Origin of the sequence: Nonomuraea sp. NPDC049419 (genome assembly GCF_040676995.1) — a bacterium.
Lineage (GTDB): Bacteria > Actinomycetota > Actinomycetes > Streptosporangiales > Streptosporangiaceae > Nonomuraea > Nonomuraea salmonea.
The window spans coordinates 1-55,047 of the sequence record NZ_JBFAQB010000015.1; the positions used below are offsets into that span (position 1 = coordinate 1).

Sequence of the window (55,047 nt, forward strand, 5' to 3'; positions counted from 1 at the left end):
CTCCACCTCAACATGGAACTGGAGCACCTGCGCCTGGCCGTGGAGATGTTCAAGCGGTTCGACGGCCGCGACCCGGAGGAGGTGCTGGCACCGGAGCTGCCGGCCCCGGTGACGTTCGAACCGAACAAGGCGTACCTGCGCGAGCTGATCGCGACCCAGATCGACTACACCACCCTGGGCACCGGCTACGTCCAGGAGGCCCACGAGCGCTTCGAGAAGATGCAGGAAACCCTCATGGGCGGCGAGAAAGCCCCCTCCGAACGGGTCATCGACGACAACCGCGCCAAGAACGGCCGCGAATACCGGCTGCAGACCGAGGGCGAGCACCCGGTCCACAGCCTCGCCACCGACCGCTGACCGGCGGCCGGCCCCCGCAGGCCGGCCGGTCACGCGGGGGCCGGGTCAGGTCAGCTCCTCGCCCTTCGTCTCGGGCATGGTGGCGTAGACGATCACGCCGATCAGCGCCGCGCCGGCCACGTAGATCCACACCAGGTCGCGGTGGCCGTTGGAGCTGAGCCAGGTGGTGACGTACGGGGCGGTGCCGCCGAAGACGCCCACGGACAGCGCGTACGGCAGCCCGATGCCCGTCGTGCGCACCTCGGCGGGGAACTGCTCGGCCATGACCGCCGCGCAGTTCGCCGAGTAGCCGACCAGCAGCACCACGCCGGCGAGCTCGATGGCCAGCAGCGCGCCGAAGCCGCCGTCAAGGAAGTGGAAGGCCGGCCAGGCCAGCGCCAGGAACCCGAGCGCGAACGCGAGCATCGTCGGCTTGCGCCCCACCAGGTCCGACAGCAGCCCGCCGAACGGCAGCAGGACGAGCAGCACCAGCACCGCGATCGTGTTGGCGAGCAGCGCCCTGCTCAGCGGGATGCCGGTGTCGATGTGGGCGTAGGTCGGCATGTAGCTGACCCACACGTAGTAGAGCAGCGTGCCGGCGATCGCCACGCCGGCCACCCGCAGCGCGGCCCGGGGATGCTCGCGGAGCATCGCCTTGAGCGGGCTCGTCCGCGTCCGGCCCGACGCCACGGCCCGCTCGAACGCCTCCGTCTCGGGCACCGACACCCGCAGCCACAACCCGGCCAGGCCGAGCAGGCCGCCGATCGCGAACGCCACCCGCCAGCCCCAGCCGTACAGCGCGGCCTCGTCGAGGACGGAGGTGAGCACCGTGCCGAGCCCCGACGCGATCAGCACGCCGCCGCCGACCGACACCTGCTGCCACGACCCGGCGAACGCGCGCCGCCCGCGGGCCGCCGACTCCACCAGGAAGGCCGACGACGTGCCCCATTCGCCGCCCGCCGAGAAGCCCTGCACCAGCCGGGCCAGCACCAGCACGACGGGGGCGAGGACGCCGATCGTGTCGTAGCCGGGGCAGATCGCGATCACGAACGAGGCCGCCGCCATCAGCGAGATCGTCAGCGTCATGCCCTTCTTGCGGCCGTGCCGGTCGCCGTACGGGCCGAGGACCGCCCCGCCGATGGGCCGCATGACGAAGCCCGCGGCGAAGACCGCCAGCGCCGGCAGCAGGCTCGCCGCCTCGTCGCCCGACGGGAAGAAGTGGCGGGAGAACACCGAGGCGAACGTGGTGTAGATCGCCCAGTCCACCCATTCGACCGTGTGGCCGACGGCGCCGGCCACGATGGCCTTGCGCTGAGCAGGGGACAGCCGGGTCGCGGAGGCCGCGACCGTCACGCGTGCTCCCAGACGTACGCGGCGATTCCGGCGCGGGCGCCGCCCGGCCACGACGCGGGACCCAGGCCGCGGCCGGCGCGCACCCGGCCGACGTGCCCGCGCCAGGTCCGCTCGTCCCACTGCCAGGGCTGCTGGTCGGTCATGGTGAGGGGGTCTCCATCCATGGACTTCACGATCTTTCCGAATATACCGGTTATCGGTATATAGAGGTCCTGTGCTGAAGGTGCGCTCCTTACCGGCTCACCGGCGAGGGCGGCGCCCGCCTGGCCGCCGAAGCGGAACGGCTGCGCCACAACGCCAGGACGGCCACCACCCGCCTGCGCGCCCGCCCCGCCGGAGGCGCCGCGTGAGCGACCTCGAAGCGGCGGGAAACCGCCGGGAGAGGCGGCTTTTCCTCGACATACACTCTCGGATGTGACAGGGAACCTGTTCCGCCGGTGGACGTGCCTCATCCTGGGCGGGGCCCTGCTGATGCCCTACATGATGGCCGGCGTGCTGGTCGCGGGCCTGGTGAGCCGCGAGCCCGGCAATCTGCTGCTGCCTGCGCAGATCGGCGTCTTCGCCGCGATGCTGCCCGTCGTGGCCGTCACCGGGCTGTTCCTGCCGGTGCGCGGGCTGGAGGTGAGCGCGGCGCAGGGCCTGCTGGGGGCGCGCGTGCGCACCCCGCCACGGCAGACCGGACGGACCTGGCAGGAGCGGCGGCGCACCGCCGCCTGGTTCACCCTCCATCTGGGCGTCGGCGGCGTGCTCAGCGGCTGCACGCTGGCGATCCTGCCGTTCACGGCCTTCACGCTCGTGGTGCTCTTCACCGGGCCGCCCCCGGACCTGGGCGGGATGGAGATCACGCCGGGCTGGAACGCGGTGCTGTGGGCGCTCGGCGGGGTCGCGCTGCTGGTCGTCCTGATCGCCCTGGTGGCCGGAGCCGGCGCGCTGCTGGCCAGGCTGGCTCCCGTCCTGCTCGGCCCCACCCCCGCGGAGCGGCTGGCCGCCGCCGAGGAGCACGCCCGCGCCCTGGCCGAACGCAACCGCCTGGCCCGCGAGCTGCACGACTCCGTCGGCCACGCGCTCAGCGTCGTCACCTTGCAGGCCGCGGCCGCCGGACGCGTCCTCGACCGCGACTCCGACGACGCCCGGGCCACGGCACGCAACGCCCTGGCCGCCATCGAGCAGTCGGCCCGCGCCGCCCTCGACGACCTCGACCACGTCCTCGGCCTCCTGAGAGACGGCGACGACGCCACCCGCGATGCAGCCGCCGCCGGCAGGGACGCCGACGGTGCCGAACACCGGATCGCGCCGCAGGCCACGCTGGCCGACCTCGGCGAGCTCATCGCCACCTCAGGCGCCTCCGTGCAGCGGCAGGTGGGCGACCTGTCCGAGGTGCCTGCCGTGGTGTCGCGGGAGGCGTACCGGATCGTGCAGGAGGCGCTCACGAACGCCATCAAGCACGGCCACGGCCCCGTCCGCCTGACCGCCGCCGTCCACGGCGACGACCTGCACCTGGAGGTCGTCAACGCCCAGCGCGCCGGCGGGGACTGGAGTGGCGGTGGCTGGAGCGGCGGGCGCGGGCTGGCGGGGATGCGGGAGCGGGTCAGGTTGCTGCGGGGTGAGCTGGAGGCCGGGCCTGCCGCGGGTGGGTGGCGGGTGACGGCTCGGCTGCCGCTACGGTCGGGTTCATGACGCTACGAGTTGTGATCGCCGACGACGAGGATCTCATCCGTGCCGGCCTGCGCATCATCCTCGACGCCGAGCCGGATCTCACCGTCGTGGGTGAGGCCGCCGACGGCGCCGAGGTGCTGCCCGTCGTGCGCCGGGAGCGGCCCGACGTGGTGCTGATGGACGTCCGCATGCCCGCCGTGGACGGCATCAGGGCCACCGAGCGGCTGCTGGCCCTGGATGATCCGCCCAAGGTGCTGGTGGTGACGACGTTCGAGAACGACGACCACGTCTACGACGCGCTCCGGGCGGGGGCCAGCGGCTTCCTGCTCAAGCGCACCAGACCGGACGACCTCGTCCAGGCCGTGCGCATGGTCGCGGCCGGCGACTCGCTGTTGTTCCCGGCCGCGATCCGCGCCCTGGCCGGCCGCCGGACACCGGCGGGGTCACCGGACCGGGTGCCCGGCATCGACCGGCTGACCGAGCGCGAGGGCGACGTGCTGCGGCTGATGACCAGGGGCCTGTCCAACCAGGAGATCGCCGGCGAGCTGGTCGTCAGCCAGGAGACGGTCAAGACGCACGTGGGCAACGTCCTGGCCAAGCTGGGCGCGCGTGACCGCACCCAAGCGGTGATCGCCGCGTACGAGTCCGGGTTCGTCTCCCCCGGCTGACGTCACGGGCGGACGCCGGGGGAGACGCCGCCGCGGCGCAGCAGCTCGGCCGCGGGGACGACGGTGGCCTCGGCCGCGGTGAGCCCCGTGGCGGCCAGGGCGCGGTCGACCAGGTGGAGGCCCACCGCGTACCCGGCCATGTCAGGAATGCCGCGCGGCTCCTGGCCGAACCTGCGCGCCGTGCCGTCGCCCAGCACGTACGCCGGCGTGTTCTGCATCCCCTGCAGGTCGAAGTCGGCCATGATCAGCTCCAGGGCGCGCTCGAAGGCCTCCCCTGCCACCATGGACGACCACGGCCCCATCGCCTCGGGCCCCGACTGCTCGCGGACGAACGCCTCGGCCAGCCCTTCGCCGACCACGTGTTCGCCCACGGTCACGGTGGCCGGGTTCCACTCCACGTTGGTGTAGCGCACGTGGTGGTGGAACTCGTGCACGGCGAGGTGCGAGATCCGCCCGATCACGTCGTCCGCCGGCCACGCCAGCAGGTAGATGTAACCGGTGCCGGCTCCCATGCCGTAATAGCCGCCTGCCGTCGTCATCAGGTGCTCGTTGCCGGGGTCGCCCATGACGAGGAAGACCTCCAGCGAGTCGGCCTGCTTGGCGCCGCCGAGCGCCTGCGAGGCCCGCTCCAGCTCGTGCCGCACCTGGCCGAGCACGTCCTCCTCGATCATGCGGCGGACGGCGGGCAGGTAGCGTGGGTCATCCTTGTCGACCCGGAAGCCGCCACCCTGGTGGTGGATGTCGACGATGTCGCCCGGCATCGGGATGGACGAGCGCATCGGCTCCAGCAGCTCCCGCAGCGCGTCAGGCCGGTGCGAGAGCGGCTGCTCCAGCAGGGACGCCATCGGGGTCAGGGTGTCGTGAACGATGAATTCCATGACCCTGGACGCTAAACCCTCACGTAACGTGAGGCTCAAATCAATTAACCGCCGAACCGGTCACAGCGGCGACTCGTCGCCGGGGTCCTCGCCCGGCGAGCGTCCCGGCGTGCTCTGCCCGCTCTCCGTGGGCGACGGCGACTGCGAGGGCGACGGCCGCGGCTCGGGCGTCTCGGGCGTCGGCGGCGGCGTCGGCACGAACACGGTCGGCGGAAGCTGCCGGGGCTGCGGCTCGCTGTCCTGCCGCCCGAGCAGCAGCAACAGCAGGATCGTCACCACCAGCAGCAACAGCAGCACCACGGCGAGCGCGGCCATCAGCACCCGCTTGCGCGTCTCGGTCAGCGGCCGGCGCGGGCGCGGCGGTCCCGGCAGGGCGGGGGCGCGGTCGGTCAGCCAGTACGGCACGAAGTCCGGCCCGTGGGCCTGCCCGATGAGCGTCCCGCCCACCATGACCGGCTCCAGGAACCGCTCGGCGCCCGGCCGCCCCGGCGCGTACGGCACCGCCACCCACGGCGCCCGCCCCCCGTCGTACGCCAGCACCTCGGGCGCGCCCTCCAGCACCGCGCCACCTCCGCGCGGCCGGGCGGGACGGTTGAGCCAGCCGCGCACCCCTGTGCGCTCCCGGCCGCCCGCGTCCCTGATGGCGGTGACGAACCGGCCGCGGGCCGCGGCGTCGTAGGCGGCGCCGCGGGTAAGCACCGCGAGCGACACGGCCCGCCCGTCGGGGCCCTGGCCGAGGTACACGAATCCGGCGGGCGCGCTGTGCAGGCGCGCCTGCACCACGTAGGGCCCCAGCCGGGGAGGATCGCCGTACTGCAGGGGACTTGCCACGTTTGCCATGTAAGCACAGACGTGGCGTCGTGCGAGTTTGCGGCGCGTTTGGTGGAATGGGCGTCATGAGCGTCGCCGAAGAGTTGCCAGGCGGAAACGACGCGGCACTGCTGCGTCAGAGTCTCGACGAGGTCCGGCGTGTCATCGTCGGCCAGGACCACATGGTCGAACGCCTCGTCGTGGCGCTGCTGGCGCGCGGGCACTGCCTGCTCGAAGGAGTGCCTGGGGTCGCCAAGACCCTCGCCGCCTCCACCCTGGCCACCGTCGTGGGCGGCACGTTCGCCCGTATCCAGTTCACCCCCGACCTCGTGCCGAGTGACATCGTCGGCACCCGCGTCTACCACCCGTCCAATGAGAAGTTCGATGTCGAGCTCGGCCCCGTCTTCGTGAACTTCCTGCTGGCCGACGAGATCAACCGCGCCCCCGCCAAGGTCCAGTCCGCGCTGCTGGAGGTCATGGCCGAGCGTCAGGTGACGCTGGCCGGCGTGACCCATCCGCTGCCCAGGCCGTTCATCGTGCTGGCCACCCAGAACCCGATCGAGTCCGAGGGCGTCTACCCGCTGCCGGAGGTGCAGCGCGACCGGTTCCTGTTCCGGGTGCGCGTCCCCCATCCCAGCGCCCACGAGGAGCTGGAGATCCTGCACCGCATGAGCGTCACCCCGCCCGTCCCCGACCGCGTGCTCGACCCGCCCAAGCTGCTGGCCCTGCAGGACGCCGCCGAGCAGGTCTCGGTGCACCAGCTCGTCGCCGACTACGTCGTGCGCCTCGTCATGTCCACCCGCAACCCGGCCGAGTACGGCCTGGCCGACCTCACCGACACGATCGAGGTCGGGGTCAGCCCCCGGGCGACGCTCGGCCTGGTGTCGGCGGGGCGGGCGCTGGCGCTGCTGCGCGGGCGCGACTACCTGCTGCCCGACGACGTACGCGACGTCGCGGTGGACGTCATGGCCCACCGGCTGATGCTCACCTTCGACGCCCTGGCCGACGGGGTCGATCCCGAGCAGGTGGTCAAGCAGATCCTGCACGCCGTACCCCCGCCCCTCGTCGTCTGGAACCAGAACCGTTGAGCACCACAGCAGAACAGGCGCTGCGGCGACTCGAGCTGACCGTCACCCGCCGGCTCGACGGCCTGCTGCACGGCGCCCACCAGGGCCTGCTGCCGGGCACCGGCAGCGAGGCCGGCGACAGCCGCGTCTACGTGGCCGGCGAGGACGACGTGCGCCGCATGGACTGGGCGGTCACCGCCCGCACGACCATCCCCCACGTCCGCGACCTGATCGCGGACCGCGAGCTGGAGACGTGGGCGCTGGCCGACCTGTCGCCCAGCATGGACTTCGGCACCGCCGACAGCGACAAGCGCGACCTGGTGGTGGCGGCGATCGGCGCGATCGGGTTCCTGTCCAGCCGCATGGGCGACCGGTTCGGGGCGCTGGTGATCCACGACGAGTACGTGCACCGCATGCCCGCCCGTACCGGCCGCCCCGCCCTCTACGGCCTGCTGCACTCCCTCATGGACGCGCCACGCGGCAGCGTGGTGCCCGACCCGCCCGACCTCGCGGAGGGCATCGACATCCTCAACGCCACCCGGCGGCGCCGCGGCCTGCGGCTGATCGTCTCCGACTTCCTCGACGCGCACCCCGACCTCGACCCCGACGCCGAGCGCCCCTGGGAGCGGCCGATCCGCCGCCTGGCGGCCCGCCACCAGGTGCTGGCCGTCGAGGTCATCGACCCCCGTGAGCTGGAGCTGCCCGATGTGGGCCGGGTCGCGTTCGCCGACCCGGAGACCGGGAACGTACGCGAAGTGCACCTTTCGCCGAAAATCCGGCAGGCGTACGCGGAGGCCGCGGCCCTGCAGCGCGAGAGCACCCGCCTGGCCCTGCGCCGCGCCGGCGTCGCCCACCTCGTGCTGCGCACCGACCGCGACTGGGTGTTCGACGTCGCGCAGTTCGTGCTGCGCCAGCGCCGCATGAGCCACCTCGCCCACAGGAGGCCGTCCGCATGACCTTTCTCGCCCCCGGCTGGCTGTGGTTGTTCGTGCTCGTGCTGCTGCTCGTGGCGGGCTACGTGGCGGCCATGTTCGCCCGCCGCCGCTACACGGTGCGCTTCACCAACCTGGCCCTGCTCAACCTGGTCGCCCCCGCCGGTCCCGGCTGGCGCCGGCACGTCGCGCCCGCGCTGTTCCTCGTCATGATGTCGCTGCTGGTCGTCGGCACCGCCAAGCCCGCCGACCAGGTACGCGTCCCCCGCGACCGCGCGACCATCATGATCGCCCTCGACATCTCGCTGTCCATGGACGCCGACGACGTCCAGCCCGACCGCATCAGCGCCGCCAAGGCCGCCGCGCAGGCGTTCGCCCAGGAGCTGCCCGACCGCTTCAACGTGGGCGTCGTCTCCTTCGCCCGCTCGGCCAACGTGATCGTCTCCCCCACCACCGACCATCAGGCCGTGGTCACCGCGCTCGGCAACCTCACCACCCGCCCGGGCACCGCCATCGGCGAGGCGGTCTTCAACGCGCTGGAGTCGGTGCGCTCCTTCGACCAGCAGGCCGCGACCGACCCGCCGCCGGCCGCGATCGTGCTGCTGTCGGACGGCGACAACACCTCGGGCCGGTCGGTCAACGAGGCCATCGAGGCGGCGCAGCAGGCCCGCGTACCGGTCTCGACGATCGCGTACGGCACCCAGGAGGGCACGGTCAGCATCGACGGCCGCCCGGTGAACGTGCCGGTCAACAAGCAGACGCTGCAGGCCCTCGCCGACGGCACCAGCGGCCGGGCCTACACCGCCGAGTCCGGCAGCGAGCTGCGCGAGGTCTACGAGCAGATCGGCACCTCGCTCGGCTACAAGCTGGTCAACCAGGAGGTCACCCAGTGGTTCATCGTGGCCGCGATCGTGGCCGGGCTGCTGGTGGCGGGCGCCGCGGTGCTGTTCGGTTCGCGGATCCCGTAACGTTTTCCGACGTGGCCCACTACTTCTCCGAGCAGCCGAAGACCGCGAGCAGGCCGGGGTCGGTCGATCTCGTCCTGCCCGACCTGCATCTGCGGCTGGAGACCGACCGCGGCGTGTTCTCCCCCGAGCGGGTCGACGTCGGCACGCGGGTGCTGCTGGAGAGCGTCCCCCCGCCGCCTCAGGAGGGCGACCTGCTCGACCTGGGCTGCGGCTACGGGCCCGTCGCGCTGACCATGGCGGCGCGGGCGCCGGGCGCCACCGTGTGGGCGATCGACGTCAATCGCCGCAGCCTCGAGCTGACCGGGCGCAACGCCGAGGCCGCGAAGCTCGGCAACGTCCGCACCGCGCACATCGACGACGTGCCCGGCGGCGTGACGTTCCGGGCCATCTGGTCCAACCCTGCGATCCGCATCGGCAAGCAGGCGCTGCACGACATGCTCACCAGGTGGCTGACCCGGCTGACGCCCGACGGCGAGGCCTACCTGGTCGTCCAGAAACACCTCGGCTCCGACTCCCTGCAGCGCTGGCTCGGCGAGCAGGGCTGGCAGGCCTCACGCGAGGCCAGCAGGGCCGCCTACCGCATCCTGAAGGTGACCCGTTGAGAAGACAGCTGCGCCCCACCGACGTCAAGCGGCTCAACCGCACCTGGCGCAGAAACACCGGCAACCGGCTCGGCCTCATCATCGAGTCGGTCACCGGGCCGTTCAACGTCGGCTCGATCTTCCGCAGCGCCGCCGCGTTCGGCGTGGAGGAGGTCTGGCTGGCCGGCAACGCCACCCCGCCCACCAACCCCAAGGCGGGCAAGACCGCGCTCGGCACCGAGCGCCTGGTCACCTGGCATGAGGCGATCCCGGCCACCGAGGCGGTCAAGGCGGCCAGGGACGAGGGCTACACCGTGCTGGCCATCGAGCTGACCGCCGAGTCGGTGCCGCTGCACCGCGCCGACCTGGCCCGCGACGTGTGCCTGGTGGTCGGCAGCGAGGACCACGGCTGCTCCCCCGCCCTGCTCGACGCGGTCGACGGGGCCTGCTACATCCCGCAGGTCGGCCGGGTCGGCTCGTTCAACGTGGCGGTGGCGGCGGCCATCGCGCTCGCCGAGGCCCGCCGGCAGGAGTGGCAGAATCTCCCCGATTCGTAACCGAACCGTTCACCACGGAAGGGCATACTTCTGCACGTGCTGAGCCGCCGATTCGCCTTCCTCGACCACCCGGGCCCGCTGGCCTTCGCCCACCGCGGAGGCGCGGCGGAGGGCGCCGAGAACTCCGTCGCCGCCTTCGAGCGCGCGATCGGGCTCGGCTACACCTACCTCGAGACGGACGCGCACGCCACGTCCGACGGCGTGCTGCTGGCCTTCCACGACCACACCCTCGACCGGGTGACCGACCAGCGCGGCCGCATCTCCGAGCTGCCCTACCGGGCGGTCAGGCGGGCCCGCATCAACGGCGTGCACGAGATCCCGCTCCTGGAGGACCTGCTCGGCACCTGGCCCGAGCACCGCTTCAACATCGACGTCAAGGAGTGGGCGGCCATCGGGCCGCTGGCCGAGGCGGTCAGGCGCACGAACGCCTACGACCGCGTCTGCCTGACCTCGTTCAACGACGAGCGGCTGCTGGCGGCCAGGCGGGCGCTGCGCGGGGAGGTGTGCTCGGCGCTCGGCCCGCGCGGCGTCGCCGCGCTGCGCGCCGCCGCCGCCACCTCGGGCTACGGCCGCATGCTGGCCCGCCTGTCGCGCGCCGGGATCCCCTGCGCGCAGGTGCCCGTGGGCTTCCGCGGGCTGCGGGTCACCACCCGCCGCCTGGTCCGTACGGCCCACGCCATCGGCATGCAGGTGCACGTGTGGACGATCAACGACACCGCCCGCATGGAGCAGCTGCTCGACCTCGGCGTCGACGGCATCATGACCGACAACGTCACGGGCCTGCGCGACGTGCTCGACCGCCGCGGGCTCTGGCACTCCGGCCTGGCCGCCTGAGGCACGCTCACCGGCACGACATCCCGACACGCCCCCGCCCCGGCCCCCGCCCGCCCCCGCAGAGGAGCTACCCGACACCATGCCCGCATCCGCACCCCCCGCGGCCCTCGACGACTCCCCCGCAGCACGCCGGCGCGAGCAACGCGGCTGGTACTTCTACGACTGGGCCAACTCCGCCTTCTACACCACGGTCATCTCGGTCTTCCTCGGCCCCTACCTGATCCCGGTCGCCAAGACCGCGGCCTGCGCCAAGGACTTCCCGTCGATCGCCTCCGACACGTGCGTGTCGACGTTCGACGAGCTGGCCGCCGCCAACCCGGGGCTCGGCTACGTGGACGTGCTCGGCGCCGACATCCGCCCCGCCGCGTTCTTCGGCCTGATCACCACGGTCGCGGTGCTGCTGCAGATCGTGTTCCTGCCCATCGTGGGGGCGCTGGCCGACCACACCGGGCGCAAGCGCGAGATGCTCGGCCTGTTCGCCTACGCGGGCGCGCTGGCCGCGATGGGGCTGTTCTTCGTCGAGGGCGACCGCTACATGCTGGGCGGCGTGCTGTTCATCGCGGCCAACCTGGCCTACGGCTCCTCGATCGTGGTCTACGACTCGTTCCTGCCGCAGATCTCCACCGCCGAGGAACGGGACGCGGTCTCCTCGCGCGGCTGGGCCATCGGCTATCTCGGCGGCGGCCTGCTGCTGGCGCTCAACCTGGTCCTCTACCTCCAGCACGAGAGCCTCGGCCTGACCGAGGGCATGGCGGTGCGGATCTGCATGATGTCGGCGGGCCTGTGGTGGGCCACGTTCACGATCATCCCGCTGCTGCGGCTGCGCAACCGGCCGGTGCCCGCGCACGAGACGACCGCGCTGCGCTCGGTCGGCGGCAGCTTCCGCCAGCTCGGCCGCACCCTTTCCGGCCTTCGGCAGTATCCGCTGACCCTGCTGTTCCTGGTGGCGTACCTGGTCTACAACGACGGCGTGCAGACGGTCATCGGCAACAGCGCGGCATTCGCCTCAGAGGCGCTGAAGCTGCCGCAGACCGTGCAGATCACCGCGATCCTGATGGTGCAGTTCGTGGCGTTCTTCGGGGCGCTGCTGCTGGGCCGGCTGGCGCGCAGCTACGGCACCAAGCGGACGGTGCTGGCGAGCCTGGTGCTGTGGACGGCGATCGTGTCGATGGCCATGTTCGTGGCCGAGGGGCAGGCGCTGCAGTTCTACCTGATGGCGTTCGCGATCGCGATCGTGCTGGGCGGCACGCAGGCACTGTCGCGCTCGCTGTTCTCGCTGGTGATCCCGAAGGGGCGGGAGGCGGAGTACTTCAGCCTGCTGCAGATCAGCGACAAGGGGTCGGCGTTCATCGGCGCGCTGACGGTCACCATCGCGCTGCAGCTCACCAACAGCTACCGGATCGCGATCATGTCGATGATCGTCTTCTTCGTGATCGGCTTCGTGCTGCTCGCCCTGACGAACCTGCCCAAGGCCATCCGCGCCGCGGGCAACGAGGTGCCCGACGGCGTCTGACCGGTGTCTGACCGCTGTCTAGGACGTGATCACGACGCCGCCGACGCCGCTGCGTCCGGTGGGCATGCTCACCAGGTCCACGGCCACCCTCGGGCGGACGCGCTCGCCGACGACGCCGGCGATCGCGTCCGTCACGCCGGAGATCAGACGGGCCACGATCCGGTCGCTGTCGGGACGGCTGAAGGCGATGTCCTTGACGCCGAACGTCACGCTCGGCGCCGGATCCTCGGCCTGCTTGCCGCCGATGCCCCAGCGACCCGCCGGGACGCCGACGAGCCTGACCTCCGCGATCTCCCGCGCCCACTCCCCGTAGACGGCGACGACGGCGTCGGTGAGTGCCGCGATCAGCTCGCTCTCGCGGCCGGCGAGATCGCTTTCGAGGGCATGAACGGTCAGGTGCGGCATGACGCTCCCCGTTACAATCGTTTTGAGAACAAAGTACCTTTGATTGCAAAGCTAATTGGCAGGCCTGACGCATGTCAACACCCGAACCCGCGGACGATGCCGTCCGCGCGCTGATGCTCGTGATGCCCCGGCTGATCGGCCGGGCCAAGCGCACGCCGCCGCCCGAGGAGCTGCGCTCGCTCGACCTCGCGCCACGGCACCTGTCGCTGCTGTCGATGCTGCTGCTCGACGGTCCGCTGACCGTCTCCCAGCTCGCCGGCAAGCTGGGCGTCGCGCCGACCACGGTGAGCCTCGTCGTGAGCGAGCTGAGCCGTAAGGGGGTGCTGGAGCGGCGCGAGGACGACGCCGACCGGCGCCGCCGCATCATCGACATCAGCCAGGCGAGCCGCCCGGCCATCTCGCAGTGGCTGTCCCCGGGCGCGCGGGCCTGGCGCCGCGCTCTGGCGCCGCTGACGGACGAGCAGCGCCGGTTGTTCGTCGACACCCTGCTGGCGTACGAGTCCGCCATCACCGACATCCAGCGCGAGGCGTAGTCTCAGGCGGTGCGGTTCACCAGGGTGCGGGACAGTGCGATCGTGATCACGCCGGCCAGCACCACCGACAGCAGCCCCACGCGCAGGCCGGCCAGGTCGGCGACTGCTCCGACGAGGAGCGGCGAGACGAGGAAGCCGCCGCGCAGCAGCCAGCTCACGACGGTCAGTCCGGTGCCGTGCGGCAGCCCGGGCAGCTCGTCGGCGGTGTGCATGGCGGCCGGCACGAGGGTGGCGACGCCCAGCCCGGCCAGCGCGAACCCGGCCAGCGCCGCCGGCACGGTCGGCAACGCCAGCGCGGCGCCCATCCCGGCCGCGGCCAGCAGGCCCCCGGCCCGTGCGACCGTCCGCTGCCCGAAGCGGTCCACGGCACGGTCACCGGTGAGCCGCCCTGCGGTCATGGCGGCCTGGAAGACGACGACGGCCAGGCCCGCGGTGGCCGCGTCCGCGCCCAGATCGCCGCTGAGGAACAACGCGCCCCAGGACGCGCCGGCGTCCTCGACGAGCGCGCCACAGGCGGCCACCACGCCGAGCAGGATGACCGTCCGCATGGCCGGCCCGGCCAGCGCGCGCCACCGCTCACGAGTCGTCCTGTCAGGCGGCCGCTCGCTTGAGGGCGCTGCCGCCGCCACCCGTTCGGTGTCGTCGGGGCCTGGGAGCAGGAAGCGGTAGACGGTCAGGGCGACGGCGCTGAACAGGGCGCCGGAGATCGTCAGGTGCACCGCGAGCGGCAGGTGCAGGCCGGCTGCGGCCGAGCCCATCAGGCCGCCCAGCACGGCGCCGACGCTCCACAGGCCGTGCAGCGAGTTCACGATGGAACGCCGGTAGATGCGCTGCACGCGCAGCCCGTGGGCGTTCTGGGCGACGTCCACGACCGCGTCGAGTGCCCCCAGGACGAACAGCACCCCCCAGAAGGCCACCCAGTTGGGGACGAACGGGACGGCCACCGTCACGACCGTCATGAGCACGATCCCGAACGCCGCCACCCGCGACGAGCGGAACCGCCGCACGGCCGCCCCAGCGAGCAGCCCGGCCAGCAACGCCCCGATCGGCATGCCGGCCACCGCGCCGCCGAAGACCGCGTTGCCGACGTCCAGCTCGGCCTTGATCTGCGGATAGCGCGGGACGACGTTGAAGAACACGGCGCCGTTCGTGAGGAACAGCGCCGCGACAGCGGAGCGGGCCCGTCGGGCCTGGAGGTCGGGCGCGGGCATCGGCCTTCCGTTCACATGACTCGCGGCGCGGTGCGGCTCCATGGAGCCCGGGCGGGGACGCGCTCCGCGCCTGGCGTCCCCGCCCGGAGTTCGTTCAGCCGATCAGCCGCAGTGCTCCCACCCGCTGAGGTAGGACTGGCTGCCGTACGAGCCGCCCCACATGATGCAGCTGCCCGCGGCGCCCGTCGCCTTGGCCGGTCCCGCGTAGTACTTGAAGTTGCCTTCGTCCACGTCGAAGTACATGTGGTCGTGGCGAACGCGCGCCTCGACCCAGGTGCTGTTGCCCCTGGCGCCCGTCTTCCAGGTCACCACGCAGTTGGTGGAGCCGTTGTAGAGGAGGTAGACGACGGCACTGGACCCGAGGGCATGGCTGTCGATCACGTGGTAGCTGCCGCCGCCGCAGGCCGCGATCGGCGTGTCCGCCGCCATGGCGGGGCCGCTGGTGGCGATCGTCCCGGCGAGTGCGGCCGACAGGCCGAATGCCACGGCCGCGGTCTTCTTGAGCTTGCCCAACGAGTGTCCTTTCACATAAGAGATCAACACGACGTCAGGTAGGACGCAAGTAAGATCCGTGAAGTTGCGTGATACACGTCACCTTTTGGGGAAATAGGTATCAAATCCACTCATGGGAACGCTACCGCCCCGCCCGGCTCAGCTCGGCGGCGGCGTCACGGCGACCGGGCAGCGCACTTCGGCCAGCGCCGCCTGGAGTACGGGCCCGACCAGCACGCCCGCCTGCCTGTGGCTGCGGCCCACGACGAGCAGCGTCGCGCCCTTGGCCGACTCCACGACCATCCTGGGCGGTCGCTCGGCCTCGAAGGTGGCCGTCACGGGCACATCGGGCCCGCAGCCGGCCAGGCGGCGTACGACGTCCCTGAAGCCCGACTCCGCCTCGGCCCGCACCCGTGCGTTGTCCACGAACGGCTCCTCGTGCCCCTGCCACGCGCACGGGTCCCACCAGCCGCACACCGCCTCCACGACCCCGTCCCGCAGGGCCGCCTCGCGCACCGCGAACCCGAACGCCGCCAGGCTGGCCGGCGACCCGTCCACCCCCACCACGATCCGCCCACCACCGGCCCCCTCATCGGGGCGGGTGCCGGGCGGGTCATCGGAATGGCCGTCGGGGCGGACGACGATGACAGGCGTGGGGCTGTGCGCGGGCACCTGGACGGCCGCCGAACCCACCCTGAGATCCTCGAACCCGCCCACCCCGCGCGACCCCAGCACCACCAGCTCCGCCTGCGCCGCGGCCTCCAGCAGCACCGCGGACGCGGGCCGCTTGACCAGCAGCGGCCGGACGTCCTGCACGCCGCCCAGCGCACGCACCCGCCGTACGCCGTCCTCCACGACCCCGGCGGCGACCCGCTCGACCTCGGCGAGCAACGCCCGGCTGACCGCACGCAGCGGATACGGCCAATTCCAGGCGTGACACACCACCACGGCCAGCCCGCGCAGCCGCGCCTCCTCCACCGCCCACCGCAGCGCCTGCTCGCTCCCCGGCGACTCGTCGTAGCCGACCAGGACGACCCCCATGCCAGGTTCCCGCACGGCGCCCCTCCCCACGAGGTGTCCGGCCCTCAAGGGTGCGCTTCCCCGGCGGCCGGCCACGACTCTCACACCATGAGACTTTGACCCGCTATTGGCCCGCTTCCTCCGACCGTCCTGTGCACCGCCCGCATCTCCGTCACCACGAACGCGTCCACGACATGCCTGTTGGCCAGCAGGAACCCGACGAGCCCCGCGACGGCCTGCGCGGCGGTGGCCGCCCGTACCTGCCCGCTGAGCAGGTAAACCAGCGGCGTGGACGGCTGATCGAGCGCGAACCGTCCACCGTGCCGCCGCACGTCCTTCAGCGCCGCGATCGGCATGGGCCGCTCGGAGGTGAACCACACCGCCAGCTCCCAGACCGGCGCCGCAGACCCGGCCTCGGAACTGTCGTCGTAGCACGTGACACACCCCTGGGCGGCGGACTTTCCATGCGGGCACACCCATTGGGCAGCGGCCGCGGCCGGCAACCGCCCCCCGGTCAGCTTCGCCTCACTCACATGCCGGCACGCCGGACGTACGGGCTGGTCGGGCGGACAGGGGGCGGACGGGGAGACGGAACAACAGGCGATGACAGGCACCCCTTCGGTTATGGCAGGGACGGACGATCAGCGGGCGCGCCCGCGGGGGTGGCCGGGCGGGTGAAGGAGACCAGGTGGTCGATCTCGGTGAAGCCGGCGGCGGCGAACAGCGCCCATGACGGCTCGGGGTCGCCGGCCGCGTACAGGACCGTCTCGCGGGCCCCGTGCTCGGTCAGGAGGGCGTCGGCGCGCAGCAGGAGCGCCCGTTCGAGATCGGGGTCGGCATGCCCGGCGTCGGCGCCGAGCCACCACACGACGCCGCGCCCGCCGGTCGGCTCCTGAGCGACCAGCGCGGCCGCCGCATCGTCACCGGGAGCCTTGAGCCACCAGCCCCGCGGCGTCCCGCTGACGACCACATCGACCATCGGGTGCGGCCCCGCGCCCGGCTCGGACGGCGACGTCCGCCGCAGATGCCGCCACGAGTCCCTGGCGACGAACCCCTCCCGTTCGAGCACCGCAAGCGTGACGGCCCGCCGCCCCGCGGGCAGAGCCGCTGGAGCAGTCCCTGGCCGCCCGCACGGCTCGTCGGTGAAGGCATGCACCGGCACGCCACCCATCCCGCCCAAAGCGTGGCGAAGGAGCACCCCTACGACGTCCGGCACCTCGCCCCCGTGCAACCACAGAATCCGCCCGGCCGCACGATCCCGCCGCAACGCATAGGCCACCGTCCCCAGCACCCGCCCGCCCGGCCCCTCCAGCACACGAATCTCGGGCTCCTCATACGCCGTCCCGGCCACATGCCGGCCGAGCGGCCCCTCCAGCCCTGACGGCTCGCAGGCGTCCGCGAGGGCAAGGGCGCCGACGGCCGCCCTGTCGGAGTCGCGGTAGCGGCGCATTCGCCACCTCGCGCCTGATGGGAGCGTCCCGGGGATGGCGAGGATGTCGTGGGCCGACATCGTGTTGCCGGTGCGGGCGGCGGTCTTCATCGCGGTCGCGGCGGCGGGGCCGGCGGTGTCGGGTGGGATGACAAGGAGCAGGAAGCCGTCCTGGCTGCCGCGGATCACCCGGATGGTGTGCGGAGTGGCCGGGTAACCGCTGATCCGTACGAACCGTCCGTCGACGACCAGGTGGGCCGGCACCTCGTCCCACGCCTGGGTGTCGAGCCCGACCCGCAGCACGGGCCCGATCCGATCTTCAAGGGCGCGGAGGAAAGCGGGCAGCTCGCGCCGGAGGTCGGTGCTGTGCGGCCACCAGGCGCCGTCGAGCGTCCCGTCGCGGGTCAGGGTGGGCTCCAGGGACAGCCGTGCCGGTCGGAGGGAGATGAGGGAGGCGGTCGGTGAGCGGCGGTTCGGCATCGGTGTGCCGCCTGTCTCCGGCGGTCGAAGGCCGGCTGTGGCCGGGGCGACGCCGACGCGGCTGCCGGCATGCGAGGTATCCCAGAATCCCCACCCTACGCCGCCCGCCCCGACCGCTCACGGCCCCACACCGTGGAAAGCCCAGCCACGCGCGCACTCGAAGAGGCGGGCCGAAGACGCACGCTCGAAGGAACGGGCCGGACCAGCACCTGGTGAAGAACCCGCATTCCCCGAACAGACCGCCCCCGACATGAACAGGCCGGGCCCGCACCCTCGAGAGGGTGCGGGCCCGGCCCGTGGATGTCTGCCGGGTCAGGCGGCGACGATGTTCTCCGCCTGCGGGCCCTTCTGGCCCTGCACGACGTCGAAGGACACCTTCTGGCCCTCGTGCAGCTCACGGTAGCCACCGTTGGAGACGATGTTGGAGTAGTGGGCGAAGACGTCGGCGCCGCCGCCGTCCTGCTCGATGAAGCCGAAGCCCTTTTCGGAGTTGAACCACTTGACGGTTCCGGAAGCCATGTCGATCTCCTTCTGAGATGTGCAGGGACGCGATCCGCACCGCGCGGACCGCCGTGTCGCCGCGATGAAAGCCCATCCGGAGATGACCGGCAAACAAAACGCGCCTGGCGAAACTCTGCCAGACGCGCACAAAGTCTTTTTATGGGTACAACAACTGCAACATCAGCCAGCCTACCACGCCCCCGCCCGCGCTCCAAACCCGCGCTATTCCTCCTTGTGCACGGTGACGGCCTGCACGGCGGTCAGCAGGATCGTGTGCACCGGTGACTCGTGCCGCGTGGACGCCGACCCCTGAGCGTATTCGTCGAGCACGACGGTGTTACGCGAGCGATCCAGCTCGACGACCGCCCCCTTGAGCGACTGCCCTCCGGAGAGGTGCACGGTCACCCGCTGGCCTTTCCCCGCGCCGGACAGCGCATAGACCCACACGTCCACATCGGCCATCTCTTCCTCCATGAATAGTCCAGACGGTCGTGGGTGAACGTTTCTCAGGCGATTTCGCTTACCCGATCGAAAACCAGTCTATCGCCGCCGGCACCGACGAAGATTCCGCCACCCGGTGGCGGTCGTGGTTCGGCACGGGCGAGCGAATCTAAGGTGGAGGTGACCTGCCGCCCGAAGGGAGGGGGTGGCCGCATGGAGCTACGCCAGCTGCGCTACTTCGTCACGCTGGCCGAGGAGCTGCACTTCGGCAGGGCCGCGGCTCGTGAGCACATCGTGCAGTCCGCGCTGAGCCAGCAGATCCAGCGGCTCGAACGCGAGCTGGGCGTGCAGCTGCTGGAGCGCAGCACCCATCACGTCGCGCTCACCCCGGCGGGAGCCGCCTTCCTGACCGAGGCCCGCCGCGTGCTCGATCAGGTCGGCCGGGCGATACGCGCCGCGCGCGACGCCGCGATGCCCTCTCCCCCGCTGCGGGCCGGCATCGTGGACGCCGGCTACGACACGATGCCGCAGATCCTGCGCGAGGTGCAGCGCCGCCATCCCGGGCTGAGGATCCATCAGGTCGAGGCGGGCACGCCGGAGCAGTTCAGCCAGCTGGCCGACGGCCGGCTGGACGTCGGCATCGGCTGGGCCGTGCAGCCGGTCCCCGGGGTGGCGTCCGAGCTGGTCAGGCTCGACCCGATCGGCGTCCTGCTGCCCGAGCGGCACGCGCTCGCGGCGCTGGCGACCGTTCCAGTGGCGGCGCTGGCCGATGAGCGGCTGCTGTTCGGCGAGGAGAGGCAGACGCCCGAGCTGAACGCGTTCGTGGCGGAGCTGTGCCGTTCGGCGGGCTTCGCCCCCATCCCGTACGAGGGGACCGTCGAGAGCACGCGGGCCGCCGCGGACCTGGTGCTGGGGCATCGCTGCGTCTTCTGCCTGCCCTCGTCGTTCCTTTCCTCCAACCCGCCGGGCACCGTCTGGCGGCCCCTGTCAGAGCCGGCCGCCCACTGTCCGTGGTCGCTGCTGTGGCCGGCGGTCGGCCCTTCGCCGCACGTCGCGGCCGTCATCGACAGCGCCAGGCGGCTGGCGGGGAAGCTCGGCTGGCTGGAGTCGGCGCATGCGAGCCCGGCAGGGGACGACCAGCCGTCATAGCACACCCCGTTATCGCGAAACCTGATGAGCCTTGCGCACATCGCCGGTTTCCCCTGGTCGCCGTAGCGCATTGACTGGGAGTCCGGCGACGAGCACACCGTGAGGCGGTCGAGGATGCCCTTGGGCACGCAGGTGCGATCAAGCGCCCGCAGGAACGGCCGCGCCCCGCGCTGTGACCACATCGACGGGCTCCCCGCCCCAGAGCCGGAGAACCGGCAATGCGCGGCGTGCTTGGCGGCAGGACGGTCATGGCCGCGGCTGCTGGTCTGCCTGAGCTGCGGCTGGGTGGCCTGCCCTGCCGACTCCAGGGCGCACTACCGCGAGACCGACCATCCGGTGGCCGCATCGCTGGCGCCCGGAGAGACCTGGCGCTGGTGCCACGTGCACCGCCGCGTCGTATGAGCGAGACGAGACGAAAGAGACTTCATGCCTGTTACAGAACCACCGGTGAGACGCCGCCAGGACTACGACGGCAGCTCACCGTTCCCCGACGCCGGTGAGCACACGCCGGCCCGCCCGCTCCAGGTGACGCTGACCGGCGCCATCGTGATCGCGCCGTTCATCGCCCTCGGTGTGGTGATCGTCCTGACGTGGGGGCGCGGAGTCTCGCTCACCGACCTGCTGCTGGCCGCCGTCCTGTACGTGCTGACCGGCCTCGGCGTGACGGTGGGGTTCCACCGGCTGCTGACGCACGGCTCCTTCACGGCCCGGCCGTGGCTGCGGGCGGCGCTGGCGGTCGCCGGGTCGATGGGCTTCCAGGGAAACGTCATCGACTGGGTGGCCGTGCACCGCCGCCACCACGCCTTCACCGACGAGCCGGGCGACCCGCACTCCCCGTACCGGTACGGCACCGGCCTGTCCGGCCAGCTGCGCGGGCTCGTGCACGCGCACCTGGGCTGGCTGTTCGAGGACGACGGCACGCCGGCCTCCCGGTACGCGCCCGACCTGCTGGCCGACCCGGCGATGCGGCGGGTGGCGCGCTGGTTCCCGGCCTTGTGCGCGGTGTCGCTGGCGCTGCCGTTCCTGGCCGGCTGGGCGATCACCGGCACCCTGTACGGCGGCCTGACCGCCTTCCTGTGGGCGGGCCTGATCCGGGTCGCGCTGCTCCAGCACGTCACGTGGAGCGTCAACTCCCTGTGTCACGTCATCGGCAGTCGCCCGTTCCGCACCCGCCGCCACGACCGCGCGACGAACCTGTGGCCGCTGGCGCTGCTGTCGTTCGGCGAGAGCTGGCACAACGGGCACCACAGCGACCCGTCCTGCGCCCGGCACGGCATCGACCGCGGCCAGGTGGACCCGTCGGGCGGGCTGATCCGGCTGTTCGAGCGGCTGGGCTGGGCGAGCGACGTGCGCTGGCCCGACGCCGAGCGGGTACGCCGCCACCGCGCCGTCCCCAGCGGCGCCGACGGGTGAACCATTCGGGACCGGTGCGGGACGCCCAGCAGGATGCCGGGCATGAACCGCACCGGCACTCCCCCGGCGTGGGACGAGCGCACCACGCTCACCACGCTCACCACGTTCCCCGACGACGCCAGGGCCACCGTGCACGCCGAGTGCGAGGGCCTGGCGGAGGAGGGCGCGCGCCGCTGCCGACGTCGCCGCTGATGACGATGCCCGGCCTGGTGAACCACGTCCGCTGGGTCGAGTAATCGTGGTTCCAGGTGGTGTTCCTCGGCGAGGACGACCAGGGCCCGTGGACCGAGGAGGACCCCCGCCGCGAGATGCGCATCGCCGTGGAGACGCCGATCGCGCGGCTGTTCGCGGAGCACGAGGCGCTGACCGGCGTCTGACCTTCACGGAGTGTCCCGGACCCCGGTGCGCGACTTCCTACAGACACAAAATCCGGAAATATGCCCCCCGCGCCGCGCATGCCCCGGCATTCCCGCAGGCTACGGGCCTGATCGGCGATCACGCGAAGAACCGAGGCCCCAAGCGCGATTGGATCACCCCGCGGGTGGGAATCCCATCACGGTACCAAGCGTTAGACACCGTGGGAGACAGACCCCCCACGCAAGGGGGCCCTGTAGGAGGCATTTAAACATGGGCGAGCGCGCGCTTCGTGGCACCCGGCTCGGGGCAACCAGCTACGAGAACGACCGTAACACGGATCTGGCCCCGCGCCAGGAGGTGTCGTACACCTGTCCGAAGGGCCATCGCTTCGAGGTTCCGCTTGCCGCCGAGGCCGAGATTCCCGCGAGCTGGGAGTGCCGCATGTGCGGCGCGACCGCGCTGCGGGTGGACGGCGAGCAGCCGGAGTCGAAGAAGACCAAGCCCCCGCGGACACATTGGGACATGCTCTTGGAGCGACGGTCCATAGAAGATCTCGAGGAGGTGCTCAACGAGCGGCTCGCCGTCCTGCGGGCTCAGCGTCGTAAGAGCGCCTGACTTCCTCTCACGGTGAAAACCCCCGGGCTCAGGCCCGGGGGTTTCTCTGTGCGTGCTTCAGGAGTCGCGGTCCTCGCGGATGACCTCGCCGTGCACCACCCGGCCGCCCTGCGGCGCGCCTGGGTCACGGCCCTCGTTGCGAGCGTCGCTGCGGGCGTCGTAGCGGGGGTCGTAGTGGGCCGCGTCGGGGCCGGGGAAGCCGCCGGGCGGGAAGAGGTTCGCGTACGGGGACGACTGCGCCAAGCGCTTGATCCGGCGCTCGAAGAACCACGCCCCGAGGCGGCGCATCATCGGCCGGGTCACCGGGATCAGGCACAGCAGCCCGAACACGTCGAGGAAGAACCCGGGCGCCAGCAGCAGCGTGCCGCCGACCAGGATGATGCCGCCGTCGGCCAGCTCGCGGTCGGGCATGCGCCCGCTCTGCATGGCCTCCTGCAGCGCCCGCCACGCCCGCCGGCCCTCGCGGCGCACCAGCCACGCGCCCAGCAGGCTGTCGGCGATGAGCAGGGCGATCGTGGCCGGCCCGCCGATCACCTGACCGACCTGGATCAGCAGCCAGATCTCCAGGATGGGGATGACCAGGAAGGCCAGGAATAGCAGCAGCCGCATCGTTTCAACCCTCGATTCCGCACACGCGTCACTGCACTGGACAACGCCCGGCGCCCTCGAAGCGTTCCGCCGGCCGCCCGCCACCGTCTCTCAAACGCCGGGCCGCACGCCGGCCTGTGCACCCGGGCGGGACGCCGCCGGCCGCGCGCCACCGTCCTCAAACGCCGGGCCGCACGCCGCCGCCCCCGACCCCGACCCCGACCCCGACCCCGGGCTAGTCGCGGGTGCCACCGCCCTTGAGGCGCTTGGGGAGCCCGGTGACGCCCCACATGCCGATCCGCCACAGCGCCTCGGACATGACCTTGCCGCTCATCTTGCTCTTGCCGACCGTCCGCTCCACGAACGTGATCGGCACCTCCACCACCCGCAGCCCATGGCGGGACGTGCGCAGCGTGAGGTCCACCTGGAAGCAGTAGCCCTGCGACTCGACGCCGGCGAGGCCCACCTTCTCCAGCGTGGCCGCGCGGTAGGCGCGAAAGCCCGCGGTCGCGTCGCGGACCGGCAGGCCGAGCATCACCCGCGTGTAGATGTTGGCGCCCTTGGACAGCAGCTCACGCCGCTGCGGCCAGTTGACGACCTTGCCGCCGGGCACGTAGCGGGAGCCGATGGCGAGGTCGGCGCCCTCGGCCAGCGCCTCAAGCAGCTTCGGCAGCTCCTCCGGCTGGTGCGAGCCGTCGGCGTCCATCTCGACCAGGACGTCGAAGCCCTCGTCGAGCCCCCAGCGGAACCCGGCGATGTAGGCGGCGCCCAGCCCCTGCTTGCCCGGCCGGTGCAGCACGTGCACCTGCTCGTCGTCGGCGGCGAGGGTGTCGGCCACCTCGCCGGTGCCGTCGGGGCTGTTGTCGTCGGCGACCAGCACATGGGCCTCGGGCACGGCCGCGCGTACGCGCCGGACGATCGCCGGCAGGTTGTCGCGCTCGTTGTACGTCGGCACGACGACGAGCACCCGGCCGAGACTCTCCATCATCCGTCGTTCCTCATCCGATCGCCTCGCCGCCTGCCACGCCACGCGGCGAACCCAGCCGCCGCCGCTCCCATCACCATCAATGCCCATTCAGGAAGAGCGCCCACCTTTGTGGCGATTGTCTCCTGTGTGCGTACGGGCACCTTGACCACGTTCATGTCAGCGACAAGCTCGCGAGTCTGCCAGGAGACCTTACCCTCAGGCGTCACGTACGCGGAGATCCCGGTCGTGGCGGCGGTGACCACGGCCCTGTTGTGCTCGACCGCGCGCAGCTTCGACATGGCGAGCTGCTGGGACGGCAGGTTGGACAGGGCGTAGCTGGCGTTGTTGGTCTGCACGACGAGCGGGGTGCCGCCGGCGCGCACGGTGCCGCGCACGGTGTCGTCGTAGGCGACCTCGTAGCAGTTGACGGCGCCGATGGTGACCGGCCCCATCTTCAGGTCGCCCGGCTCGGTGCCGGCGATCGACTGGCGGCCGACGAGGCCGGCCCGCTCCCACAGCGCCAGCACGATCTCCTTGAACGGGGTGTACTCACCGAACGGCACCAGGTGCTGCTTGTCGTAGTAGGCGCCGGGGCCGGTGACCGGGTCCCAGACGAGGCTGCGGGTGGCGCGGTTCTCCTCGCCGATGGCCACGACCGCGCCGACCAGGGTGGGCACGCCGACGTCCTGCACGGAGTCGTGGATGATCTGGCGGGCGTACGGGTCGCGGTAGGGGTCGATGTCGGTGGAGTTCTCCGGCAGGACCACGATGTCGGGCTTGGGCAGCTTGCCGTCGCGTACGGCCTGGGCCAGGCGCTTGGTCTCGCCGGCGTGGTTGCGCAGCACGACGGCGGGCTCGTCGCCGAGCGCGTACATGCCGCGGCCGGGGACGTTGCCCTGCACGACGCCGACGTTGATCGAGCGGCCCTCGTCGCCGAACCTCGGCACCGCGAGCCCCAGCACGGGCACGGCCACCGCCAGCCCGACCGGCACGGCCCTGGCCACCGCCCTCGCGGGGCGGTTGAGCACCGCGTAGGCCAGCAGCGCGCCGCACAGCGTGACCGCGAACGACACCAGCGGCGCGCCGCCGAGCGCGGCGTACGGCGTGAACAGCGACTCGCCCTGGCTGAAGGCCGCCCGCGCCCACGGGAACCCGCCGATGGGCACCAGGCCGCGCGCCCACTCCATGAGCACCCACAGGCCGCCGAACCACAGCGGCCAGGCGCGCAGCCGGAACACCAGCGCCGCCGGCGCGGCCATGGCGGCATAGAAGAAGCTCTCGGTGGCGACCAGCATGATCCACACGTCGTCGCCGATCGTGCGCACCCAGGCGACGGTGGGCAGCAGGAACACCGCCGCCGCGAGGTAGCCGATCCAGGCGGCGCGGCGGGGGCGGGTGCCGTGGATGGAGGCGGCGATCAGGCCGATGCCGAGCGGCGCGCACAGCCACCAGTCGAGCGGCGGGAACGCGAGGAACAGCGCGAAACCGCCGGCCGCGGCCGCCACGATCCGCGCGCCCAGCACCCGCCGGCTCTCCTTACGCGCCGGCACGCCCGGCCCGGACGGAGCCTCGCCGGACGCCGCGGGCTGCGGCTCGGCGGGCACCTCGGACTCCGCGGCGGGCCGCTCGGAAGCGGCGGTCTCTGGCTGCGCGCCGGACAGCCCTGAGGCGGGCGTCTCGGGCTCCGCGGCCGGCTGCCCTGAAGCGGGGGCGGGAGCGCGGGTCGCGGAGGAGGCGGGTTCCTCGGCCGACGCGGAGGCGGGGGTCGTGCCGTCGGTGGGCGTGCTGGTAGAGACCCGCCCGGACGCGGGCGTGAGATTCGTTCGGTCCTGAACCACTCCGGGGTCTCCTCGCCACCTCGCAAACGCCTGCTTGCGAAAACGCTACCGCCCTCGGGCCGCACTCAGGTCGGCACACCCCGCAGAAGATCGAAGAAGGGGAAAGACGGCAGGGCGGTCCCGCGGCGATAAGGCGGGACCACCCGGCGCGTCGGCGGTCCTGGAGCACGGGAACGGGAAGAGGGCCCGGAAACCCTTCGGACCGGACCCGTCTCGTCGGCGGCGAGCGCGGAATTCCGTTGTCTACTGGGCTCCCGGACCCGTCCCGGGTCCAACCCCCCGCCCGGTTGGGGTGCCCCGACTCGACGGACCGACGGCCCTGCACCTGGCTGTGTGGACGGAGTCGGGCTCCGTCACGGACGCAGGATCCGGCGATGTCAGAGACGGCCAACCGGCCAAGTCCCGTGCTGGACTGCGCAGCAAACTACCGACTCCACCTCAGATGTCAACCGTGTCCCGATCAGCAGAAACATCAAGTTTTCGCAGCTAGGACATGTTTGACCGGTGGCTTCAAAGCAGGTCAAAGGCCATTAGCGGGCTCCGGCGAGCGGCTTGGCAAGTCCCGCAACGCGGGCGACAGCGGGCGCTCGTGGACGACCCCGAGCCGTTGCGTCGCACGCGTGAGAGCAACATACAGGTCACTCGGCCCGCGTGGCGACTGGGCGGCGATGAGGTCGGGCTCGGCGACGATGACGGAGTCGAACTCGAGCCCCTTGGCGTCGGCCACCCCCATGACGGCCACGCGCGCGTCGAGCGCCTCGGTGCCCCTGCCCCGCCCGGCCCCCGGCGTGACGACGGCGGCGCCTGACACGGCGGCGGCGAGCCGGGCGCCGAGCTCGGGCACCAGGTCGTCGGGCGCGACCACGGCCACCTTGCCGCCGTCGGCCGCCTCGGCGGCGACCAGCTCGGGCAGCGCGGTGAGCGGCGCCGACCAGGGCCGGGTGCCGGCCTCGCGGACGGACAGGGGGGCCTGCAGCCCGGGGTCGATGGTGGCCAGGACGCGGGCGGCGACGTCCATCAGCTCGACCGGGGTGCGGTAGTTGACGGTCAGCTGCTCCTGGCGCCAGCGCCCGGCGACGTACGGGTCGAGCACCTCGGCCCAGGAGCGGGCCCCCGCCGCCGAGCCGGTCTGGGCGATGTCGCCGACGATGGTCATGGACCGGGTCGGGCAGCGCCGCATGACGGCCCGCCAGGCCATCGGCGACAACTCCTGGGCCTCGTCCACGATGATGTGCCCGTAGGCCCAGGTGCGGTCGGCGGCGGCGCGCTCGGCGGTGGTGAGGTAGGGGCCGTCGCCGCGCTGGCGCTCGGCGAGCCGTTCGGCCTCCATGACGTCGGACAGGCCCGTGAGCTCCAGCACCTCGCGGGCGTAGGCCAGCTCGGCCTCGCGCTCGTTCTCGGCGGCCCGCCTGGCGGCGGCCAGCTCCTCCTCGGCCTGCATGGCGGTGGCGCGCAGCACCTGCTCGTCGATGTCGCCGAGCAGCTCGGCGGCCTCGTCGAGGAGCGGGACGTCGGACTCGGTCCACTCGCCGCCGTCGCGGCGCAGCAGCCGGCGTTCCTCGGGCGTGAGGGCGGAGGCGGCGTGGCCGAGGCGCTCGGCGGAGCCGTACAGGCCGAGCAGGAGGCCCTGGGGGGTCAGGTAGGGCCACAGGCGGTTGAGCGCGGCCTTGACGACCGGCTCGGTGCGCAGGTCCTCGCGCAGGTCGGCCAGCTCGTCGTCGTCGATGAGGCCCTTGCCGATCTTTCGGGCCTGCTGCCTGGCGAGCGCGGTGAGCAGCGAGCGCACGAACACGGCGCGGGCCTGGTTGTGGGGGCGGCGCGAGCGGCCGGCCTTGTTCTTGGCGTTGTCGAGCATCTGCCGGTCGATGGTGAGCGTGATGCGGCCGACCTGCAGCTCGATCGGCTTGCGCGGGACGCGCTGCCGGTCGCGTACGGCCTTGGCGATCACGTCGGCCATCCGCGCGTCGCCCTTGAGCGCGGCCACCTCGGGGCGGTCGCGCCTGGTGGCGGTGACGCCGGGGTAGAGCTCGCCGACCGTGGACAGCAGCACGTCGGTCTCGCCGAGCGAGGGCAGCACCTGCTCGATGTAGCGCAGGAAGGTGAGGTTGGGGCCGAGGATGAGCACGCCGCGCCGCTCGAGGCGCTCGCGGTGGGTGTAGAGCAGGTATGCGGCCCTGTGCAGGGCCACGACGGTCTTGCCGGTGCCCGGTCCGCCCTGCACCACCAGCACCCCGTTGAGGTCGCTGCGGATGACGCGGTCCTGCTCGGACTGGATGGTGGCGACGATGTCGCGCATGCGTCCCGTGCGCCGCTCGTCGAGGGCGGCGAGCAGCGCGGCCTCGCCGTTGAGCGTGGCGCGGTCGTCGTCGGTGAGCGCGTCGAGGTCGAGCAGGTCGTCGTCCACGCCGATGACGTCGCGGCCCCTGGTCTGCAGGTGGCGGCGGCGGGTGACGCCCATGGGGGCGGTGGGGGTGGCGCGGTAGAAGGGCTGCGCGACGGGGGCCCGCCAGTCGATGAGCAGGCGGCGCTGGTCGTCGTCGGTCATGCCGATCTTGCCGATGTAGAGGCGGCCTTCGTCGACGTGGTCGAGCCGGCCGAAGGCGAGACCGCGTTCGACCGCCCAGAGCCTGGCGAGGCGCGAGGCGTACATGTCGGCGAACGTGTCGCGCTCCGACCTGTTCTGCATCGTGCCGACGGCTCCTGCGGCCAGCACCTCCTTGAGCTGCCGCTGGGTGCGCTCGCGAAGGGTGTCGAGGCGGTCGTAGAGGCGGGTGACGTACGCCTGCTCTTTTGCCAGTTCGGTTTGACGCGTTGCCGCCTGACCGTTAATGTGGTTAATGGGACACTCCGGGCCATTCTGCTTGTTGTTGCGACAAACGCCGACATTAGCACGCCTGCTGTTGCAGTCTCGTCACTTTCCCCCTTTCCTGGTCACGTCTTGGTTTCACCTCTTGACCGTCTCGCCAGGGTCTTCTTATGGTCATCGCGAGTTAGGAAAGTTTCCTAACCCAAGCGAAGGAGACGCCGTGAGCGGCCCGGTTCCGGGAACCCCCAGTCTGCTACGTGCCATCAATGATCGCGCGGCGTTGCAGGCGCTCCTGGAGCGCGGCCCGCTGACCAGGCCCGAGATCGGCGCGCTCACCGGCCTGTCCAAGCCCACGGCCTCCCAGCTGCTGCTCAGGTTGCAGCAGGCGGGGCTGGTCGTGCAGGACGGCGTGCGGGAGGGCCTGCCGGGCCGTACGGCCGAGGTCTACCGGATCAACCCGGAGGCCGCGTACGTGGCCGCTCTCGACGTCACCCCCGCCCGCATCGAGGCCAAGGTGGCCGACATCACCGGCACGGTCGTCGGCGAGCACGTGCTGCCCACCCCGCGCAGGCCGCACGGCGAGCTGGTCGACCGGCTGGCCGCCGCACTGAGGGGCGCGAACCCGCCGGACAAGCCGCGCCGGGTGGTGAGCAGGGTGGTGATCGGCGTGCAGGCCGCGATCGACCCGGCCACCGGCAGGCTCGGCTACGCCGCCGCCAAGGACGTGCCGGGCTGGCAGCTGCCGGACCTGGTGCCCACGCTCAGCGCCGGGCTCGGCGCGCCGGTGGACGTCGAGAACAACGTCAACCTGGTGGCGGTGGCCGAGCAGGCGCACGGCGCGGCGCGCGGCCGGCAGGACTTCGTGCTGCTGTGGGCCGACGAGGGCATCGGTTCGGCCATCGTGCTCGGCGGGCGCATGCACCGGGGCGCCACCGGCGGCGCGGGCGAGGTGGGCTACATGCCGACCCCCGGCGCGCCGACGGCCCGCGAGGCGGGCCGCTACGCCAACCACGGCTACCAGGCGCTGACCGGCGGCCCTGCCGTGCTCAAGCTGCTGCGCTCGTACGGCGTGCGCGGCTCCGACTTCCGCCAGGCCGTCGCGGGCGCCGTACGCGCGGCGGCCGGCACCGGGAAGAAGGCCGAAGACGCCAGGGCCGGGCTGCGCGACGTCGCCGCCCGCCTGGCCGTGGGCCTGGCGGCCATCACCTCGGTCGTCGATCCCGGCCTGATCGTGCTGACCGGCGGCGTGGTGCTGCCGGGCGGCGAGACCCTGCGCGAGCTGGTCGAACACGAGCTGCACGCGCTGACCATCCCCCAGCCCCCCGTCCGCCTGTCGAGTGTCGAGGGCAACCCCGTGCTCGCCGGCGCACTCGACCTCGGCCTCGCCGCCGTCCGCGACGAGGTGTTCCGTTCAACCGTCCCGTCATGATGGATGGCAGGAGGCACCCCCCGTGCGCTTCGTCCCTCTTGCGGTCGCCGCAGCCCTGGCGCTGACCGCGTGTACCGCCGGTAAGGAGGCGGGCCCGTCGCTCGGCGCCCGCCCTTCGAGCTCCGCTTCTCAGGCCCTCTCCCCCGCCACGCTGGAGCTGTGGCACGGCTTCTCAACCGACGCCGAGGTCAAGGCGTTCGAGGACGCCATCGCCGGATTCAGGAAGAAGTTCCCGCAGATCACCGTCAAAGCCGTCAAGGGCGTCCAGGACGACCAGATCACCCAGGCCATCAGGGGCGGTGACGCGCCCGACGTGGCGGCCTCGTTCACCACCGACAACGTGGCACAGTGGTGCAGGTCGGGATCGTTCCAGGACCTCACACCCGTCATCGAGCAGGACGGCGTCGACCTGTCGGTGCTGCCCGCCGTCGCGCGGTCCTACACCGCCTACGAAGGCAGGCAGTGCACGCTGCCGCTGCTCGCCGACGCGTACGGCCTCTACTACAACAAGGCCCTGATGAAGGGCGAGCAGCCGCCGAAGACCCTGAGCGAGCTGACCGCGCTGGCCAAGAAACTGACCGTGCGCGACGACAAGGGCGAGATCAAGGTCGCCGGATTCATCCCGAGCGTCCAGTACTACGAGAACAGCATGAGCCACCTCGGCCCGATGGTCGGCGCCAAGTGGTACAACGACGACGGCACCTCGGCCATCGGCTCCGACCCGGCCTGGAAGAAGCTGCTGATCTGGCAGAAGGAGCTGGTCGACTGGTACGGCCACGACAAGCTCGACCGCTTCCGCAAGGGGCTCGGCGACGAGTGGAGCGCCGAGCACCCCTTCTACAAGGGCAAGGTCGCGATGGTGCTGGACGGCGAGTGGCGCAACGCCATGATCGCCAATGAGGCGAAGGACCTCGACTACGGCACCGCCCCCCTGCCGGTCGCCGACGACCGCCCCGACCTGTACGGCAGCGGCTTCACCGCCGGCACGGTGATCGGGGTGCCGAAGGGCGCCGAGCACCCGCAGCACGCCTGGGAGCTGGTCAAGCACCTGACGACGGACACCGAGTCGCTGGTGACGCTGTCGAACGCGCTGCGCAACGTCCCCACGACCAAGGCGTCGATGGAGTCGCCCGATCTGGCCAAGGACCCGAACTTCGCCACCTTCCTCGGCATCTTCGCCCACCCGAAGACCACGACTTTGCCGGCGAACGTCAACAGCGTCTTCAACCAGGAGGCGTTCTCCTCCTTCGCCGTCAAGTGGGAGAAGGGCGACGTACCGGACCTGGACGCCGGGCTCAAGGCCGTGGACAAGGTCATCGACGACAAGCTGAAGCTGTCCGGGGGCTGAGGTGGCCGCCGTGACCTCCGTACCGCTGCGGCGGCGGCACGGCGAGGGACTGCGCGCGCTGGTGTGGCTCGCGCCGTGGCTCGCCGGCGTGTCGATCTTCTTCGTCTATCCGCTGCTGTCGACGGTGTACTTCTCCTTCCACCGCTACGACCTCTACACGCTGGAGTTCATCGGCCTGGACAACTGGCGTTACCTGCTGCAGGACCCGCGGGTGCCGACCTCGGCGGCCAACACGCTGTGGCTGGTGCTCATCATGGTCCCGGCGACCGTGCTGTTCGCGCTGGCGCTGGCCCAGCTCGTGGTGCGGCTGAAGGCGGGCACCGGCCTGTTCAGGACGATCTTCTACCTGCCCTCGTTGGTGCCCATGGCGGCCGGGACGATCACGTTCGTGTTCCTGCTGAACCCCTCGACGGGGCCGATGAACCAGGTGCTGGCCGTCTTCGGCATCGAGGGGCCCGACTGGTTCGGCGACCCCGGCTGGGCCAAGCCGAGCCTGACGCTGCTGTCGCTGTGGGGCTGCGGCCAGCTCGCCGTGATCTTCATGGCGGCGCTGCTGGACGTCCCCAGGCACCTGTACGAGGCCGCCGCCATCGACGGCGCCGGCCCCTGGCGGCAGTTCCGCAGCGTCACCTTGCCGACGATCGCGCCCGTGCTGATGTTCGCCCTGGTCACGAACGTCATCTACGCCCTGCAGTACTTCAGCCAGGCGATGATCGCCTCCCGGGTCGCCTCGGGCGCGACCGACTCGCCCGGCAGCTCGTTCACCCCCGGCTATCCGGACGAGTCGCTGCTCACGCTGCCGCAGTGGCTCTTCCACGCCGGATTCCGCGACTACACCATGGGCTACGCCTGCGTGCTCGCGCTGCTGCTGTTCGCCACGTCGATGATCTTCACGCTGATCCTGCTGCGGCACTTCCGCCGGGCCGAGGAGGTGTCATGAGCGCCACGATGACCGCGCCGCATCGCCCCGCCCCGGGGAGCCCCGGCGCGCCCGGCGCCCGCCGCGCCGGGCTCAGGGCGCGCCGGCGGCGGGTGCTGGTGTGGATCGCCACGCACGCGCTGGCCGTGGCGCTGGCGCTGATGTTCCTCGCTCCCATCGCCTTCATCGCGCTGACCGCGCTGATGACCGACGAGCAGGCGCTGACCAGTGACCTGTGGCCGCGCGAGTGGAACTGGGAGAACGTCGCGCTCGTCTTCGAGAAGTCGATGCTGCTGCGGTGGGCGGGCAATACGCTGCTGTACGCGGCGCTCGGCACGCTGTTCACCGTGGTGTCGTCGGTGCCGGTGGCCTACGCGCTGGCCAGGTTCCGCTTCCGCGGCAGGCGGGCGGCGTTCCTGCTGGTCGTCACCACCATGATGCTGCCGCCGCAGGTCGTGGCGGTGCCGGTCTATCTGGTGTGGGCGCGGCTCGGACTCACCGACAGCCTGTGGCCGCTGATCCTGCCACTGCTGCTCGGCGACGCGTTCTCGATCTTCCTGCTGCGGCAGTTCCTGCTCACCATCCCGCGCGACTACACCGACGCTGCCAGGGTGGACGGCTGCTCCGACCTCAGGACGCTGCTGCGGGTCATCCTGCCGATGGCCCGTCCCGCCGTGGCGGCGGTCGCGCTGTTCCAGTTCTTCTACTGCTGGAACGACTATTACGGGCCGCTGCTGTACGCCGGCGTCGAGCAGGAGAATCTGACGCTGTCGCTCGGCCTGGCCACGTTCAAGGCGTTCCACAGCGTGCAGTGGAACCTCACCATGGCCGCCACCCTGCTGGTGACCGCCCCGGTGATCATCGTGTTCTTCTTCGCCCAGCGGGTCTTCATCGAGGGCGTGACGTTGACGGGAGTGAAGGGTTGAGGATCGCGGTGGTCGGGGGCGGCTCGACGTACACGCCGGAGCTGGTGGACGGGATCGCGCGGCTGCGTGACGAGCTGCCGGTGACGGAGCTGGCGCTGATCGACCCCGACGCGAAGCGGCTCGACCTGGTGGCGGGGGTCTCGCGGCGCATGCTGGCGCACGCGGGGCACCCGGCGCGGACGCTCGCCACGTCCTCGGTCGAGGAGGGCGTGGCGGGGGCGCGGGCGGTGCTGTTCCAGCTGCGGGTGGGCGGGCAGGCGGCCCGCGACGTGGACGAGACGCTGCCGCTGCGCTGCGGCTGCGTGGGGCAGGAGACGACGGGCGCGGGCGGGCTGGCCAAGGCGCTGCGCACGGTGCCGGTGGTGCTGGAGATCGCCGACGTCGTCCGCGCCGTCGCCGCCGACGCGTGGATCGTGGACTTCACGAACCCGGTCGGCATCGTCACCAGGGCGCTGCTGGACGCCGGGCACCGCGCGATCGGGCTGTGCAACGTGGCCATCGGCCTGCAGCGCCGCTTCGCCGCCTGGCTGGGCGCCGACCCCGCCCGCGTGTCGCTCGGGCACGTCGGGCTGAACCACCTCACCTGGGAACGTTCCGTGCTCCTCGACGGCGCGGACGTGCTGCCCGCGCTGCTGCGCGAGCACGGCGACGAGCTGGCGGAGAGCCTCGGCCTGCGTCCGGGGCTGCTGCGGCGGCTCGGCGTCGTCCCCTCCTACTACCTGCGCTACTTCTACGCCCACGACGCGGTGGTGCGCGAGCAGCGCTCCAAGCCGTCACGGGCGGCCGAGGTGGCGGACATGGAGGCGCGGCTGCTCGCCCTGTACGCCGACCCCGCCGTGGTCACCAAGCCCGAGCTGCTGTCGGAGCGCGGCGGCGCCTTCTACTCCGAGGCGGCGGTGGCGCTGATCGCCTCGCTGCTCGGCGACCGGGGCGACACGCAGGTGGTGAACGTGCGCAACGACGGGACGCTGCCGTTCCTCGGCGACGAGGCGGTGATCGAGGTGCCCGCCGCCGTCACCGCCGCAGGGGCCGTGCCACTGCCGGTCCCGCCGGTCGAGCCGCTGTTCGCCGGGCTGATCGCGCACGTGTCGGCGTACGAGACGCTGGCCCTGGACGCGGCCCTGCACGGCGGCGCGGACCGGGTGCGTGACGCGCTGCTCGCCCATCCGCTCATCGGGCAGGACGAGACCGCGGAGGAGCTGGCCGGGCTGCTGCTGGCGGCCAACCGCGCGCACCTGCCGTGGACGGCGTCCCGGTGAGCCGGCTCGTGCTGGCCGTGGACGGCGGCAACAGCAAGACCGACGTGGCCGTGGTGTCCGAGCACGGCGAGGTGCTGGGGGCGGGCCGCGCGGGCGGGTTCGCGCCGCAGCGCGACGGCGTGGCGGCGGCCGTGGACGTGATCGCGGCGGCGCTGGCCGCGCTGCCCGCCGGGGTGCCGCGCGACGGGTACGCCCACGTGTCGGCCTGCCTGGCCGGGGCGGACCTGCCGGTCGAGGAGGAGGCGCTGGCCGCCGAGCTGGCCACCAGAGGGCTGGCGGCGGACGTGGTGGTGCGCAACGACACGTTCGCGCTGCTGCGGGCCGGCGCGTCGGGGCCGTGGGGGGTGGCGGTGGTGTGCGGGGCCGGGATCAACGCCGTCGGCGTCGCGCCGTCCGGCGCGGTGGCCCGCCTGCCCGCCCTCGGGCGGCTCAGCGGCGACTGGGGCGGTGGGCAGGACCTCGGCGAGGAGGCGCTGTGGCATGCGGTACGCGCCGAGGACGGCCGGGGCCGGCCCACCGCGCTGGCCCGCCTCGTCACCTCGCACTTCGGCACGGCCACGGTCGAGGAGCTGGTGCTGGCCGTGCACTTCGGGCTGGTCGGCGGCGACCGGCTGCACGAGCTGGCGCCCGGCGTGCTGGCGGCGGCCGGCGACGGCGACCCGGTGGCCAGGGAGCTGGTCGAGCGGCAGGCCGAGGAGGTGACCGTGCTGGCCGAGGTGTGCCTGCGCCGGCTCGGGCTGCTGGAGACACCCGTGGAGGTGGTGCTCGGCGGCGGGCTGCTGACCGCGCGCGACCCGCTGATGACGAAGCTGCTGGAGGCGGGGTTCGCGCTGCGGGCGCCGCACGCCGAGCCGGTGGTGGCCGACCGGCCGCCGGTCCTGGGGGCGGCGCTGCTGGGCCTGGAACGGCTGGGCGCCGCCAAGGGGGCCTTGACGGCGCTGTCCACGGCCTACGGTCCTCGCTGAGGCCGATCCGGGGTTCGGGGGACGCTCCTGAGGCTCTCATGACGGCGCTGCGGCCAAGGGGGGGAAGCGCTGCCGCCTGGGGTTGCCCTGCGGCCTTGGGTCGCCCTGCGGCCGGTCAGGCGCCTTCGGCGGCCATCGGGGGCTCGCCCGCGACGTCGGGGGCGCGGTGCTCGTAAGGGGTGCTGAGCACGACCGTGGTGCGGGTCGAGACGTTGGCCGAGGCGCGGATCTGCTGCAGCAGGTCCTCAAGCGCGACCGGCGAGGCCACCCGCACCTTGAGTATGTAGCTCTCGTCGCCGGCCACGCTGTGGCAGGCCTCGATGGCCGTCAGGTGGGCCAGCCGCTCGGGGGCGTCGTCGGGCGCGGCGGGGTCGATCGGCTTGATGGACACGAACGCGGTCAGCGGCAGCCCCACCGCGTCGTGGTCGATGATCGCGGCGTATCCGCGGATCACGCCGCGCTTCTCCAGGCGGCGTACGCGCTGGTGCACCGCCGAGACGGACAACCCGGTCTCCCTGGCCAGGTCGGTGAAGCTCATGCGGCCGTCACGGGCCAGCAGCGTGACGATGCGGCGGTCGATCTCCTCCATCGGTCAAAGGTAGCCGGTCATGGTCACGACATGGTCCCGACCGGGGACGCTCCCCTGCGCATCGCGTGCTCGACGAGCGTGATGAGCACCTCCTTGCCCGAATCGCGGCGGCGGGCGTCGCAGCGCACGATCGGGATGTCGGCCGCCAGGCCGACGGCCGAGCGCACGTCGCCGACGGTGAAGGGGCTGGTGCCCTCGAACTGGTTGAGCGCCACGATGAACGGCTGGTCGCGCTTCTCGAAGTAGTCGACGGCGGGGAAGCAGTCGTCGAGGCGGCGGGTGTCGGCCAGCACGACGGCGCCGAGCGCGCCCATGGCCAGCTCGTCCCAGACGAACCAGAACCGTTCCTGGCCCGGCGTACCGAACAGGTAGAGCATGTAGTCGTTGCGGATCGTGATGCGCCCGAAGTCCATCGCCACGGTGGTGGTGAGCTTGCGCTCCACGCCCGACAGGTCGTCGATGTGCGTGCCCGCCTGGGTGAGCGCCTCTTCCGTGCGCAGTGGCCTGGTCTCGGAGACGGCACCGACCATGGTGGTCTTGCCCGCGCCGAAGCCCCCGGCGATCAAGATCTTGATCGCTGTCGGCAGCCGCCAACGGTCTGAGCGACCGAATTCCATCCAGCACCGCCCGTACAATTCCCGCGCATGCGCGACCCAGCCCCTGAGGTGCCGTGGTCAGTGGTACCTGTCAAGGAAAGCTGTGAAGGTCGATCCACATGCCTGGCATCGAGACACCCTAGCAACGCCACATTTTCCACTCAAGCCGCAATCTTTTACAAGAATGAAAATGTCACGGTTTGTGACGGGACGCCCGCTTATTCGGCGATCTAACAGGCAAAGAGTCAAGTTTGTCTGTCATGTATTCAGACGAGTACTTTACTCTGGCGGCGGAAAGCCCGAAACGCCGGTGAAGCCGGCGTGGAAGCCGAGCTGTCTGTGCAGGTAGAAGGCCGTGCGGGGGCTGTGGGCCCGTACCGGCTCGATCAGCTCCTGCGCCCTGCGGACCAGCTCGGCCATCGCGGCCGTCACCTGCGAGCGCTCCACGCCCAGCGCGAGCACGTTCAGGTCGCCCCAGCTCAGGTCCCGCCGGTACGTCACGACGTCCCCGAGCAGGTGCAGGTAGCGCTGCACCTGCCGGCTGACCGCGCGCAGCTCCTCCAGGTGGGCCTTCGACCAGTCGTCGGCCGTGTAGATCCAGTGGCACAGGTCCACGAAGCAGGAGCCGCGGCCGTCGGCGTTCTCGACGTAGTGGGTCAGTGACGGCGTCGCATGCGCGTCCCGCCAGGCCCAGGCCCGCGCCATGCCCTCCAGCATGCGGGCGAGCTGGTCGGCCCAGATGCCCTGCAGGTCGCCGAACTCCTTGACGGTGCCCAGCTCGTCGCGCAGGTCGGCGAGGAAGCGCGAGACCGCCGAGCGCGGCGCCGCGCCCCGCGCGACGTCCAGGCACTCCATCGTCAGGCGGTCGACGTGGGAGCGGGTGAGCGCGGTGTGGTCGACGATCCTGTCCACCGCGAGGACCCACAGGGCGGCCCGGTTGACGACCTTGAGCCGGTGGGCGCCGGCCCAGGGGGCGCTGAACGCGGTGGACAAGGTCAGGGCGTGGATGAGGTCGGTGGTGAAAGCGGCAGCGGGGAACAACCCGCCGTACATTTCGGCGCACCGCCGCAGATCTCTCCCGCATTCGGCGGCCATTGCGCACGTCTCGCCGAGCTCGAACGCCTCGTCCAGCTCGTCGCCCGGCATCCTAGGGCCGCTCGACCGGCTCGCGGATCATGCCCGACGACCCCCATTTCCCCTGGATATGCACCTGTCACGGCAATTGTTTCATGATCATGCGGTATCGATCAAGGTATCAGCTGCCTGGCCGGGCGGGCGCGTTCGCCTCTCCCCCAAGCCAGCCGCGTGAAGTTTCGCGGTCAGGGCGACGCGGGAGCCGACGCCGAGTTTCGTATAGATCTTGCCGCTCGTCCGCACACCGCTCGGCCCGCGACCGCGCACCGAGCCGCTCACCGCCAGCGTGCTGACGCCTCCCGCGCCGCTCACCGCCGACGTGCTGACGCCCTTTGCGCCCGACTCCCCGCCAGGCGTCGAAGAGCGCAGGGCCTCATGGATGAGCGCGGTCTTGCCGATCCCCTCCGGCCCTTCGACGGCCACGATCCTGACGGCCCCCGCAAGGGCCGCGTGCAGCTCCCCGCGCAGGAGAGCGAGCTCCCGCGTCCTGCCGACGAACATGCGAACTCCCTCCGCCGCCCTCGCCATCCCAGAGCGGCGGTGCGAGCACCTGATACACCACCTCAGCAGGCGGGCCGGCGCAGCAGCCCCCAGGCGGCGGTGGCGTCGTCGTGGCGCTTCCCGCGTACGGGCCCCCGCTCGCTCTCCAGCGCCCGCACGGCGGAGATCACCGCGTCCGGCCCGCGCCCGGCGAGCAGGCCGAGCACGGTCTCCCAGCGCCACCCGTACCAGTCGACGAGCCGTGCCACCCCGTCGGTGAACACCCCGGCCCCGCGCACGTCACGGGCGGGAAGGTCGCCGGTGACGCTCTGGCGGGCGGCCTCGGGCCGGGCGGCGGCGACCCAGAACCCGCCGGGCGCGTTGCGCAGCCGGCGTACCAGCTCCACGCTGTACGGCCGCCCGCCGGGCAGCCGCTCGAGCCGGTCGTCCGACACCACCCGCACCCCGCCCCCGGCCAGGGAGAGCACGACCGGCGAGTCCCCGAGCACGAGGTACTCCAGCCGCTCGCGCACCCGCACCAGCGCCACGGTGGCGGACGGCGAGTCGGGGTTGGCGAGGTCGCAGGAGGGAGCGTGGGCGGCGGCGGTGGCCTCGACGGCGCGTTCCAGGACCACGGCGAGCGGATCAGGGGCGTCGCGGGACAGCTCGGCGGCCAGCGCGCCGCCGAGCCGCCCCACCAGCCAGGCGACGTCGTGCACGCACCCGCTGTCGACGCCGGGCGCGGCCGTGGCGCCGTCGAGCACGGCGATCCAGGACGGCCCGGCGACCACGAGGTCCTCGTTGGGACGCGCGGAGCCGGGCCTGGTGGCGTACGCGACCTGCTGGAACACGCCCGTCAGACGACGACCAGCTCGCGCGGCGTGTTGTTGAGCCGCTCGTAGCCGCCGTCGGTGCAGACCACGATGTCCTCGATGCGCGCGCCGTGACGGCCGGGCAGGTAGATGCCGGGCTCGACGGAGAAGGCGAACCCCGGCTCCATCGGCTCGCCGTTGCCGGCCACGATGTACGGCTCCTCGTGCGTCTCGATGCCGATGCCGTGCCCGGTGCGGTGGACGAAGTGGTCGCCGTAGCCGGCGGCGGCGATGACGTCGCGGGCGGCGGCGTCGATCGACTCGCACGACACGCCGGGCCGCACCGCGCGGCAGGCGGCGTCCTGGGCCTGGCGCAGCACCTCGTAGTAGGCGGCGAACTCGGCCGGCGGCTCGCCCACGCTGTACGTGCGGGTGGAGTCGGAGCAGTAGCCGTTGTGCAGCGCGCCGCCGATGTCGACCACGACGGGCTCGCCGGCCTGGATGACCCGGTCGGACACGTCGTGGTGCGGGCTGGCGCCGTTGGGGCCGGAGGCGACGATGACGAAGTCGACGGTGGCGTGGCCGGAGGCGAGGATGGCCTCGGCGATGTCCCTGGCCACCTCGCGCTCGGTGCGCCCGGCGCGCAGCAGCCCGGGCACCTGCCGGTGGACGCCGTCGATGGCCTCGCCGGCCTGCCGCAGCGCCGCCACCTCGGCGGGCGACTTGCGCATCCGCAGCTCCCGCAGCACGCTGCCGGCCAGCACCTGCTCGGTGCCGGGGAGCGCCTCGCGGAAGCGCAGCGACGACATGGCCCACATGCGGTCGGCCAGCCCCACCTTGGCCGGGCGGCCGAGGCGGGCGGCGGCGATCGCGTACGGGTCGTCGGTCTCGTCCCACGCCACGAACTCCAGCCCCAGCCTGGACGCCGGCGACGCCTCGGCGGCGGGCAGCTCGAGACGGGGCACCATCATGTACGCCTCCCCCGAGGCCGGCACCACGAGGCACGTCAGCCTCTCCAGCGGCTTGGCGTCGTAGCCGCTGACGTAACGCAGGTCGGGCCCCGGCGTGAGCAGCAGGGCGTCGAGGCCGGCTTTGGCGGTGGCCTCCTGGACGGCGGCGAGACGGGACACGGGATACAGATCTGAGGACGTCACAGGCCCAATCTACTCGTACGTGCACCGCCTAAAATCCGCGAAAAGGTCTCACCACGCCGCATCTCATGGCTACTCCACGTTCACGGTCGATCACGTATTGTGGGGCCAATTGTCCAGTTCCCTGCGCTTCGAGAGTGAGACCATGGTCGACGTCATAGGCGCGGCCGAGCTGCTCGGGCACGAGAGCGAGGCCGAGATGCTCGCCGTACGGCTGGCGCACGCCCAGCGGCTGGGCAACATGGGCTGGGCGGAGTGGCACCTGCACACGGGCGAGACGACCTGGTCCGAGCAGGTCTACGTGATCTTCGGCCGCGACCCCGACGACGGTCCCATCGCGCTGCCCGACCTGGCCGAGCACGTCGATCCCGCCGACGTGGCCACGCTCGACCGGCTGCTGTGGTCGGTGGTGCAGGGCGTCGAGCCGGTGCAGGCGGAGTTCCGCATCCGCCGCGACGCCGGGGACGTACGGGATCTGCGCGTCGTGCTCGAACCCCTGCCGGGCCCCGGCGGCACGATCGGCATGCACGGCGTCATCCAGGACATCACCGGCCGCCGCCGCGCCGAGCGCATGGTCTCCGAGTCGCGCCGCCAGCTCCTGGAGGCCCGCGAGCAGGCGGCCGAGGAACGGCACGTGATGCTGGCGCTGCGCGAGGCCATCCTGCCCGCGCCGGTCGGCTGCCTGGACCTGCCGCACACCAGGGTCGCCGTGCGGTACGTGCCGGCCGAGAAGACCGCGAACCTGGGCGGCGACTGGTTCGAGACCGCGCCCGCCCCCGACGGCCGGCTGCTGCTCACCATCGGCGACGTCTCAGGGCACGGCCTGCCGGCGATCTCCCGGATGGCCCAGCTCCGCCACGCCCTGGTCGGCCTGGCGATGACGGGGCAGGCCGCCAACCGGCTGCTCGACTGGCTGAACGACCTGGTCATGCACCAGCTCAAGGACACCACCGCCACCGCGATCGTGGGCCACCTCGACCCGGCGACCCGGGTGTTCGCCTGGGGGCAGGCGGGGAACCTGGCGCCGATCCTGGTACGCGAAGGGGTGGCCAGCCAGCTCGCCAAGCCCAGAGGGGTGCTGCTGGGGGCGGCGTCCGGCAGCCCGTACGAGCTGGCCACCACCCGGCTGCTGCCCGGCGACCTGTTGCTGATGTTCACCGACGGGCTGGTCGAGCGGCGGGTCCGCGACATCGACGTGGGCCTGGACCTGGTGCTGGCCGCCGCCCGCCGGCTGTCCGCCCACGACCTGGACGACGGCCTGGACGCCCTCCTGACCGACATCGGCGGCCCGAACCCGGAGGACGACGCCTGCCTCGTCGCGGTCGGCATCCTCGACGCCTGAGCACCGGCCGTCGGGGCCGGTTGCGGGAAGACGCTTCGCGAGGCCGGGCCGTCGGAAGGCGGGCCGTGCGGGCCTTCGGGCAGCAGGCGTCGCGGGGCTTCGAGCGGCGGGCCGTGTGGCCTGTGAGCTGGGGTGGGCGGGATGTCGGTGCGGGGTGGCAGCATGGGTCCGTGCTGATGCTTCTGGACACCCCGTCCCTCTACTTCCGCGCCTTCCACGGCGTCCCCGAGTCGATCAAGGCGCCCGACGGGTCGCCCGTCAACGCCGTGCGCGGGCTCATCGACATGATCGCCACCCTCGTCCGCCAATACGCGCCCGACCAGCTCGCGGCGACGATGGACGCCGACTGGCGGCCGGCGTTCAGGGTGGCGGCGATCCCCACGTACAAGGCGCACCGGGTGGCGCACGGCAACACGGAGGTGGTGCCCGAGGCGCTGGTGCCGCAGATCGCGGTCATCCAGGAGGTGCTCGACGCGCTCGGCATCGCCCGCCTCGAGTCGCCCGGCTACGAGGCCGACGACGTGATCGGCACCCTGACCGCCCAGGCCGGCGGCGCGGTCGACATCGTGACCGGCGACCGCGACCTGTTCCAGCTCGTCGACGACTCCCGCCCGGTCCGCGTCCTCTACACCGCGCGCGGCATCCGCAACCTGCAGATCGCGGACGAGGCGTTCGTCACGGCCAAATACGGCATCCCCGGCCGTTCCTACGCCGACTTCGCCACCCTGCGGGGCGACCCCAGCGACGGCCTGCCCGGCGTGTCCGGCGTCGGCGAGAAGACCGCCGCCGCGCTGATCACCCGGTTCGGCTCGCTCGCCGGGCTGCTCGACGCGCTCGACGCGGGCGAGACCGACGGCTTCCCGGCCGGCAGCCGCACCCGCCTGGCCGCCGCCCGCGACTACCTGCGCGTCGCCCCGGAGGTGGTCGAGGTGGCCAAGGACGCGCCGCTGCCCGACGCCGACCTGGCGCTGCCGTCCAAGCCCCGCGACGCGGAGGCCCTGGTCGCCCTGGCCGACCGCTGGGGCATCGACGGCCCGCTCAACCGCCTCCTCGACGCCCTCGCCAAGTGACCCGCCGAGGGAGGCTCAGGCGCTGAGGAAGGCCCGCACGGCGTCCTGGGCGGCCTCGCGCAGGCGGGCGTGCACGAGCGCGTTCTCCTCCCGGTCCGTACGCACCTCCACGATGCGCGGCCCCTCCCCCCGCAGCGCCTTGGGCAGCTCACCGACGTCGGAGACGAGCGTGTAGGGCGTGCCGGTGGCGGCTGCGACATACCCGAGATCCACCCCGTGCGGCGTGCCGAAGACCCGCTCGAACGGATCCCGCACCGCCGCCTGGGGCAGCAGCGAGAAGATGCCGCCCCCGTCGTTGTTGACCACGACCAGGCACAGGTCGGGCCGCGGCTCGCGGGGCCCGAGTATGAGCCCGTTCTGGTCGTGCAGGAACGACAGGTCGCCCATCAGCGCGTACGAGGGCCCGTTGTGCGCCAGCGCGGCCCCCATGGCGGTGGACACGAGCCCGTCGATGCCCGAAGCGCCCCTGTTGGCCATGAACCGGATGCCCCGCCTGGGCCGCATCGCCTGGTCGAGGTCGCGGATCGGCATCGAGGACCCGCAGAACAGCAGGGCGCCGTTCGGCAGCGCGTCGACGAGGTCCCTGGCCAGGCGCGGCTCGCTGGTGCCGGTCAGGTCGAGCACCTCGTCCATGACCGACCTCACCGCGAGGTCGGCCTGCCGCCAGGCGTGCAGCCAGCTGTCGTCGCCGGAGGCGACCGGGATCTCCACGGCCTGCGCCACCTGGGTGGCCGAGCGGGCCGGGTCGGGCCAGCGGTCGAGGTCGGGCGCGACCACGATGTGCTCGCCGGCCCGCGCGAGCCACGACAGCAGCGGGCGCGACAGCCCGGGACGTCCGAGCGTGACCACGACGTCGGGCCGGTGGCTGTCGGCGAACTCGGGCGTGCCGAGCAGGTAGTGGTAGGTGGAGATGGCGTGGTCGCCGTAGCGGCCGCCGCCGCTGGGCTCCGACAGCACCGGCCAGCCCGCCATGCCGGCCGCGGCGACGTAGCGGCGCACGTTGGCGGCGCCGTCGCCGACCACGAGCACGCCGCGCCTGGTCGGCGGCAGGTGCAGGGCGATGGGCGGGGGCGCGACCCTGGCCCGCACCCACGGCCCGTTGGCGCCGCCGTCGAGCGGCTCGCACCACTCGGTGTCGCCGTCGGGGATCAGCGGCTCCCTGAAGGCCAGGTTGAGGTGGACGGGGCCCGGATTGCCCGCCCCCGCGGCGCGCTGGTAGGCGCGGCAGGCCAGCGAACGCCAGTAGGCGACCTGGCCCGGACGGTCCTCGGGCACGCCGACCTCGGCGAACCAGCGGGTCGCTGAGCCGTACAGCTTGAGCTGGTCGATCGTCTGGTTGGCGCCGGTGCCGCGCAGCTCGGGCGGGCGGTCGGCGGTCAGCACGAGCAGCGGCACGCCCGACTCGGCGGCCTCGACGACGGCCGGGTGGAAGTTCACGGCGGCGGTGCCGGACGAGCAGATGAGCGCGACCGGCCGCTCGGAGCGCTTGGCGAGCCCCAGCGCCAGGAACGACGCCGAGCGCTCGTCGATGCGGACGTGCAGGCGCACCCGTGACTCGGCGTGCAGCGCCATGGCCAGCGGTGCGGAACGCGAGCCCGGCGCCAGGACCACGTCGGTCAGGCCGCAGCGCACCAGCTCATCGACCAGCACCGTGGCCAGCGCGGTAGCGGGGTTCAACGGGACGCCTCCTGCTTCCGGCGAAGCCACTGGGGAGATTCAATCTCAAATGACGACAAATCACGAAATTTCACCGAGGGACGGCGAACCGCCCATAACCCCGCCACCACCCACCACGGCACCCGGCACCAGCCGATCCACCGGGAAGGCAGTGTGCGCGCCGGCACACCGGACCTGAGGGGCCGGTCGGGAAGCCGCGTGCGGGCCGGGGCCGGCGACGGCAGGTGGGACCTGACGGTCTGCCCGGGAAGCCGCGCGGTCCGGCAGACCACGGGGGAACGCGTCACGACCCTCCCTGCACCAGCTGTCCGACCTGTCGCCATTAACCTTACGAGCATGTGGAGGAACCCGTCGCATCCGGACCGTCCGCTGCATGCCATCGTGCAGCCTCCGGGACCTGCTCTCTTCGCGGCGATCCGCGCCGCGCTGGCGGGTGACGGGCCCGCCGTGCTCCCGCTCGTCCCCGGCCACGAGGCGCCCGCCATCGAGGCGCTGCGGCCCACCCACGTCGGCGGCGTCCCCCGCGACGACGGCGCCGGCGTGCCGGACGACGTGGCGGTCGTGATCTCCACCAGCGGCAGCACGGGCGCCCCGAAGGGCGTGCTGCTCTCGGCCGCCGCCCTGCGCGCCTCGGCGACGGCCTCACTGCGCCGCGTCGGGGCGGTCAAGGGCGAGCGCTGGCTGTGCTGCCTGCCCGTCGCCCACGTCTCCGGCCTTCAGGTCCTGGTACGCGCCCTGCTCTCCGGCAGCGAGCCGGTGATCCACCCCTCGTTCGACCCCCACGCGGTGCTGGACTCCGGCGCCGACCACGTCTCCATGGTCCCCACCCAGCTCCACCGGCTGGTCGAGATGGGGGCCGACCTGTCGGTGTTCAGATCGATCGTGCTCGGCGGCGCCGCACCCCGTCCCGGCCTGCTCGACCGGGCCCGTGAGCTGGGCGCGCGGGTGGTGACGACGTACGGGAGCAGCGAGACCTCAGGCGGCTGCGTCTACGACGGACGGCCGCTCGACGGCGTCGACCTCAAGATCGGCGACGACGGCCTGATCAGGATCGCGGGCCCGGTGCTGTTCTCCGGCTACCGCTTCGACCGGCCGCCCGCCCCGCTCGACGGCGGCTGGTTCGTCACCTCCGACCTCGGCGAGCTGGACGGCGGGCGGCTGCGCGTGCTGGGCCGCGCCGACGACGTCATCAACACCGGGGGCGAGAAGGTGGTGGCCGCCGCGGTGACCGCCGTCCTGGCCGCCCATCCGGAGGTGGCCGACGCGGCCGTGATCGGCGTACCCGACCCTGAGTGGGGCGAGCTGGTCACCGCCGTCATCGTCCCCGCCGACCCCGGCGCGCCCCCCACACTTTCGCAATTGCGGGCATTCTGCCGCGATAGGCTGCCTCCTCACGCTGCCCCGCGCGACCTGCGGCTGATGTCCCGGCTGCCCCTGCTGCCGAACGGAAAGACCGATCTGGTACGCCTGAGGGCAGGAACCTGACGAGTTGCGGCTGCGTCATAGTGGGGGAGAAGGAGGGAGCCTTCATGGACCAGACCCGCAAGATGTGGGCATCCGCGGCCGTCGTCGGCGTCATCGTCGTCGGAGGTGCCTCTGTCGCGGCGGCCGCTTCGGCGGGCAAGCTCGACCAGGTCGCGAGGGAGACCCGAGCCCAGATCGAGAAGACCGGCGAGCAGCCGCGTCCCGAGACCACCGACGGCGTCGTGGTCTCCACAGAGGTCAACCCCGACCCCCGCGAGGTGCTCAGATACTGGAGCGACCAGCGGATGGAGGACGCCCAGCCGATGCCGATGCCGGAGGTGGGCAAGCTGGAGACCAGTGACGCGGCGCCGGGCGGGCGTCGTTCCGGCGAGGTCGAGGCGGGAGAGATCGCCGGCCTGCCGGAATAAGACTCGGGGCGGGGCGGTTGGCTATGTGGGCGATCCGCCCCTTTTCACCCCGCATCGATGCGCACGGGAACAAATGACGGCGATTGGCGTTATTGATACTGGTGCGCCGTGCGGACGCGAACCCGCCCCACCACAACTTGCCTGATCGCTTCCACTCCGTACGGAGGAGGTGTCCTCATGCCCAGAACCGCCGTGGCGACCCCACCCGTAACTCTCGACCAGCTGATTGAACGAGGGCGAAACCAGGGTCACCTCTCTCTGGCGGAGCTGCGTGACGCTTTCGCGAAGGCCGGTATCAGCCCCTCTGAAGGCCGCACGATCCTGCGCGAACTCTCAGAGGCCGGCGTGAGCCTGGCCGCCGAGAACGAGCCGTCACTCAGCACCTCCGCCCCCACGCCCAAGAAGGCCACCACCAGGAAGAGCACCTCGCGGGCAAAGACTACCGGCCGCAAGGCCGGCGAGGCAAAAACCTCCGCGAAGACGCAGACGGCCCCCGAACCCAAGCCGGAGCACGTGGAGGACGTCCCCGAGGACCTCGCCATCAACGGTGCCGTCAACGGTGAGGACCCCGACGTCGACAACGAGCCGCTCGACCTGGACGACACCGCGTCCGTGATGGGCGACTCGGTGCACACCTACCTCAAGTCCATCGGCCGCCGCACCCTGCTCACCGCCGCGCAGGAGGTCGAGCTGGCCCGGCGCATCGAGGCCGGCCTGTACGCCGAGTACAAGCTGGAGACCCAGCCCGACCTGCCCGAATCCACGCGCGAGGACCTCCACCTCGTCGTCGAGGACGGCAAGCAGGCCAAGGACCACATGCTGGAGGCCAACCTGCGCCTCGTGGTGTCGGTGGCCAAGAAGTACACCGACCGCGGCATGTCCCTGCTGGACGTCGTCCAGGAGGGCAACCTGGGCCTCATCAGGGCCGTGGAGAAGTTCGACTACACCAAGGGCTTCAAGTTCTCCACGTACGCGATGTGGTGGATCAGGCAGGCCATCCAGCGCGGCTTCGCCGACTCCGCCCGGACGATCCGGCTGCCCGTACACGTGCTGGAGATGCTGTCCAAGCTGTCGCGGGTCGAGCGTGACATGCACCAGCGGCTGGGCCGCGAGCCCACGCCCGAGGAGCTGGCCGTCGAGCTCGACAAGACGCCCGACCAGATCGAGGAGCTGCTGCGCACCAGCCGGCAGCCCATCTCGCTCAACGCGACGATCGGCGAGGACGGCGAGACCACGATCGGCGACCTCATCGAGGACGTCGACTCCCCCGAGGCGTCGGAGATCGTCGACCGCCAGCTGCTGGGCGACCAGCTGCGCGGCGTGCTCGACAACCTCTCGCCGCGCGAGTCGAAGATCATGGCCCTGCGCTTCGGCCTCGTGGACGGCAAGCCGCACACCCTCGACGAGATCGGCAAGCACCTGGGACTGACCAGGGAGCGAATCCGCCAGCTCGAGAAGGAGTCGCTCTCCAAGCTCCGCCACCCCAGCAACACCCGCCCGCTCCTGGACTGGGCAAGCTAGCACCACCGCCCGGCCCGATCGGGCGTACGCATGCGAAGAGCCCCGGTGACCCACCGGGGCTCTTCGTCATTCACGGCCCTGACCGCCGAAGCGCCGGGGCCGTGGGAGCGTCAGCGGGCGGCGGGGACGCGCGACGGGACGTGCGGGATACCCCAGAGGCGGTTCTCCTCGCGCAGCGTGCGCAGCCGGTTGACCTCGGCCGTCCACATGGCGCCCTCGGGCGTCGCCTTGGCCTTGCGCCGGGCGATCCGGTCGTCGTAGGCCTTCACCCCGAACGTGGCCCGCTGCCCCGCCTCGGCGGCGCGCAGCGCCTCGGTCAGCGCGCGGTCGAACGCCAGCCCCGCGGCACGCAGCTCGGCCTCGTCGGCGTCGGCGGCCCGCAGCTCCCGCAGCGTGCGCTCGGCCTCTCTGGCCTTGTCGAGCAACTCGGGGAAGCTCTTGGCTATCTCCTGGTCCGCGTGGTAGCGAACCTCTGCCTCCCGGCTCACCCGCGGACGGAAAAACGCCATCGACCCGGCCCTTTCACGCTGTCGGTACTCGTTCAACCGCCAAGGGTACGCCGTCCCGCGACACGTGCGGAAATCGCCCCGGCGCCAGCGCCTTTACATAGTAAGATGATCGCCATGCCCGCCAAGAGACCTCCGGTCCCCCTCTCCCGCGAGCGGATCATCGAGGCCGCGCTGCACATCGCCGACAGCCAGGGCCTGCGCCGCCTCACGATGCGCCGGCTGGGCGACGCGCTGCAGGTCGAGGCGATGGCCATCTACCACCACCTGCCCCGGGGCAAAGAGGCGCTGATGGACGCCCTGGCCGAGCACGTCACGGCCGTCCACGTCGAGCCAGGCCCGACCTGGCAGGAGACGGCCAAGGCGTGGTGCCGGGCGAGCAGGGAGCTGCTGCGCGACCATCCCGGCGTGCTGGCCCTCGCGCTCACCAAGCCGCCCAAGGGCGCCACCATGATCACGATCAGGGAGCAGATCGACCAGCTCACCGACGCGGGCCTGCCCGACGCCGCCGAGGCCGTACGCGCGCTGCGGGCCTTCGTCTTCGGCAGCGTGGCGGTCGAGGTGCAGCAGTCAGGCTGGGCGGACCCCGAAGTCGATGAATGGGTCAGGCGGGACGAAAGAGCCGATGTGGACTTCGAGCGCGGACTCGACGCTCTTCTCAAGGGTTTGCAAACGTGATGCGCGTGGCGCGCTTGGCCGGTTATCCTGCATAAGGCACGCTGTGTCGAAGGTCACACGGTTCGGGGACCCTCCTGTAACAGTCCTAACGGACTATGTCGAAACGTGTGACTCAGGTCGCACACTTGCCAGCACAACTACCCGAGCCGGCTCCCGCCCCTCCATCACGGGAGCATCCCACGAGATATCGGAGGCACGCCGATGTGCCCGCACGACCCGGCCTGTCCGGATGCCGAGGCGCCGGACCGCGAAGCGGCCCGCACCCTCGCCAGCCACCCCGAACAGGGGTGGAGCCTGCTCTGCAACGGCGTCGTCCTGTTCGAGGACACCGGAGAGCTCCTGCCCAGCGGCACCGCCATCGCCCCGCACCGCCCTGTCGTAGGCGCGGCCTGACTCACAGTCGGGCTCCGGGGCACGCCGCCCCGGCACCACCGCCACCGGCCCGCCGAGGCGCGGCCGAACCCGCTAAGGCACGGCGACGAGCGGCCGGCCGAGTGACCACACCTCCCGGCCGCCACCCCGCCCTCACGAACAGCCGAACGAGCGCCCAAACCTCCCGGCCTGGGCGCCGTCTCTGCGAAGAATCAGGCAGCCCATACCTGGCTCCCAAGGGCTAGGCGTATCGGGTGATCCATTGTGCGACTGTCTCGCCCACCCGGGCGGGGTCCCGTTTCAGGTCGTGCCCCTCCCCCGGCAGCACCACCAGCCGGGTCGCGTCCGCCGCGTCGGGGACGCCGAACGGGTCGCGGTCGCCGTTCACCACCAGCACGTCCACCCCGGCCGCACGCAGCTCGTCGGCGCGGGAACGTTCGGGCTTGCCCGGCGGGTGCAGCGGAAAGGCCAGCGCCACCACGGCGGCCGCGCCGACGGCCTTGGCCGTACGGCAGGCCACCCGCGCCCCGTTGCTCCGCCCGCCCTGCACGAGCGGCAGGTCCGGCAGGCGCTTGCGCAGCTCGTCCAGGACGACCTCCCAGGCCTCGTCCTGCCGGGCGGGCGAGCCGGGCGCCCGCGCCCCCGCCACCCGGAACGCCTGCGTCACCCGGACCACCGTCGCCCCGGCCGCCAGCGCCGCCGCGCGCACCGCCAGCAGGTCGGGCGCGTCCACGGTGCCGGCCGAGCCGTGGGTCAGCACCAGCAGCAGCCGCGGGTCGCCGGCCTCGTCGATCTCGGCCAGCGCCGGCCCTCTCGGGGTCATCACCTGCATGGCAGCACCGTACCTGCGAAGGATCCCGCGCTAGCTCTCAGGTCGGATGACGGCGCGCCGAGGTGAGAGCATGATGGATCTCATGCCAGACAAATCCCTCCGGGACGACTTGCAGGCCACGCTCGAAGCTCGTCGTGATCTGGGCCCGGAGTACGAGGCCGCGCTCATCGACTCGTTCGTCGAGCGCCTCGACGCCACCATCGCCCACCGCGTGCACGCCGAGCTCGAACGGCACGACGCCGTTCCCAGGGGGAAGCGGACCAGCCCGGCCGCGCCGATGGTGCCCATCGTCCTCGGCTCGCTGGCTCTCGGCATCCCGCTGACCGGCGTCGCAGGCGCGACCGCGGGCGGCTATGGCCTGGTGATCGCCTGGCTCGCGATCGTCGTCGTCAACGTGGCAGCCGCCGCAGCCGTCATGCGCCGCCGCTGACCATGCCCATGCCCATGCCCGTGCCCGGACGCGGGGGTCGCGGTCGTCAGGCGGCGGGCCTGAGCCGGTCTCAGCGGGGATCAGGTGTCGCGGTGGTAGCGGAGGCGGACTTCGGCGGCGAGGGCCTCGTTCTCGTGTTCCAGCCCGTACGTCCACACCCGGTCGGCGTCGTCCGCCCGCCCGCGTAGCGGCAGGGTGCGGGCCAGGAGCTCGATGGCGAGGGCGCTGGTCCGGGCGTCGGCGCCGCCTTCGACGCTCTCGGCGAACTCCGCGCAGGCGAGCTCCAGATGCGCGATGCCGAGTTGCACCCGCAGGCCCGGCACCTCGTCCTCGGGCGCGAACTCCAGGGCGTCCAGCAGCACCTCGGCCGCCGCCCCTGGCTCTCCGTGCTCGACCATCAGGTCGGCGAGCCGCTGGGCGGCGTGCGCACCGACCCGCTCGTCCCCCGCCTGCATGCCGGCCTCCATGGCCGCGCGCAGCTCCTTCTCGGCCTCCTCCAGGTTGCCGTCGCGGACGGCGAGCCGGGCAAGGGCGAGGTGGGCGAGCGGCACGTACGCGGGCGTGCCGACCCCCAGCACGGCCTGCCAGGCGGCCCTGGCCTGCTCGTCGCGCTCCTCGCGCTCGAACCCCTGGGCGAGGTGGCAGGCGGCCTGGGCGGCGTATTCGGGGTGGCCGGTGGCAAGCGCGGTCCTGGCGGCCTTCCTGGCGGCCTCGACGTCGCCGCGCTGCTCCAGCACGACGGCGAGACCCACGGCGGCCTGGGCCCTGTCGGGCTCGTCGGGGTCGCCGGCCAGCTCGCCCAGGATGGCCGCTGCGGCGTCGAGGTCGCCGCGCTCGGCCAGGCGGCGGGCGGCGTCGAGAGGTGAGGTCTCCAGCTCTGAGGACGTCAACGGAGCTCCTTGTGGGGACGGTCGCCCTGAGCCTAACGACTTCGAGCGATCATGTCTGCTCACTTGACGCCCTGCGAATGGCGGGCGGGTGGGAGCCCCGCCCGCCAGGAGCCGCTCAGTCCTCGTACGCCTCGAGCGGCGGGCAGGAGCACACCAGGTTGCGGTCGCCGTAGGCCTGGTCGATGCGGCGCACCGGCACCCAGTACTTGCCCTCGCGCAGCGACGGCACCGGATAGGCGGCCTCACTGCGGCTGTAGGGGTGCGGCCACTCGTCGGCGCTGACCGACTCGGCCGTGTGCGGCGCGTTGCGCAGCGGGTTGTCGGTCTTGTCGTAGGCGCCGGAGGCCACCTTGGCGATCTCGCCGCGGATGGCGATCATGGCGTCCACGAACCGGTCGAGCTCGGCGAGGTCCTCGCTCTCGGTGGGCTCGATCATCAGCGTGCCGGCCACGGGGAACGACATGGTCGGCGCGTGGAAGCCGTAGTCGATGAGACGCTTGGCCACGTCGTCCACGGTGACGCCGGTCTCCTTGGTGATCTGCCGCAGGTCGATGATGCACTCGTGCGCGACCAGGCCGCCGCGGCCGGTGTAGAGCACCGGGTAGTGCGGGGCCAGCCGGCGGGCGAGGTAGTTGGCCGACAGGATGGCCTGCTGCGTGGCGGCGGTGAGCCCCTCGGCGCCCATCATCCTGACGTACGCGTACGAGATGGGCAGGATGCCCGCCGACCCGTACGGCGCCGCGGAGACGGGCCCGACCGGCGTGCCGCCGCGCAGCGGGTGGCCGGGCAGGTAGGGGGCCAGGTGGGCGCGGACCGCGACGGGCCCGACGCCGGGGCCGCCGCCGCCGTGCGGGATGCAGAAGGTCTTGTGCAGGTTGAGGTGGGACACGTCGGCCCCGAACTCGCCCGGCTTGGCCAGGCCGACGAGGGCGTTGAGGTTGGCGCCGTCGACGTAGACCTGGCCGCCGGCCTCGTGCACCTTGGCGCAGACCTCGGTGATGGACTCCTCGTACACGCCGTGCGTGGACGGGTACGTCACCATGATCGCGGCCAGCGCGTCGCGGTGCTTGTCGATCTTGGCGTCGAGGTCGGTCAGGTCCACGTTGCCGTCGTCGTCGCAGGCCACGACGACGACCCGCATGCCGGCCATGACGGCGCTGGCGGCGTTGGTGCCGTGGGCGGAGGACGGGATGAGGCAGACGTCGCGCTCGCCCTCGCCGTTGGCGCGGTGGTAGGCGCGGATGGCCAGCAGCCCGGCGAACTCGCCCTGGGAGCCGGCGTTCGGCTGGATGGAGACGGCGTCGTAGCCGGTCACCTCGGCCAGCCAGCTCTCCAGCGTGCCGATCAGCTCGCGGTAACCCTCGGACTGCGCCTCGGGGGCGTAGGGGTGCACGGCCGCGAACTCCGGCCAGGTGATGGGCTCCATCTCGGTGGTCGCGTTCAGCTTCATCGTGCAGGAGCCGAGCGGGATCATCGACCGGTCGAGCGCGATGTCCTTGTCCTGGAGCCTGCGCAGGTAACGCAGCATCGCGGTCTCGGAGCGATGCTGGTGGAAGACCGGGTGGGTGAGGTAGTCGCTCTCGCGCAGCAGCGTGCCGGGCAGCGCGTCGGGGGCCTGCTCGGGCTCCATGCCTCCGGTCACGCCGAACGCGGCGCGTACGGCGGCCAGCTCGCCGGCGCCGGTCTTCTCGTCGCAGGCGACGGAGACGTGGTCGGCGTCCACCTGCCAGAGGTTGACGCCCCGCTCGGCGGCGGCGGCGACGACCTCGGCGGCCCTGCCGGGCACGCGGGCGAGCACGGTGTCGAAGAACTCGCCGTGCACGACCTCGACGCCGGCGCCCTTGAGGCTCTCGGCCAGGGCGGTGGCGTGGCGGTGCACCCGGCGGGCGATGCCGCGCAGGCCCTCGGGGCCGTGGTAGACGGCGTACATGCTCGCGATGACGGCCAGCAGCACCTGGGCGGTGCAGATGTTGCTGGTGGCCTTCTCGCGGCGGATGTGCTGCTCGCGGGTCTGCAGGGCCAGCCGGTACGCGGGGTCGCCGTCGGCGTCCACGGACACGCCGACCAGGCGGCCGGGGAGCTGGCGCTGCAGCCCCTCGCGCACGGACATGTACGCCGCGTGCGGCCCGCCGAACCCGAACGGCACGCCGAAGCGCTGCGAGGACCCGACGGCGATGTCGGCGCCCAGCTCGCCCGGGGCCGTGATCAGCGTCAGGGCCAGCAGGTCGGCGGCGGCCACGACGAGCGCGCCGGCCTCGTGCGCGGCGGCGGCCACGGCGCGGAAGTCGCGCAGCCGCCCGGAGGCGCCCGGGTACTGCACGAGCACGCCGAAGCACGCGGGCAGCTCGCCGTCCAGGGAGTGCTCGACGAGCGTGATGCCGAGCGGCTCCGCCCTGGTGGCGAGCACGGCCTTGGTCTGCGGCAGCGCGTCGGCGTCCACCACGAACACGTCGCTCTTGCTCTTGCCGGCCCGCCGGGCCAGTGTCATGGCCTCGGCCGCGGCGGTGCCCTCGTCCAGCAGGGACGCGCCGGCGACGGGCAGGCCGGTCAGGTCGGAGACGACGGTCTGGAAGTTCAGCAGCGCCTCGAGCCGGCCCTGCGAGATCTCCGGCTGGTACGGCGTGTAGGCGGTGTACCAGCCCGGGTTCTCCAGCAGGTTGCGGCGGATGACGGCGGGGGTGACGGTGTCGTGGTAGCCCAGTCCGATCATGGAGGTGAGCACCTGGTTACGGCCGGCCAGGGCGCGCAGTTCGGCGATGGCCTCGGCCTCGCCGATGGCGGCGGGCAGCCTGAGCCGGTCCTTGACCCTGATCGACTCGGGCACGGCGACGGCCACGAGGTCGGCGACGGACTCGAAGCCCACGGCCTCGAGCATGCGCTGCTGCTCGGGCTCGGAGGGGCCGATATGCCTGGACGAGAACGGCGGAGCTGACAGATCGGTCATGGGGTGTGCCTCCCGAGGCTTACGGAGACCGGCGCCGGGGCGCGGGCGAGTGCCGGATCTCCCCCTCTGTCAGCGCGGCCCCACGTGGTGCGCCGCGACCTGAGAGCTTCACCCCTGTGCAGGGCTTGCACCGTCGGTGAGGCACGCCTGGCGGGCGCGCCTGCTTTCCAGAGTTGCCTCGCCCGAGCGGTACCGGTTGCCTGAGAGATTCCGGGGAGGGTTGCTCCTTCGGCGCCCCGGACCGGAAGGACCGGGGACTCTCCCGCACGGGGTCGTCAGCCTTGCTGTCCTAGATTACTACGGTAAGCCGGGATTGCCGTGCACCGCACCCGCCGTTCCGGGCGCACTTCACCGCAGGTCCGGCGGTGAGGGCCGGATGGCGGGTGACGCTCCGTCGCCGCTTCGCGCCGGTGCGTGCCCTGCCCTGGGCAGCGTGCGACCCGGCGCGAACGTGAGAGGCGGGATCAGGTCAGCCGATGCGGCGGGCGCGCCGCCTGCGGGCCAGTTCGTCAGCGGGGTGGTCGGCCGGGACGGTGTCCTCGACCGCCGCGCGTTCCCCCGGCAGCTCCGCGAGGGAGCCCTCGACCTCCCGCCAGACCCGGCCGAGCGCGATGCCGAACACGCCCTGCCCGCCCTGGAGAAGATCTATGACCTCGTCCGCCGAGGTGCACTCGTAGACGCTGACGCCGTCGCTCATGAGCGTGATCTGGGCGAGGTCGGCGACCCCGCGGTCACGCAGGTGCTGGACTGCCGTACGGATCTGCTGCAGCGACACCCCGGTGTCGAGGAGCCGCTTGACGACCTTGAGCACCAGGATGTCGCGGAAGCTGTAGAGCCGCTGCGAGCCCGAGCCGTGCGCGGCCCTGATCGTGGGCTCCACCAGGCCC

General features: G+C 72.3%; 58 protein-coding genes, 1 pseudogene and 1 riboswitch (1 of these 60 only partly in view). Of the genes and pseudogenes, 31 read left to right on the forward strand and 28 right to left on the reverse strand.

Annotated features, from left to right (window positions below):
- Positions 1-357: pseudogene (locus tag AB0K12_RS33455) on the forward strand (hypothetical protein); the annotation flags it as partial.
- Between the two features lie 45 nt (positions 358-402).
- Here AB0K12_RS33455 and AB0K12_RS33460 read toward each other — a convergent pair.
- Together AB0K12_RS33460 and AB0K12_RS33465 are read right to left on the reverse strand one after the other, a co-directional pair.
- Positions 403-1,689 carry an MFS transporter gene (locus AB0K12_RS33460; protein ID WP_364570300.1) on the reverse strand — a complete coding sequence of 429 codons (1,287 nt, stop codon included), beginning with the start codon at positions 1,687-1,689 and terminating at the stop codon, positions 403-405.
- The gene (locus AB0K12_RS33465) at positions 1,686-1,853 is read right to left on the reverse strand and encodes a hypothetical protein (protein ID WP_364570303.1); all 168 of its coding nucleotides are present in this window, start codon (positions 1,851-1,853) and stop codon (positions 1,686-1,688) included. Before AB0K12_RS33465 ends, AB0K12_RS33460 begins: the two co-directional genes overlap by 4 nt.
- Positions 1,854-2,103: 250 nt before the next feature.
- On the opposite strand from AB0K12_RS33465, the gene AB0K12_RS33470 reads away from it, so the two are divergent.
- Both AB0K12_RS33470 and AB0K12_RS33475 read left to right on the forward strand, forming a co-directional pair.
- On the forward strand, positions 2,104-3,366 hold the full coding sequence (locus AB0K12_RS33470; RefSeq protein WP_364570306.1) for a histidine kinase: 1,263 nt from the start codon (positions 2,104-2,106) through the stop codon (positions 3,364-3,366).
- On the forward strand, positions 3,363-4,013 hold the full coding sequence (locus tag AB0K12_RS33475) for a response regulator transcription factor (RefSeq protein WP_364570309.1): 651 nt from the start codon (positions 3,363-3,365) through the stop codon (positions 4,011-4,013). Before AB0K12_RS33470 ends, AB0K12_RS33475 begins: the two co-directional genes overlap by 4 nt.
- Positions 4,014-4,015: 2 nt before the next feature.
- On the opposite strand, the gene AB0K12_RS33480 is transcribed toward AB0K12_RS33475, so the two are convergent.
- The gene (locus tag AB0K12_RS33480) at positions 4,016-4,891 is read right to left on the reverse strand and encodes a DUF2268 domain-containing putative Zn-dependent protease (protein WP_364570312.1); all 876 of its coding nucleotides are present in this window, start codon (positions 4,889-4,891) and stop codon (positions 4,016-4,018) included.
- Between the two features lie 60 nt (positions 4,892-4,951).
- Positions 4,952-5,731 carry a hypothetical protein gene (locus tag AB0K12_RS33485; RefSeq protein ID WP_364570315.1) on the reverse strand — a complete coding sequence of 260 codons (780 nt, stop codon included), beginning with the start codon at positions 5,729-5,731 and terminating at the stop codon, positions 4,952-4,954.
- A gap of 56 nt (positions 5,732-5,787) precedes the next feature.
- On the opposite strand from AB0K12_RS33485, the gene AB0K12_RS33490 reads away from it, so the two are divergent.
- From AB0K12_RS33490 to AB0K12_RS33520, 7 genes are all read left to right on the forward strand, one after another.
- Positions 5,788-6,789 carry an AAA family ATPase gene (locus AB0K12_RS33490; RefSeq protein WP_364570318.1) on the forward strand — a complete coding sequence of 334 codons (1,002 nt, stop codon included), beginning with the start codon at positions 5,788-5,790 and terminating at the stop codon, positions 6,787-6,789.
- Positions 6,786-7,724, forward strand: a complete 939-nt coding sequence (locus AB0K12_RS33495; protein WP_364570321.1) for a DUF58 domain-containing protein — start codon at positions 6,786-6,788, stop codon at positions 7,722-7,724. Before AB0K12_RS33490 ends, AB0K12_RS33495 begins: the two co-directional genes overlap by 4 nt.
- Positions 7,721-8,668 (forward strand): VWA domain-containing protein, encoded by a 948-nt coding sequence (locus tag AB0K12_RS33500; protein ID WP_364570324.1) that lies wholly within the window; start codon positions 7,721-7,723, stop codon positions 8,666-8,668. Before AB0K12_RS33495 ends, AB0K12_RS33500 begins: the two co-directional genes overlap by 4 nt.
- Before the next feature lie 11 nt (positions 8,669-8,679).
- Positions 8,680-9,270, forward strand: a complete 591-nt coding sequence (locus tag AB0K12_RS33505; RefSeq protein WP_355422436.1) for a methyltransferase — start codon at positions 8,680-8,682, stop codon at positions 9,268-9,270.
- Positions 9,267-9,806 carry a TrmH family RNA methyltransferase gene (locus AB0K12_RS33510; RefSeq protein ID WP_364570328.1) on the forward strand — a complete coding sequence of 180 codons (540 nt, stop codon included), beginning with the start codon at positions 9,267-9,269 and terminating at the stop codon, positions 9,804-9,806. Before AB0K12_RS33505 ends, AB0K12_RS33510 begins: the two co-directional genes overlap by 4 nt.
- Positions 9,807-9,845: 39 nt before the next feature.
- On the forward strand, positions 9,846-10,640 hold the full coding sequence (locus AB0K12_RS33515) for a glycerophosphodiester phosphodiesterase family protein (RefSeq protein ID WP_364570868.1): 795 nt from the start codon (positions 9,846-9,848) through the stop codon (positions 10,638-10,640).
- Positions 10,641-10,719: 79 nt separating this feature from the next.
- The gene (locus AB0K12_RS33520; protein WP_364570331.1) at positions 10,720-12,153 is read left to right on the forward strand and encodes an MFS transporter; all 1,434 of its coding nucleotides are present in this window, start codon (positions 10,720-10,722) and stop codon (positions 12,151-12,153) included.
- 18 nt (positions 12,154-12,171) lie between these two features.
- Here the strand turns inward: AB0K12_RS33520 and AB0K12_RS33525 are convergent, their stop codons facing one another.
- Positions 12,172-12,558 (reverse strand): hypothetical protein, encoded by a 387-nt coding sequence (locus tag AB0K12_RS33525; RefSeq protein ID WP_364570334.1) that lies wholly within the window; start codon positions 12,556-12,558, stop codon positions 12,172-12,174.
- Positions 12,559-12,629: 71 nt separating this feature from the next.
- On the opposite strand from AB0K12_RS33525, the gene AB0K12_RS33530 reads away from it, so the two are divergent.
- Entirely contained in the window at positions 12,630-13,091 is a 462-nt protein-coding gene (locus AB0K12_RS33530; protein ID WP_364570337.1) for a MarR family transcriptional regulator, read from the forward strand.
- 2 nt (positions 13,092-13,093) lie between these two features.
- Here AB0K12_RS33530 and AB0K12_RS33535 read toward each other — a convergent pair whose 3' ends face one another.
- The 7 genes from AB0K12_RS33535 to AB0K12_RS33565 form a co-directional block, all read right to left on the reverse strand.
- The gene (locus AB0K12_RS33535) at positions 13,094-14,302 is read right to left on the reverse strand and encodes an MFS transporter (protein WP_364570340.1); all 1,209 of its coding nucleotides are present in this window, start codon (positions 14,300-14,302) and stop codon (positions 13,094-13,096) included.
- Positions 14,303-14,404: 102 nt separating this feature from the next.
- Positions 14,405-14,815 carry a hypothetical protein gene (locus AB0K12_RS33540; RefSeq protein ID WP_364570343.1) on the reverse strand — a complete coding sequence of 137 codons (411 nt, stop codon included), beginning with the start codon at positions 14,813-14,815 and terminating at the stop codon, positions 14,405-14,407.
- A 138-nt stretch (positions 14,816-14,953) separates the two neighbouring features.
- Positions 14,954-15,850 carry a universal stress protein gene (locus AB0K12_RS33545; protein WP_364570346.1) on the reverse strand — a complete coding sequence of 299 codons (897 nt, stop codon included), beginning with the start codon at positions 15,848-15,850 and terminating at the stop codon, positions 14,954-14,956.
- Positions 15,851-15,915: 65 nt separating this feature from the next.
- Positions 15,916-16,347 carry a hypothetical protein gene (locus AB0K12_RS33550; RefSeq protein ID WP_364570349.1) on the reverse strand — a complete coding sequence of 144 codons (432 nt, stop codon included), beginning with the start codon at positions 16,345-16,347 and terminating at the stop codon, positions 15,916-15,918.
- Positions 16,348-16,436: 89 nt separating this feature from the next.
- Positions 16,437-17,723, reverse strand: a complete 1,287-nt coding sequence (locus tag AB0K12_RS33555; protein ID WP_364570352.1) for a DUF5994 family protein — start codon at positions 17,721-17,723, stop codon at positions 16,437-16,439.
- Between the two features lie 312 nt (positions 17,724-18,035).
- On the reverse strand, positions 18,036-18,242 hold the full coding sequence (locus tag AB0K12_RS33560) for a cold-shock protein (RefSeq protein ID WP_355422459.1): 207 nt from the start codon (positions 18,240-18,242) through the stop codon (positions 18,036-18,038).
- A 204-nt stretch (positions 18,243-18,446) separates the two neighbouring features.
- Complete coding sequence (locus tag AB0K12_RS33565) at positions 18,447-18,686, reverse strand: hypothetical protein (RefSeq protein ID WP_364570356.1); 240 nt, start codon at positions 18,684-18,686, stop codon at positions 18,447-18,449.
- Between the two features lie 192 nt (positions 18,687-18,878).
- Between AB0K12_RS33565 and AB0K12_RS33570 the strand changes: the two genes are divergently transcribed.
- From AB0K12_RS33570 to AB0K12_RS33595, 6 genes are all read left to right on the forward strand, one after another.
- On the forward strand, positions 18,879-19,814 hold the full coding sequence (locus tag AB0K12_RS33570) for a LysR substrate-binding domain-containing protein (RefSeq protein WP_364570359.1): 936 nt from the start codon (positions 18,879-18,881) through the stop codon (positions 19,812-19,814).
- 114 nt (positions 19,815-19,928) lie between these two features.
- Entirely contained in the window at positions 19,929-20,216 is a 288-nt protein-coding gene (locus tag AB0K12_RS33575; protein WP_364570362.1) for a UBP-type zinc finger domain-containing protein, read from the forward strand.
- Positions 20,217-20,261: 45 nt separating this feature from the next.
- On the forward strand, positions 20,262-21,227 hold the full coding sequence (locus tag AB0K12_RS33580) for a fatty acid desaturase (protein WP_364570365.1): 966 nt from the start codon (positions 20,262-20,264) through the stop codon (positions 21,225-21,227).
- 42 nt (positions 21,228-21,269) lie between these two features.
- Positions 21,270-21,419 carry a hypothetical protein gene (locus tag AB0K12_RS33585; protein ID WP_364570368.1) on the forward strand — a complete coding sequence of 50 codons (150 nt, stop codon included), beginning with the start codon at positions 21,270-21,272 and terminating at the stop codon, positions 21,417-21,419.
- Between the two features lie 56 nt (positions 21,420-21,475).
- Positions 21,476-21,604: a hypothetical protein gene (locus tag AB0K12_RS33590; RefSeq protein ID WP_364570371.1), complete on the forward strand. Its 129-nt coding sequence runs from the start codon at positions 21,476-21,478 to the stop codon at positions 21,602-21,604.
- 250 nt (positions 21,605-21,854) lie between these two features.
- Complete coding sequence (locus AB0K12_RS33595; RefSeq protein ID WP_345403653.1) at positions 21,855-22,199, forward strand: RNA polymerase-binding protein RbpA; 345 nt, start codon at positions 21,855-21,857, stop codon at positions 22,197-22,199.
- Between the two features lie 57 nt (positions 22,200-22,256).
- Here AB0K12_RS33595 and AB0K12_RS33600 read toward each other — a convergent pair whose 3' ends face one another.
- The 4 genes from AB0K12_RS33600 to AB0K12_RS33615 all read right to left on the reverse strand — a co-directional run bounded on the left by AB0K12_RS33600 (position 22,257) and on the right by AB0K12_RS33615 (position 28,305).
- Entirely contained in the window at positions 22,257-22,808 is a 552-nt protein-coding gene (locus AB0K12_RS33600) for an FxsA family protein (protein WP_364570374.1), read from the reverse strand.
- Between the two features lie 214 nt (positions 22,809-23,022).
- Entirely contained in the window at positions 23,023-23,775 is a 753-nt protein-coding gene (locus tag AB0K12_RS33605; RefSeq protein ID WP_364570377.1) for a polyprenol monophosphomannose synthase, read from the reverse strand.
- A complete protein-coding gene (gene lnt / locus AB0K12_RS33610; RefSeq protein ID WP_364570380.1) occupies positions 23,772-25,592 on the reverse strand; it encodes an apolipoprotein N-acyltransferase in 1,821 nt (606 codons plus the stop codon). The genes AB0K12_RS33605 and lnt overlap by 4 nt, the downstream gene beginning before the upstream one ends.
- 520 nt (positions 25,593-26,112) lie before the next feature.
- The gene (locus AB0K12_RS33615) at positions 26,113-28,305 is read right to left on the reverse strand and encodes an ATP-binding domain-containing protein (RefSeq protein WP_364570383.1); all 2,193 of its coding nucleotides are present in this window, start codon (positions 28,303-28,305) and stop codon (positions 26,113-26,115) included.
- Positions 28,306-28,618: 313 nt separating this feature from the next.
- Here AB0K12_RS33615 and AB0K12_RS33620 point away from each other — a divergent pair, with 313 nt between their 5' ends.
- From AB0K12_RS33620 to AB0K12_RS33645, 6 genes are read left to right on the forward strand one after another with little or no spacing between them, the layout of a single operon-like run.
- Complete coding sequence (locus AB0K12_RS33620; protein WP_364570386.1) at positions 28,619-29,827, forward strand: ROK family transcriptional regulator; 1,209 nt, start codon at positions 28,619-28,621, stop codon at positions 29,825-29,827.
- A gap of 22 nt (positions 29,828-29,849) precedes the next feature.
- Positions 29,850-31,175: an ABC transporter substrate-binding protein gene (locus AB0K12_RS33625; protein WP_364570389.1), complete on the forward strand. Its 1,326-nt coding sequence runs from the start codon at positions 29,850-29,852 to the stop codon at positions 31,173-31,175.
- A 10-nt stretch (positions 31,176-31,185) separates the two neighbouring features.
- Positions 31,186-32,115: a sugar ABC transporter permease gene (locus AB0K12_RS33630; RefSeq protein ID WP_364570393.1), complete on the forward strand. Its 930-nt coding sequence runs from the start codon at positions 31,186-31,188 to the stop codon at positions 32,113-32,115.
- Positions 32,112-33,020, forward strand: coding sequence for a carbohydrate ABC transporter permease (locus AB0K12_RS33635; RefSeq protein WP_364570396.1), 909 nt, complete (start codon positions 32,112-32,114; stop codon positions 33,018-33,020). Before AB0K12_RS33630 ends, AB0K12_RS33635 begins: the two co-directional genes overlap by 4 nt.
- On the forward strand, positions 33,017-34,279 hold the full coding sequence (locus AB0K12_RS33640) for a 6-phospho-beta-glucosidase (RefSeq protein ID WP_364570398.1): 1,263 nt from the start codon (positions 33,017-33,019) through the stop codon (positions 34,277-34,279). Before AB0K12_RS33635 ends, AB0K12_RS33640 begins: the two co-directional genes overlap by 4 nt.
- Entirely contained in the window at positions 34,276-35,244 is a 969-nt protein-coding gene (locus AB0K12_RS33645) for a BadF/BadG/BcrA/BcrD ATPase family protein (RefSeq protein ID WP_364570401.1), read from the forward strand. Before AB0K12_RS33640 ends, AB0K12_RS33645 begins: the two co-directional genes overlap by 4 nt.
- A gap of 115 nt (positions 35,245-35,359) precedes the next feature.
- Here the strand turns inward: AB0K12_RS33645 and AB0K12_RS33650 are convergent, their stop codons facing one another.
- From AB0K12_RS33650 to AB0K12_RS33675, 6 genes are all read right to left on the reverse strand, one after another.
- Positions 35,360-35,833: an Lrp/AsnC family transcriptional regulator gene (locus tag AB0K12_RS33650; protein WP_364375983.1), complete on the reverse strand. Its 474-nt coding sequence runs from the start codon at positions 35,831-35,833 to the stop codon at positions 35,360-35,362.
- Between the two features lie 23 nt (positions 35,834-35,856).
- Positions 35,857-36,450 carry an ATP/GTP-binding protein gene (locus AB0K12_RS33655; RefSeq protein WP_364570405.1) on the reverse strand — a complete coding sequence of 198 codons (594 nt, stop codon included), beginning with the start codon at positions 36,448-36,450 and terminating at the stop codon, positions 35,857-35,859.
- 258 nt (positions 36,451-36,708) lie between these two features.
- Positions 36,709-37,575 (reverse strand): terpene synthase family protein, encoded by an 867-nt coding sequence (locus AB0K12_RS33660; protein WP_364570408.1) that lies wholly within the window; start codon positions 37,573-37,575, stop codon positions 36,709-36,711.
- Between the two features lie 87 nt (positions 37,576-37,662).
- A complete protein-coding gene (locus AB0K12_RS33665; protein WP_364570411.1) occupies positions 37,663-38,064 on the reverse strand; it encodes an ATP-binding protein in 402 nt (133 codons plus the stop codon).
- 62 nt (positions 38,065-38,126) lie between these two features.
- Positions 38,127-38,894, reverse strand: coding sequence for a protein phosphatase 2C domain-containing protein (locus tag AB0K12_RS33670; protein ID WP_364570414.1), 768 nt, complete (start codon positions 38,892-38,894; stop codon positions 38,127-38,129).
- A 5-nt stretch (positions 38,895-38,899) separates the two neighbouring features.
- Positions 38,900-40,009, reverse strand: coding sequence for a Xaa-Pro peptidase family protein (locus AB0K12_RS33675; RefSeq protein WP_364570417.1), 1,110 nt, complete (start codon positions 40,007-40,009; stop codon positions 38,900-38,902).
- 142 nt (positions 40,010-40,151) lie between these two features.
- Between AB0K12_RS33675 and AB0K12_RS33680 the strand changes: the two genes are divergently transcribed.
- Both AB0K12_RS33680 and AB0K12_RS33685 read left to right on the forward strand, forming a co-directional pair.
- Positions 40,152-41,348, forward strand: coding sequence for a SpoIIE family protein phosphatase (locus AB0K12_RS33680; protein ID WP_364570420.1), 1,197 nt, complete (start codon positions 40,152-40,154; stop codon positions 41,346-41,348).
- A gap of 176 nt (positions 41,349-41,524) precedes the next feature.
- Positions 41,525-42,418: a 5'-3' exonuclease gene (locus AB0K12_RS33685; RefSeq protein ID WP_364570871.1), complete on the forward strand. Its 894-nt coding sequence runs from the start codon at positions 41,525-41,527 to the stop codon at positions 42,416-42,418.
- Positions 42,419-42,433: 15 nt separating this feature from the next.
- On the opposite strand, the gene menD is transcribed toward AB0K12_RS33685, so the two are convergent.
- Positions 42,434-44,095: a 2-succinyl-5-enolpyruvyl-6-hydroxy-3-cyclohexene-1-carboxylic-acid synthase gene (gene menD, locus AB0K12_RS33690; protein ID WP_364570423.1), complete on the reverse strand. Its 1,662-nt coding sequence runs from the start codon at positions 44,093-44,095 to the stop codon at positions 42,434-42,436.
- Between the two features lie 336 nt (positions 44,096-44,431).
- Between menD and AB0K12_RS33695 the strand changes: the two genes are divergently transcribed.
- The 3 genes from AB0K12_RS33695 (at position 44,432) to AB0K12_RS33705 (ending at position 47,508) form a co-directional block, all read left to right on the forward strand.
- Positions 44,432-45,580 carry an AMP-binding protein gene (locus AB0K12_RS33695; protein ID WP_364570426.1) on the forward strand — a complete coding sequence of 383 codons (1,149 nt, stop codon included), beginning with the start codon at positions 44,432-44,434 and terminating at the stop codon, positions 45,578-45,580.
- Between the two features lie 44 nt (positions 45,581-45,624).
- A complete protein-coding gene (locus AB0K12_RS33700) occupies positions 45,625-45,987 on the forward strand; it encodes a hypothetical protein (protein WP_364570429.1) in 363 nt (120 codons plus the stop codon).
- Between the two features lie 177 nt (positions 45,988-46,164).
- The gene (locus AB0K12_RS33705) at positions 46,165-47,508 is read left to right on the forward strand and encodes an RNA polymerase sigma factor (protein WP_364570432.1); all 1,344 of its coding nucleotides are present in this window, start codon (positions 46,165-46,167) and stop codon (positions 47,506-47,508) included.
- Between the two features lie 110 nt (positions 47,509-47,618).
- On the opposite strand, the gene AB0K12_RS33710 is transcribed toward AB0K12_RS33705, so the two are convergent.
- Positions 47,619-47,996: a hypothetical protein gene (locus tag AB0K12_RS33710; protein ID WP_364570435.1), complete on the reverse strand. Its 378-nt coding sequence runs from the start codon at positions 47,994-47,996 to the stop codon at positions 47,619-47,621.
- 135 nt (positions 47,997-48,131) lie between these two features.
- On the opposite strand from AB0K12_RS33710, the gene AB0K12_RS33715 reads away from it, so the two are divergent.
- The gene (locus AB0K12_RS33715; protein WP_355422528.1) at positions 48,132-48,692 is read left to right on the forward strand and encodes a TetR/AcrR family transcriptional regulator C-terminal domain-containing protein; all 561 of its coding nucleotides are present in this window, start codon (positions 48,132-48,134) and stop codon (positions 48,690-48,692) included.
- Positions 48,693-48,893: 201 nt separating this feature from the next.
- Positions 48,894-49,085: a DUF5999 family protein gene (locus tag AB0K12_RS33720; protein ID WP_043616949.1), complete on the forward strand. Its 192-nt coding sequence runs from the start codon at positions 48,894-48,896 to the stop codon at positions 49,083-49,085.
- 220 nt (positions 49,086-49,305) lie between these two features.
- Here the strand turns inward: AB0K12_RS33720 and AB0K12_RS33725 are convergent, their stop codons facing one another.
- The gene (locus AB0K12_RS33725) at positions 49,306-49,896 is read right to left on the reverse strand and encodes an alpha/beta family hydrolase (RefSeq protein WP_364570440.1); all 591 of its coding nucleotides are present in this window, start codon (positions 49,894-49,896) and stop codon (positions 49,306-49,308) included.
- 82 nt (positions 49,897-49,978) lie between these two features.
- On the opposite strand from AB0K12_RS33725, the gene AB0K12_RS33730 reads away from it, so the two are divergent.
- The gene (locus AB0K12_RS33730) at positions 49,979-50,326 is read left to right on the forward strand and encodes a hypothetical protein (protein WP_364570443.1); all 348 of its coding nucleotides are present in this window, start codon (positions 49,979-49,981) and stop codon (positions 50,324-50,326) included.
- Positions 50,327-50,406: 80 nt separating this feature from the next.
- Here the strand turns inward: AB0K12_RS33730 and AB0K12_RS33735 are convergent, their stop codons facing one another.
- The 3 genes from AB0K12_RS33735 to AB0K12_RS33745 form a co-directional block, all read right to left on the reverse strand.
- On the reverse strand, positions 50,407-51,216 hold the full coding sequence (locus AB0K12_RS33735; RefSeq protein ID WP_364570446.1) for a tetratricopeptide repeat protein: 810 nt from the start codon (positions 51,214-51,216) through the stop codon (positions 50,407-50,409).
- Between the two features lie 115 nt (positions 51,217-51,331).
- The gene (gene gcvP / locus AB0K12_RS33740; RefSeq protein ID WP_364570449.1) at positions 51,332-54,160 is read right to left on the reverse strand and encodes an aminomethyl-transferring glycine dehydrogenase; all 2,829 of its coding nucleotides are present in this window, start codon (positions 54,158-54,160) and stop codon (positions 51,332-51,334) included.
- Between the two features lie 177 nt (positions 54,161-54,337).
- Positions 54,338-54,435: riboswitch (glycine riboswitch) on the reverse strand.
- A gap of 194 nt (positions 54,436-54,629) precedes the next feature.
- A protein-coding gene (locus tag AB0K12_RS33745) for a MerR family transcriptional regulator (protein WP_345403573.1) crosses the window boundary here: on the reverse strand, positions 54,630-55,047 show its 3' portion. 203 nt of this gene lie beyond the right edge of the window; 418 of the gene's 621 nt are visible here — the last part of the coding sequence; its start codon lies beyond the right edge, outside the window — the gene reads right to left on this strand; it ends in the stop codon at positions 54,630-54,632.

Excerpts from the sequence above, each read along its gene's own strand:
- AB0K12_RS33465 (WP_364570303.1), bottom strand. The coding sequence starts at position 1,853 with ATGGATGGAGACCCCCTCACCATGACCGACCAGCAGCCCTGGCAGTGG.
- AB0K12_RS33475 (WP_364570309.1), top strand. The coding sequence starts at position 3,363 with ATGACGCTACGAGTTGTGATCGCCGACGACGAGGATCTCATCCGTGCC.
- AB0K12_RS33480 (WP_364570312.1), bottom strand. The coding sequence starts at position 4,891 with ATGGAATTCATCGTTCACGACACCCTGACCCCGATGGCGTCCCTGCTG.
- AB0K12_RS33485 (WP_364570315.1), bottom strand. The coding sequence starts at position 5,731 with ATGGCAAACGTGGCAAGTCCCCTGCAGTACGGCGATCCTCCCCGGCTG.
- AB0K12_RS33490 (WP_364570318.1), top strand. The coding sequence starts at position 5,788 with ATGAGCGTCGCCGAAGAGTTGCCAGGCGGAAACGACGCGGCACTGCTG.
- AB0K12_RS33500 (WP_364570324.1), top strand. The coding sequence starts at position 7,721 with ATGACCTTTCTCGCCCCCGGCTGGCTGTGGTTGTTCGTGCTCGTGCTG.
- AB0K12_RS33520 (WP_364570331.1), top strand. The coding sequence starts at position 10,720 with ATGCCCGCATCCGCACCCCCCGCGGCCCTCGACGACTCCCCCGCAGCA.
- AB0K12_RS33525 (WP_364570334.1), bottom strand. The coding sequence starts at position 12,558 with ATGCCGCACCTGACCGTTCATGCCCTCGAAAGCGATCTCGCCGGCCGC.
- AB0K12_RS33530 (WP_364570337.1), top strand. The coding sequence starts at position 12,630 with ATGTCAACACCCGAACCCGCGGACGATGCCGTCCGCGCGCTGATGCTC.
- AB0K12_RS33535 (WP_364570340.1), bottom strand. The coding sequence starts at position 14,302 with ATGCCCGCGCCCGACCTCCAGGCCCGACGGGCCCGCTCCGCTGTCGCG.
- AB0K12_RS33555 (WP_364570352.1), bottom strand. The coding sequence starts at position 17,723 with ATGCCGAACCGCCGCTCACCGACCGCCTCCCTCATCTCCCTCCGACCG.
- AB0K12_RS33560 (WP_355422459.1), bottom strand. The coding sequence starts at position 18,242 with ATGGCTTCCGGAACCGTCAAGTGGTTCAACTCCGAAAAGGGCTTCGGC.
- AB0K12_RS33565 (WP_364570356.1), bottom strand. The coding sequence starts at position 18,686 with ATGGCCGATGTGGACGTGTGGGTCTATGCGCTGTCCGGCGCGGGGAAA.
- AB0K12_RS33570 (WP_364570359.1), top strand. The coding sequence starts at position 18,879 with ATGGAGCTACGCCAGCTGCGCTACTTCGTCACGCTGGCCGAGGAGCTG.
- AB0K12_RS33575 (WP_364570362.1), top strand. The coding sequence starts at position 19,929 with ATGCCCTTGGGCACGCAGGTGCGATCAAGCGCCCGCAGGAACGGCCGC.
- AB0K12_RS33585 (WP_364570368.1), top strand. The coding sequence starts at position 21,270 with ATGAACCGCACCGGCACTCCCCCGGCGTGGGACGAGCGCACCACGCTC.
- AB0K12_RS33595 (WP_345403653.1), top strand. The coding sequence starts at position 21,855 with ATGGGCGAGCGCGCGCTTCGTGGCACCCGGCTCGGGGCAACCAGCTAC.
- AB0K12_RS33600 (WP_364570374.1), bottom strand. The coding sequence starts at position 22,808 with ATGCGGCTGCTGCTATTCCTGGCCTTCCTGGTCATCCCCATCCTGGAG.
- AB0K12_RS33605 (WP_364570377.1), bottom strand. The coding sequence starts at position 23,775 with ATGATGGAGAGTCTCGGCCGGGTGCTCGTCGTCGTGCCGACGTACAAC.
- AB0K12_RS33635 (WP_364570396.1), top strand. The coding sequence starts at position 32,112 with ATGAGCGCCACGATGACCGCGCCGCATCGCCCCGCCCCGGGGAGCCCC.
- AB0K12_RS33650 (WP_364375983.1), bottom strand. The coding sequence starts at position 35,833 with ATGGAGGAGATCGACCGCCGCATCGTCACGCTGCTGGCCCGTGACGGC.
- AB0K12_RS33655 (WP_364570405.1), bottom strand. The coding sequence starts at position 36,450 with ATGGAATTCGGTCGCTCAGACCGTTGGCGGCTGCCGACAGCGATCAAG.
- AB0K12_RS33660 (WP_364570408.1), bottom strand. The coding sequence starts at position 37,575 with ATGCCGGGCGACGAGCTGGACGAGGCGTTCGAGCTCGGCGAGACGTGC.
- AB0K12_RS33665 (WP_364570411.1), bottom strand. The coding sequence starts at position 38,064 with ATGTTCGTCGGCAGGACGCGGGAGCTCGCTCTCCTGCGCGGGGAGCTG.
- AB0K12_RS33680 (WP_364570420.1), top strand. The coding sequence starts at position 40,152 with ATGGTCGACGTCATAGGCGCGGCCGAGCTGCTCGGGCACGAGAGCGAG.
- AB0K12_RS33685 (WP_364570871.1), top strand. The coding sequence starts at position 41,525 with ATGCTTCTGGACACCCCGTCCCTCTACTTCCGCGCCTTCCACGGCGTC.
- AB0K12_RS33695 (WP_364570426.1), top strand. The coding sequence starts at position 44,432 with ATGTGGAGGAACCCGTCGCATCCGGACCGTCCGCTGCATGCCATCGTG.
- AB0K12_RS33700 (WP_364570429.1), top strand. The coding sequence starts at position 45,625 with ATGGACCAGACCCGCAAGATGTGGGCATCCGCGGCCGTCGTCGGCGTC.
- AB0K12_RS33705 (WP_364570432.1), top strand. The coding sequence starts at position 46,165 with ATGCCCAGAACCGCCGTGGCGACCCCACCCGTAACTCTCGACCAGCTG.
- AB0K12_RS33715 (WP_355422528.1), top strand. The coding sequence starts at position 48,132 with ATGCCCGCCAAGAGACCTCCGGTCCCCCTCTCCCGCGAGCGGATCATC.
- AB0K12_RS33720 (WP_043616949.1), top strand. The coding sequence starts at position 48,894 with ATGTGCCCGCACGACCCGGCCTGTCCGGATGCCGAGGCGCCGGACCGC.
- AB0K12_RS33725 (WP_364570440.1), bottom strand. The coding sequence starts at position 49,896 with ATGCAGGTGATGACCCCGAGAGGGCCGGCGCTGGCCGAGATCGACGAG.
- AB0K12_RS33730 (WP_364570443.1), top strand. The coding sequence starts at position 49,979 with ATGCCAGACAAATCCCTCCGGGACGACTTGCAGGCCACGCTCGAAGCT.
- gcvP (WP_364570449.1), bottom strand. The coding sequence starts at position 54,160 with ATGACCGATCTGTCAGCTCCGCCGTTCTCGTCCAGGCATATCGGCCCC.